General features: G+C 62.7%; 42 protein-coding genes (1 of these 42 cut by a window edge). 29 read left to right on the top strand and 13 right to left on the bottom strand.

The features are described 5' to 3' along the window. Nucleotides 1–210 precede the first annotated feature (210 nt). Nucleotides 211–1,461 carry a 2-aminoadipate transaminase gene (locus WF331_RS20475; protein WP_340623245.1) on the top strand — a complete coding sequence of 417 codons (1,251 nt, stop codon included), beginning with the start codon at nucleotides 211–213 and terminating at the stop codon, nucleotides 1,459–1,461. Between the two features lie 3 nt (nucleotides 1,462–1,464). Here WF331_RS20475 and WF331_RS20470 read toward each other — a convergent pair whose 3' ends face one another. Further along, nucleotides 1,465–1,767 carry a hypothetical protein gene (locus WF331_RS20470; protein ID WP_016488209.1) on the bottom strand — a complete coding sequence of 101 codons (303 nt, stop codon included), beginning with the start codon at nucleotides 1,765–1,767 and terminating at the stop codon, nucleotides 1,465–1,467. Nucleotides 1,768–1,907: 140 nt separating this feature from the next. Here WF331_RS20470 and WF331_RS20465 point away from each other — a divergent pair, with 140 nt between their 5' ends. Then, nucleotides 1,908–2,333, top strand: a complete 426-nt coding sequence (locus tag WF331_RS20465) for a hypothetical protein (RefSeq protein ID WP_016498758.1) — start codon at nucleotides 1,908–1,910, stop codon at nucleotides 2,331–2,333. Between the two features lie 73 nt (nucleotides 2,334–2,406). Further along, nucleotides 2,407–4,518, top strand: coding sequence for an elongation factor G (fusA, locus tag WF331_RS20460; RefSeq protein ID WP_284365071.1), 2,112 nt, complete (start codon nucleotides 2,407–2,409; stop codon nucleotides 4,516–4,518). 112 nt (nucleotides 4,519–4,630) lie between these two features. Here the strand turns inward: fusA and WF331_RS20455 are convergent, their stop codons facing one another. From WF331_RS20455 to WF331_RS20445, 3 genes are all read right to left on the bottom strand, one after another. Beyond that, entirely contained in the window at nucleotides 4,631–6,073 is a 1,443-nt protein-coding gene (locus WF331_RS20455) for a SulP family inorganic anion transporter (protein WP_059395968.1), read from the bottom strand. A gap of 83 nt (nucleotides 6,074–6,156) precedes the next feature. Continuing rightward, the gene (locus WF331_RS20450) at nucleotides 6,157–7,866 is read right to left on the bottom strand and encodes a S8/S53 family peptidase (protein ID WP_274138020.1); all 1,710 of its coding nucleotides are present in this window, start codon (nucleotides 7,864–7,866) and stop codon (nucleotides 6,157–6,159) included. Nucleotides 7,867–7,919: 53 nt separating this feature from the next. Beyond that, a complete protein-coding gene (locus tag WF331_RS20445; RefSeq protein ID WP_049274039.1) occupies nucleotides 7,920–9,095 on the bottom strand; it encodes a hypothetical protein in 1,176 nt (391 codons plus the stop codon). Nucleotides 9,096–9,219: 124 nt separating this feature from the next. Between WF331_RS20445 and WF331_RS20440 the strand changes: the two genes are divergently transcribed. The 16 genes from WF331_RS20440 (at nucleotide 9,220) to nuoN (ending at nucleotide 28,413) form a co-directional block, all read left to right on the top strand. Next, on the top strand, nucleotides 9,220–9,984 hold the full coding sequence (locus WF331_RS20440; RefSeq protein WP_284365082.1) for a secretin N-terminal domain-containing protein: 765 nt from the start codon (nucleotides 9,220–9,222) through the stop codon (nucleotides 9,982–9,984). A gap of 493 nt (nucleotides 9,985–10,477) precedes the next feature. Next, on the top strand, nucleotides 10,478–11,803 hold the full coding sequence (gene aceA, locus WF331_RS20435; protein WP_012273289.1) for an isocitrate lyase: 1,326 nt from the start codon (nucleotides 10,478–10,480) through the stop codon (nucleotides 11,801–11,803). A 592-nt stretch (nucleotides 11,804–12,395) separates the two neighbouring features. Continuing rightward, nucleotides 12,396–13,058 carry a lysoplasmalogenase gene (locus tag WF331_RS20430; RefSeq protein ID WP_284365087.1) on the top strand — a complete coding sequence of 221 codons (663 nt, stop codon included), beginning with the start codon at nucleotides 12,396–12,398 and terminating at the stop codon, nucleotides 13,056–13,058. A 381-nt stretch (nucleotides 13,059–13,439) separates the two neighbouring features. Next, nucleotides 13,440–13,853, top strand: coding sequence for an NADH-quinone oxidoreductase subunit A (locus WF331_RS20425; RefSeq protein ID WP_003251427.1), 414 nt, complete (start codon nucleotides 13,440–13,442; stop codon nucleotides 13,851–13,853). A 10-nt stretch (nucleotides 13,854–13,863) separates the two neighbouring features. Beyond that, a complete protein-coding gene (locus tag WF331_RS20420; protein WP_012313769.1) occupies nucleotides 13,864–14,541 on the top strand; it encodes a NuoB/complex I 20 kDa subunit family protein in 678 nt (225 codons plus the stop codon). A 79-nt stretch (nucleotides 14,542–14,620) separates the two neighbouring features. After that, nucleotides 14,621–16,402 carry an NADH-quinone oxidoreductase subunit C/D gene (nuoC, locus tag WF331_RS20415; protein ID WP_016498752.1) on the top strand — a complete coding sequence of 594 codons (1,782 nt, stop codon included), beginning with the start codon at nucleotides 14,621–14,623 and terminating at the stop codon, nucleotides 16,400–16,402. Between the two features lie 2 nt (nucleotides 16,403–16,404). Next, complete coding sequence (gene nuoE, locus WF331_RS20410; protein ID WP_012273294.1) at nucleotides 16,405–16,902, top strand: NADH-quinone oxidoreductase subunit NuoE; 498 nt, start codon at nucleotides 16,405–16,407, stop codon at nucleotides 16,900–16,902. Beyond that, nucleotides 16,899–18,278, top strand: a complete 1,380-nt coding sequence (gene nuoF / locus WF331_RS20405; protein WP_016498751.1) for an NADH-quinone oxidoreductase subunit NuoF — start codon at nucleotides 16,899–16,901, stop codon at nucleotides 18,276–18,278. The genes nuoE and nuoF overlap by 4 nt, the downstream gene beginning before the upstream one ends. A 133-nt stretch (nucleotides 18,279–18,411) precedes the next feature. Beyond that, on the top strand, nucleotides 18,412–21,126 hold the full coding sequence (nuoG, locus tag WF331_RS20400) for an NADH-quinone oxidoreductase subunit NuoG (RefSeq protein WP_340623244.1): 2,715 nt from the start codon (nucleotides 18,412–18,414) through the stop codon (nucleotides 21,124–21,126). Beyond that, nucleotides 21,123–22,130: an NADH-quinone oxidoreductase subunit NuoH gene (nuoH, locus tag WF331_RS20395; protein WP_012273297.1), complete on the top strand. Its 1,008-nt coding sequence runs from the start codon at nucleotides 21,123–21,125 to the stop codon at nucleotides 22,128–22,130. The genes nuoG and nuoH overlap by 4 nt, the downstream gene beginning before the upstream one ends. An 11-nt stretch (nucleotides 22,131–22,141) precedes the next feature. Further along, the gene (gene nuoI, locus WF331_RS20390) at nucleotides 22,142–22,690 is read left to right on the top strand and encodes an NADH-quinone oxidoreductase subunit NuoI (RefSeq protein WP_003251442.1); all 549 of its coding nucleotides are present in this window, start codon (nucleotides 22,142–22,144) and stop codon (nucleotides 22,688–22,690) included. A 10-nt stretch (nucleotides 22,691–22,700) separates the two neighbouring features. Further along, entirely contained in the window at nucleotides 22,701–23,201 is a 501-nt protein-coding gene (gene nuoJ, locus WF331_RS20385) for an NADH-quinone oxidoreductase subunit J (protein ID WP_016488224.1), read from the top strand. Nucleotides 23,202–23,204: 3 nt separating this feature from the next. Next, on the top strand, nucleotides 23,205–23,513 hold the full coding sequence (gene nuoK, locus WF331_RS20380; RefSeq protein WP_003251446.1) for an NADH-quinone oxidoreductase subunit NuoK: 309 nt from the start codon (nucleotides 23,205–23,207) through the stop codon (nucleotides 23,511–23,513). Beyond that, complete coding sequence (nuoL, locus tag WF331_RS20375) at nucleotides 23,510–25,363, top strand: NADH-quinone oxidoreductase subunit L (RefSeq protein ID WP_340623243.1); 1,854 nt, start codon at nucleotides 23,510–23,512, stop codon at nucleotides 25,361–25,363. The genes nuoK and nuoL overlap by 4 nt, the downstream gene beginning before the upstream one ends. Before the next feature lie 40 nt (nucleotides 25,364–25,403). After that, nucleotides 25,404–26,936, top strand: a complete 1,533-nt coding sequence (gene nuoM / locus WF331_RS20370) for an NADH-quinone oxidoreductase subunit M (protein ID WP_016498748.1) — start codon at nucleotides 25,404–25,406, stop codon at nucleotides 26,934–26,936. 7 nt (nucleotides 26,937–26,943) lie between these two features. Further along, complete coding sequence (gene nuoN, locus WF331_RS20365; protein WP_016498747.1) at nucleotides 26,944–28,413, top strand: NADH-quinone oxidoreductase subunit NuoN; 1,470 nt, start codon at nucleotides 26,944–26,946, stop codon at nucleotides 28,411–28,413. An 81-nt stretch (nucleotides 28,414–28,494) separates the two neighbouring features. On the opposite strand, the gene WF331_RS20360 is transcribed toward nuoN, so the two are convergent. Next, a complete protein-coding gene (locus WF331_RS20360) occupies nucleotides 28,495–28,758 on the bottom strand; it encodes an ogr/Delta-like zinc finger family protein (RefSeq protein WP_016498746.1) in 264 nt (87 codons plus the stop codon). A 179-nt stretch (nucleotides 28,759–28,937) separates the two neighbouring features. Here WF331_RS20360 and WF331_RS20355 point away from each other — a divergent pair, with 179 nt between their 5' ends. Continuing rightward, a complete protein-coding gene (locus WF331_RS20355) occupies nucleotides 28,938–29,330 on the top strand; it encodes a helix-turn-helix domain-containing protein (protein WP_174370023.1) in 393 nt (130 codons plus the stop codon). Here WF331_RS20355 and WF331_RS20350 read toward each other — a convergent pair. The 3 genes from WF331_RS20350 to WF331_RS20340 are packed head-to-tail and all read right to left on the bottom strand — an operon-like array spanning nucleotide 29,327 to nucleotide 30,289. Continuing rightward, nucleotides 29,327–29,689, bottom strand: a complete 363-nt coding sequence (locus WF331_RS20350) for a hypothetical protein (protein WP_016498744.1) — start codon at nucleotides 29,687–29,689, stop codon at nucleotides 29,327–29,329. The genes WF331_RS20355 and WF331_RS20350 overlap by 4 nt on opposite strands. Then, nucleotides 29,682–30,029: a head completion/stabilization protein gene (locus tag WF331_RS20345; RefSeq protein WP_016498743.1), complete on the bottom strand. Its 348-nt coding sequence runs from the start codon at nucleotides 30,027–30,029 to the stop codon at nucleotides 29,682–29,684. Before WF331_RS20345 ends, WF331_RS20350 begins: the two co-directional genes overlap by 8 nt. Nucleotides 30,030–30,040: 11 nt before the next feature. Then, on the bottom strand, nucleotides 30,041–30,289 hold the full coding sequence (locus tag WF331_RS20340; RefSeq protein ID WP_041167982.1) for a helix-turn-helix domain-containing protein: 249 nt from the start codon (nucleotides 30,287–30,289) through the stop codon (nucleotides 30,041–30,043). Nucleotides 30,290–30,509: 220 nt separating this feature from the next. On the opposite strand from WF331_RS20340, the gene WF331_RS20335 reads away from it, so the two are divergent. Next, nucleotides 30,510–32,582: a TonB-dependent receptor family protein gene (locus tag WF331_RS20335; protein ID WP_340623242.1), complete on the top strand. Its 2,073-nt coding sequence runs from the start codon at nucleotides 30,510–30,512 to the stop codon at nucleotides 32,580–32,582. A gap of 120 nt (nucleotides 32,583–32,702) precedes the next feature. On the opposite strand, the gene chrR is transcribed toward WF331_RS20335, so the two are convergent. Next, entirely contained in the window at nucleotides 32,703–33,263 is a 561-nt protein-coding gene (gene chrR, locus WF331_RS20330) for a class I chromate reductase ChrR (RefSeq protein ID WP_016498740.1), read from the bottom strand. Nucleotides 33,264–33,420: 157 nt separating this feature from the next. Between chrR and WF331_RS20325 the strand changes: the two genes are divergently transcribed. Beyond that, on the top strand, nucleotides 33,421–33,639 hold the full coding sequence (locus WF331_RS20325) for a hypothetical protein (protein ID WP_016488235.1): 219 nt from the start codon (nucleotides 33,421–33,423) through the stop codon (nucleotides 33,637–33,639). Here WF331_RS20325 and WF331_RS20320 read toward each other — a convergent pair. The 4 genes from WF331_RS20320 to WF331_RS20305 form a co-directional block, all read right to left on the bottom strand. Further along, nucleotides 33,623–35,872 (bottom strand): Orn/Lys/Arg family decarboxylase, encoded by a 2,250-nt coding sequence (locus WF331_RS20320; RefSeq protein WP_340623246.1) that lies wholly within the window; start codon nucleotides 35,870–35,872, stop codon nucleotides 33,623–33,625. The two genes, WF331_RS20325 and WF331_RS20320, sit on opposite strands and share 17 nt — an antisense overlap. Before the next feature lie 175 nt (nucleotides 35,873–36,047). After that, entirely contained in the window at nucleotides 36,048–36,806 is a 759-nt protein-coding gene (gene dnaQ / locus WF331_RS20315) for a DNA polymerase III subunit epsilon (protein ID WP_016498737.1), read from the bottom strand. Between the two features lie 51 nt (nucleotides 36,807–36,857). After that, nucleotides 36,858–37,304 carry a ribonuclease HI gene (gene rnhA / locus WF331_RS20310; protein ID WP_016498736.1) on the bottom strand — a complete coding sequence of 149 codons (447 nt, stop codon included), beginning with the start codon at nucleotides 37,302–37,304 and terminating at the stop codon, nucleotides 36,858–36,860. A gap of 15 nt (nucleotides 37,305–37,319) precedes the next feature. After that, on the bottom strand, nucleotides 37,320–38,093 hold the full coding sequence (locus WF331_RS20305) for a class I SAM-dependent methyltransferase (protein WP_016498735.1): 774 nt from the start codon (nucleotides 38,091–38,093) through the stop codon (nucleotides 37,320–37,322). An 85-nt stretch (nucleotides 38,094–38,178) separates the two neighbouring features. Between WF331_RS20305 and gloB the strand changes: the two genes are divergently transcribed. The 7 genes from gloB to WF331_RS20270 all read left to right on the top strand — a co-directional run. Then, on the top strand, nucleotides 38,179–38,958 hold the full coding sequence (gloB, locus tag WF331_RS20300; RefSeq protein ID WP_063424465.1) for a hydroxyacylglutathione hydrolase: 780 nt from the start codon (nucleotides 38,179–38,181) through the stop codon (nucleotides 38,956–38,958). A gap of 100 nt (nucleotides 38,959–39,058) precedes the next feature. Then, complete coding sequence (locus WF331_RS20295) at nucleotides 39,059–40,489, top strand: lytic transglycosylase domain-containing protein (RefSeq protein WP_016498733.1); 1,431 nt, start codon at nucleotides 39,059–39,061, stop codon at nucleotides 40,487–40,489. Between the two features lie 265 nt (nucleotides 40,490–40,754). Continuing rightward, nucleotides 40,755–42,584: an extracellular solute-binding protein gene (locus tag WF331_RS20290; protein WP_016498732.1), complete on the top strand. Its 1,830-nt coding sequence runs from the start codon at nucleotides 40,755–40,757 to the stop codon at nucleotides 42,582–42,584. Next, the gene (locus WF331_RS20285) at nucleotides 42,581–44,416 is read left to right on the top strand and encodes an extracellular solute-binding protein (protein ID WP_284364467.1); all 1,836 of its coding nucleotides are present in this window, start codon (nucleotides 42,581–42,583) and stop codon (nucleotides 44,414–44,416) included. Before WF331_RS20290 ends, WF331_RS20285 begins: the two co-directional genes overlap by 4 nt. A 1-nt stretch (nucleotide 44,417) precedes the next feature. Continuing rightward, nucleotides 44,418–45,491: a microcin C ABC transporter permease YejB gene (locus WF331_RS20280; RefSeq protein WP_016498730.1), complete on the top strand. Its 1,074-nt coding sequence runs from the start codon at nucleotides 44,418–44,420 to the stop codon at nucleotides 45,489–45,491. Nucleotide 45,492: 1 nt separating this feature from the next. Then, nucleotides 45,493–46,512 carry an ABC transporter permease gene (locus WF331_RS20275; protein ID WP_016488246.1) on the top strand — a complete coding sequence of 340 codons (1,020 nt, stop codon included), beginning with the start codon at nucleotides 45,493–45,495 and terminating at the stop codon, nucleotides 46,510–46,512. A gap of 1 nt (nucleotide 46,513) precedes the next feature. Further along, nucleotides 46,514–47,208 carry the 5' end (the start) of an ABC transporter ATP-binding protein gene (locus WF331_RS20270; RefSeq protein ID WP_340623241.1) on the top strand. It continues 916 nt past the right edge of the window, so 695 of the gene's 1,611 nt are visible here — the first part of the coding sequence; the start codon lies at nucleotides 46,514–46,516; its stop codon lies off the right edge, out of view.

Below are 47,208 nucleotides of genomic sequence, written 5' to 3'. Positions count from 1 at the left end.
TGTGAACAGTCAGAATCGGGCATTTAGTCCCACCACCCCTTCAAGTCTAACCATACAAGCGGGCAAGCCCGCGAAGAGGCCGGCACAGGCAACAATAATTCCGGCTAGTTCACGAATTCAGGGAATGACCGCAATCGAATAATTCGTTTGCGGAATAACCCCTCAGCACGCTTCGATAATAAGAAACTTGAACAAAGGTCCCGCGTGCCCATGAACCAGGAAAGTATCAGCCAATCCATCGCCATCGTTCACCCGATCACACTTTCCCATGGCCGCAATGCCGAAGTCTGGGACACCGACGGCAAACGTTACATCGACTTTGTCGGCGGTATCGGCGTGCTCAACCTGGGCCACTGCAACCCCGCCGTGGTGGAAGCGATCCAGGCCCAGGCCACCCGCCTGACCCACTATGCCTTCAACGCCGCGCCCCATGGCCCGTACCTGGCGCTGACGGAACAGCTGAGCCAGTTCGTACCGGTCAGCTACCCGTTGGCCGGCATGCTCACCAACAGCGGTGCGGAAGCGGCAGAAAACGCCCTGAAGGTTGCCCGCGGTGCTACAGGCAAGCGCGCCATCATTGCCTTCGACGGCGGTTTCCATGGCCGCACCCTGGCCACCCTGAACCTCAACGGCAAGGTGGCACCGTACAAGCAACGGGTCGGCGAGCTGCCCGGGCCGGTGTACCACCTGCCCTACCCTGGCGTGGATACCGGGGTTACCTGCGAGCAGGCACTCAAGGCCATGGAACGCCTGTTCAGCGTCGAGCTGGCCGTGGAAGACGTGGCAGCGTTCATCCTCGAACCGGTGCAGGGCGAAGGCGGTTTCCTCGCCCTCGACCCGGCCTTCGCCCAAGCCTTGCGCCGCTTCTGCGACCAACACGGCATCCTGATCATCATCGACGAGATCCAGTCCGGCTTCGGCCGCACCGGCCAGCGCTTCGCCTTCCCGCGCTTAGGGCTCGAGCCCGACCTGCTGCTGCTGGCCAAGAGCATTGCCGGCGGCATGCCGCTGGGTGCGGTGGTCGGGCGCAAGGAATTGATGGCAGCACTGCCCAAGGGCGGCCTCGGTGGCACCTATTCGGGCAACCCGATTGCCTGTGCGGCGGCGTTGGCCAGCCTGGCGCAGATGACCGACGAGAACATCGCCACCTGGGGTGAGCGCCAGGAGCAGGCCATCGTCAGCCGCCACCAGCGCTGGAAGGCGTCGGGCCTGAGCCCATACATCGGCCGCCTGACGGGTGTGGGCGCCATGCGCGGCATCGAATTCGTCAATGCCGACGGCAGCCCGGCGCCGGCGCAACTGGCCAAGGTAATGGAGTCGGCGCGGGCCAAGGGCTTGCTGCTGATGCCCAGCGGCAAGGCGCGACACATCATCCGCCTGCTGGCACCGTTGACCATCGAGGCCGAGGTGCTCGAGGAAGGGCTGGATATCCTCGAGCAGTGCCTGGTGGAGCTGAACTGAGGCTTACAGGCCCAGTTCTTCGGGGGTCAGCATGTCGGATTCGAAGGCGATCCAGCCGCCTTCGAGTTCGGCGTGGCCGTTGACGATCGGGCCGTAGTAGGTCAGGCCGTTCTCCAGGGTCACGCAGATGTGCGTGGCCTGTTTTTCAGGTGCCGCGAGCGTACCGACGAAATGCACCTTCTTCAGGGTTTCGGTCACCGCTTCCAGGCCCACGCGCATGCTGGGGTTTTCCGAAGCTTCGGTATCTCCGCCACGGTCTTCGGCGCTGATGGTCACGGTGGCGGTGTACGGGTACTTGGTGCTCAAGCGGGGTTACCTCAGTGGGTGTGTAGGCGTAAGGGCGCGTAGAGTACGGCAGGCGGTCTCTGTTGTCTCTACAGGTGATCTGAATGCCTCGATCTGTTAGGGTGCCCGCCGATGCACGCCCCACCACACGAGGATCCCGAGTGAGCGCCGAAGAACCCCTGATCGCCGACCTGTTCGATGTCGACAAACGCCTGTCCCTCAAGCCCGTCGTGGACTTCAACAGCTACCTGCGCAACGCCTTCGGCGAAGGCCCGTGCCGCTGCCACCGCTGCACTGAAGGTGGCGACGAAAGCACCTACAGCCACGCCCACACCTTCACCTTCGAAAGCCGCCAGTGCCACCGCCGCTTCGCCAGCACCTCGGGCAGCGATGTCGCCCAGGTACTGAAAAAGGCCTGGCTGTCGTACACCAAGGCCGACCTCAACCTGGTCGGCACACTGGACCTGACCACCCTCAAGACCTTCACCGAAGCCGCCCTGCACTCGCGTCTGCTGGCGCTGCTGACGGCCAGCGGCCTGGCCCGTGAAGTGGATGGCCAGTGGATGCTGCAAGCCCAGGCCGACTGACGGCCCGGCGGCAGGGCAGGATTCCACCGGTCTGCTAACGTGGTGGAATCCGCCCATTCGCAGGTAGTCCGCCATGGCCCGCACAACGCCCATCGAGCTGTACCGCAATATTGGCATCGTCGCCCACGTGGACGCCGGCAAGACCACCACTACCGAGCGGATCCTGTTCTACACCGGGGTCAACCACAAGATGGGCGAGGTGCACGATGGCGCCGCGACCATGGACTGGATGGCCCAGGAGCAGGAACGCGGCATCACCATCACCTCGGCGGCGACCACCGCGTTCTGGCAAGGCTCGACCAAGCAGTTCCCCGACAAATACCGCTTCAACATCATCGACACCCCCGGCCACGTAGACTTCACCATCGAGGTGGAACGCTCGTTGCGCGTGCTCGATGGCGCGGTGGTGGTGTTCAGCGGTGCTGACGGGGTAGAGCCACAGTCCGAGACGGTCTGGCGCCAGGCCAACAAATACCATGTGCCACGCCTGGCCTACATCAACAAGATGGACCGCCAGGGTGCCGACTTCCTGCGTGTGGTCAAGCAGATCGACCAACGCCTGGGGCACCACCCGGTACCGATCCAGCTGGCCATCGGCAGCGAAGAGAACTTCATCGGCCAGATCGACCTGGTGAAGATGAAAGCCATCTACTGGAACGACGCTGACCACGGCACCAGCTACCGTGAAGAAGACATACCCGCCGAACTGCAGACGCTTGCCGACGAATGGCGCGCGCACATGATAGAAGCAGCCGCCGAGGCCAATGACGAACTGCTCAACAAGTTCCTCGAAGGCGAAGAGCTGAGCATCGACGAGATCAAGGCCGGTTTGCGCAAACGCACCATCGCCAACGAAATCGTTCCGACCATCCTCGGCTCCTCTTTCAAGAACAAGGGCGTACCGCTGATGCTCGATGCGGTAATCGACTACCTGCCCGCCCCGTCGGAAATCCCCGCCATTCGCGGCACCGACCCGGACGATGAAAACAAGCACCTGGAACGGCACGCCGACGACAAAGAGCCGTTCTCGGCCCTGGCTTTCAAGATTGCCACCGACCCATTTGTCGGCACCCTCACCTTCGCCCGCGTTTATTCCGGCGTGCTCAGCTCAGGCAACGCGGTACTCAACTCGGTCAAAGGCAAGAAGGAACGCATCGGCCGCATGGTGCAGATGCATGCCAACCAGCGTGCCGAAATCAAGGACGTGTGCGCCGGCGACATTGCCGCGCTGATCGGCATGAAAGACGTGACCACCGGCGACACACTGTGCGACATGGACAAACCAATCATCCTCGAACGCATGGACTTCCCTGACCCGGTGATTTCCGTGGCCGTGGAGCCCAAGACCAAGGCCGACCAGGAAAAAATGGGCATCGCCCTGGGCAAGCTGGCCCAGGAAGACCCGTCATTCCGCGTGCGTACCGACGAAGAAACCGGCCAGACCATCATCTCGGGCATGGGCGAGTTGCATCTGGACATCATCGTCGACCGCATGCGCCGCGAGTTCAACGTCGAAGCCAACATCGGCAAGCCGCAGGTGGCCTACCGGGAAAAAATCCGCAATACCTGCGAGATCGAGGGGCGCTTCGTGCGCCAGTCCGGCGGCCGTGGCCAATACGGCCATTGCTGGATCCGTTTCGCCCCCGGCGACGAAGGCAAGGAAGGCCTGGAGTTCATCAACGAGATCGTTGGCGGCGTGGTACCCCGCGAGTACATCCCGGCGATCCAGAAGGGTATCGAAGAGCAGATGAAGAACGGCGTGCTTGCCGGCTACCCGCTGATCAACCTCAAGGCCGCCGTGTTCGACGGTTCGTACCACGATGTCGACTCCAACGAAATGGCCTACAAGATCGCGGCTTCAATGGCCACCAAGCAGCTGTCGCAGAAAGGCGGTGCAGTGTTGCTGGAACCGGTGATGAAGGTAGAGGTGGTGACGCCGGAGGAATATCAGGGTGACATTCTGGGCGACCTCAGCCGGCGCCGCGGGATGATCCAGGACGGTGACGAAACACCCGCCGGCAAGGTAATCCGTGCCGAAGTGCCGTTGGGCGAGATGTTCGGCTACGCCACCTCGATGCGTTCGATGACCCAGGGCCGGGCCAGCTTCTCGATGGAGTTCACCCGCTATGCCGAAGCCCCGGCGAGCATCGCCGATGGCATCGTCAAGAAGAACCGCGGGGAGTAAGCGGCTCCCCTGTACCGGCCCCTTCGCGGCTAAAGCCGCTCCCACAAGGGATCGCATACCCCTGTGGGAGCGGCTTTAGCCGCGAAGAGGCCGGTACAGGCCACAATCAGGCTCAGTGCTGCTCACCTGCCCGCTTCAACAGTTTCTTGCACCGCTCTGACAAATGCACCACGCGCAAATGCTTGCCCGCCTTCGCATACCGCTCACGCAGGGTCTTGAGCGCCGCAACCGCCGAATAGTCGACAAAGCTCAAATGTTGGCAATCCAGCGTGACCTGGTCCGGGTCCTGGGCCGGGTCAAACTGGTTGAGGAACGAGGCGGTCGAGGCAAAGAACAGCGTGCCATGTACCTGATAACGCTTGCCGCCTTCCGCATCCTCATGGCTGTCCGCATAGAGTTCCCGCGCATGCTGCCAGGCAAAGTTCAGCGCCGCGATGATGATGCCGAACAGCACCGCCATGGCCAGGTCGGTAAACACGGTGACCACGGTCACTGCAATGATCGCCAGCACATCGTTCACCGGCACCTTGTGCAGCACCCGCAGCGACGCCCAGGCGAAGGTCTGCTGAGCCACCACGAACATCACCCCGACCAGCGCCGCCAGCGGAATACGCTCGATCAGCGGCGACAGGAACAATACGAACAGCAAGATCATCACCCCGGCCACTACCCCGGACAGCCGGCCGCGGCCATTGGAACTGAGGTTGATCACCGTCTGGCCGATCATTGCGCAACCGCCCATCCCACCGCACAGGCCCGAAACCATGTTCGCCGCGCCCAGTGCCACGCATTCGCGGTCCGGGAAGCCACGGCTCTCGGTCACTTCATCGGTCAGGTTGAGGGTGAGCAAGGTTTCCAGCAGACCGACCATGGCCATCAGCACGGCGTAGGGGGCGATGATCTTCAGGGTTTCCAGGTTCCAGGGCACATCCGGCAGTGCCAGCCCCGGCAGGCCACCGGCGATATGCGCCATGTCGCCCAAAGTGCGGGTGGGCAGGTCGAGCAGGTACACCAGCAGGCCCACGCCAAGGATCGCCACCAACGCTGGCGGCACCGCACGGGTCAGTTTCGGCAGCACGTAGACCACCGCCATGGTGAGTGCCACAAGGCCGATCATCAGGTACAGCGGCGCGCCGCTGAGCCAGTGCTCACCCGCCTTGAAGTGCTCAAGCTGCGCCATGGCAATGACGATGGCCAGGCCGTTGACGAAGCCGAGCATGACCGGGTACGGCACCAGGCGTACCAGCTTGCCCAGCCGTAGCAAGCCGAACAGGATCATCACCACGCCACCCAGCAAAACCGTGGCCAGCAGGTATTGCGCGCCGTGCTGCACAACGAGTGCCACGATCACCACCGCCATCGAGCCGGCCGCGCCGGAAATCATCCCCGGTCGACCGCCAAACAGCGCCGTAAGGGTGCAGATGACGAACGCGCCATACAGGCCCATCAGCGGATTAAGGTGCGCCACCAGGGCAAAGGCGATGCACTCGGGCACCAAGGCAAACGAGGTGGTCAGGCCGGCGAGCAGGTCGGCGCGTAGTCGGGCGGGTTTCATGGGTTTCCTGTGGGGCAGTACGGGCGGACGTTACAAAAACGAGGGGCGCGATGTTACGGAATTTGTCTGACAGCGGCCACCGTTCAGCGCACCCGCTCCCGGCTCTGCACTGCCAGGTCCAGCGCGCGCTGCATGTCCAGGCGCGCCGAACGCCCCAGGTCGGGGTGGTTCAGGCGCCCACCACGCTCCGAAGGCAGGATCGGCGCCGTCAGGTCTTCGGCATCCATCGCCTCGAAATCCTGCTCGGTACCCAGGGTCAGGGCACTGCGCCGCAACAGCATGCGCACCTGTTCCGGGGTGAGGGCCGGGTTGATCGACAGCATCGCCGCCACGGTGGCAGTCACCAGGGGTGTTGCGTACGATGTGCCGCAATGCGCAGCCGCGGCAGCCGCCGGGCGTATGCAGGCAGCAGCACTGACATCCACGCGCATGTCGATGTTGGAACTGTGGCGCTTGCGCACATGGTCGGGGGCTTCGACCGCCGTCGCCTTGTCGCTGCGCTGGTGCCCGCCCACCACCAGCAGTTGTTCGGTGATGAACGACGACGGCAGGCGGTATTCATCGGTACCTGACCACGACGCACCGTTGCCCGCCGAGTTCACCACCACCACGTCCGGGTGCTCTTTGCGCAGCCAGAGGAAGAACTCCTCAAGCAACTCCTCGTAGCCACTCATCGCCAGGCCGGAACGCACCAGCGAATCGACCTCATCACCGTTGACGTCGCGTGCGCCGACCCGGTGGATGCCCCAGCTCCAGTTCAGCACCCGCACGCCATCCTCGACCAGGTTCACCGATGCAGCGATGTTGGCGGTGATACCTGCATCCGAGTTGCGCTCTACAATCACCTCGAAGCCAGGGCTGTGCTTGCCCAGCCCCGGCAAAAATCCCTCACCCTGCGCGGCGAGAATGCCTGCGACATGGCTGCCATGGCTTGTCGCGCGATCCCCGTCGCGAGCGTACAGGCATGTCTGGCCCTGCTCGCAGCCGCCTCGGTATTGGCTGAATCCAGGGGCATCAAAGTCCACCTCACGCTCGATTACCCCAACCCGCACGGGCTGCACCGGCAAGCGCGAAGCGCCAATCCGTCGCTGGTAGAAATACAGCGCGTCCATGAAGCGGTTGGCGGCCCATTCGTCTGCCTGGTCGATGGCGCGAGTGTCACGCCCACTTCCCTCTTCCTCACGCTCCGGGGCGGACTCCTCGACAATTACGGCATCCACGCTGACCTCACTACCCATGCGCAGGATCATCGCGTCACGCTGCACCAGGTCGTCCACCGGCAAGCGCAGCTGGTAGACATTGAGCGGCGGTATGGCACCGACAACCTGGGCGCCGTATTTACCGGCAATGCGCCGGGCCTCGCCAAGGCCGTCGTGTTGTTCTTCGATCAACAGGCTGACCAGGTCGACATAGGTAGTCAGGCCATCCATGTTCTTCGCCACTTCATCAGGCCCTGCGGCGACAACATGACTGCGCTGGCGGGTCAGCCATATCGGGTTGCTGGTGCGGCCATCAAATTCCAGCCAAAGAGGCGCGCTGCGCTGGGCTTTTTTCGCCAGGTTCAGGGTAAGCCGGTCACCTTTGCGCTCGATATCGGCTGCTGGCAGTCGCACACCGCCAAGCCATACCTTTGGCACATCTGCACCGAGCCCCTCGGCACGCAGGCACCATTGCTGCCCGCCTTCGCCGGGCAGGTCGCCGCAACGCTGCAGTTGCTTGATGCGCAGCGTATCCGGTGCAGCCTGTGCACCAAGGCTGCAAAGCCATAACAGCAGGATCAGACCACCCCTCATGCAATCACCCCACGCGCTCCCTGTGAGTGCGACTGGCGGGACAACTCAAAGGTTCATCTACGGCCAGCAACTGCCTTGTCGCGTGCAAGCCATTCAGCCATGGAAGCATCCTCCAGCGCGTACTCGCCACGATTGGCCTTCCACACCAGCTCCTTGTCGCGCAGAGCATCGAGGGCCTTCTGTACGTTAGGCGTATTAGCGTTGACTTCTGCTTGGGCCTGCTCCAGCTTGCGTCTGATGTCGATCAAGGTCTGCTCTGTGAACGGCGAAAATGAATGTCGGCTTAGCGTGCGTTCAGCCATTACCTCAAGCACCGCCTGCTGCAACGGCGAAAGCTCGTTCCAGGCACTTTCGTAGTCACTCCAGACACCAGCCTGATGGTTGAGTGCCCCAGTTCGCAGCAGATCGCCCAAGTTGCCCGCCTCACCCAGGCCGACGCTGACTTCGGCCAACAGCTTGTTGAGCATTTCCGGGCGGCGGCCGACCCGCTCGAAAGCGTACGCCAGGTCCTCTACCTTGAACTGATTGCTATCGGCAAGGCGCCGGTTCCACAAGCCCGTGATGAATTCGACATATTCACGCCCCAGTAACGGGAATGGCGTGATGCTGGCACCAAAGAACGGCTGCTTGCTCTTGAGTACCAAGTTGGCCAGCTTGTCGCGGCTGGAGCCTGTGAACACCAGGCGCAAGCCGTCCGGACGGTCGCCACGGTTGAGGTGGTCACGCGCGGCTTTCAGCGCGAACATGGCATTGACGCCATCTTCGCTGTTAAGGGCGTGCTGAGCCTCGTCGATGATCAGCACTACCATCTGCCCTGACACTTGATGCAGCACGGAAAGTGCCTGCGCCAAGGTAGTACCCGCAGGCAGTTGCGGGCGGGTGAAATCCCAGCTCAGGGTACGCAGCAGGTTTATTTTTTCGATACCGGCCTTTTTCGCAGTCCTGGCCAGCGCACCTTCGAAACTGGCCAGCGCAGTGCCGATGGCGCCACTGATGAGCTGCGCCGGGGCCGCGTCGCGGTCCGACCACAGGTCCACGTAAACCGGTCGCCATCCGCGCCGTACGCATTCCGGTATCAAGTCGTTGTTGAGGAAGGTGCTCTTGCCCGTGCGCCGGGGCGCGGCCAGGAACATGCCAGCGCTGTAATCGATCAGCGACTCGCCCGCCAGGTCTTGGGCCAGAGCGTTGGCGAGTTGATCACGGCGCAGGAGCGGACGAACAGGAGCCATGTCATTATCCTAAATTATCTTGCCTACTATAATTTATAGCCTACAAGATAAATAAGGATATTACGACCTTCTGAACAGCGCCGGCGTGATCCAGATCCGGCAGGAAGCCGGCAAATTTGCCATCATGTTGATTCCACCTGCGGAGATCATGGACATGCCGCTACGCCCCCTTTTCACTTCCCTGCTGCTGGTTGCTAGCCTCGCCGCCCAGGCCGCCACCGAGGTGTTGCCGCTGCAGCACCGCGCCAGCGCCGAACTGTTGCCTGCCGCGCAGGCATTCATCGGCAAGGACGGCACGGTGAACGCCTTCGAGAACAAGCTGATCGTCAACGCCAGCCCCGAGCGCATCGACGACCTGCGCGCCTTGCTGCAGCAACTGGACACCGCTCCCAAGCGGCTGCTGATCAGTGTCGACAACAACGACAGCAACTTCCAGGACAACCGCGGCAACGCACGCATCATCCACTACGGCACCAGCAACCGCGACGGCGGCATGCAGCAGGTGCAGGCCAGCGAAGGCCAGCCTGCGCTCATTCAGGTTGGCCAGAGTATCCCGATTACCAGCACCAGCACCGACGGCTATGGGCGCATACAGAGCAACACCGAATACCGCAATGTGACCCAGGGCTTCTACGTCACGCCGAGCTTGAGCGGTGACACGGTTCGTCTGCAAATAAGCACCAATAATGACCGCATCAGCCAGGAACGTGCAGATGTAGTGAACGTGCAAAGTACCGACACGACAATCACCGGCAAGCTCGGCGAATGGATCACCCTGGCCGGCTACAACCAGCGGAGCCAAGCCGACCGCAGCGCGTCAAGCCGCAGTTACAGCACCCAGCGCGGTGAAAACATGACTTTGCGTGTAAAAGTCGAACTTCTCGACTGAACCCAGGCAACTCAAGGGCTCGACCAAAGGCCTAGAAACTGACCGCCAAGTCGCATTAGACCAAAGATGTAGTAAGTTAAAAAATCCACTACAAAACATTTGACAGGGTCTTTTTCCCAAGGGCATGATGGCCTCGCTCCCGCTAATCAGGGGCCCTGGCAAGGGCCTTCGAGGCGTGCTCCTCCCACCCCTGGAGGCGCCTCGTGTCTATACGGCCCACAAGGCGGTTCGACGGGATTGCGACTGCAACGAAGAAGTTGTCCCGAGGGACGGAAGCGCATCACCGCAGTACTGGCAATCGCGTAGCACCGCAGCAAGGCAACCACGAGCCGACCTGCTGGAGCACACCTTCGCCTGGCCTGCCCACCCTTCCCCCTTCGAGCCTTCGCGTTCGCCGCCGCACTCCTTAGAACAGGACAGCCGCCAAGCGCCCTGATCTGCACCCGAGCATCAGCACAATTAACCCAAGATCGATGCGACGAGGTTTATTTCCATGGCACTGACACGCGAACAGCAAATTGCAGCCCTCGAGAAAGACTGGGCCGAGAACCCGCGCTGGAAAGGCGTGACCCGTACCTACACCGCCGCTGATGTCGTTCGCCTGCGTGGCTCCCTCCAGCCAGAGCACACCCTGGCACGCCAAGGTGCAGAAAAACTGTGGAAGCTGGTCACCCAAGGTGCCCACCCGTCCTTCCGCCCAGAAAAAGATTTCGTCAACTGCATGGGCGCCCTGACCGGCGGCCAGGCAGTACAGCAGGTAAAGGCTGGCATCCAGGCCATCTACCTGTCCGGCTGGCAGGTTGCCGCCGACAACAACTCGGCCGAGTCCATGTACCCTGACCAGTCGCTGTACCCGGTTGACTCGGTACCGACCGTGGTCAAGCGCATCAACAACTCGTTCCGCCGCGCCGACCAGATCCAGTGGAAAGCCGGCAAGAACCCGGGCGACGAAGGCTACATCGACTACTTCGCGCCGATCGTGGCAGACGCCGAAGCCGGTTTCGGTGGCGTACTGAACGCCTACGAGCTGATGAAGAACATGATCGAAGCAGGCGCCGCTGGCGTGCACTTCGAAGACCAGCTGGCCTCGGTTAAAAAATGCGGCCACATGGGCGGCAAGGTGCTGGTACCAACCCAGGAAGCCGTACAGAAGCTGGTGGCCGCGCGCCTGGCAGCTGACGTGTCGGGCGTACCGACCATCATCCTGGCCCGAACCGACGCCAACGCCGCCGACCTGCTGACCAGCGATTGCGACCCGTACGATCAGCCGTTCGTGATTGGCGAGCGCACCCGTGAAGGCTTCTACAAGGTCCGCGCCGGCCTCGACCAGGCCATCTCCCGCGGCCTGGCCTACGCGCCATATGCCGACCTGATCTGGTGCGAAACCGCCAAGCCGGACCTGGACGAAGCCCGTCGCTTCGCCGAAGCGATCAAGAAGGAGTACCCGGACCAGATCCTGTCGTACAACTGCTCGCCTTCGTTCAACTGGAAGAAGAACCTGGACGACGCCACCATCGCCAAGTTCCAGCGCGAGCTGTCGGCCATGGGCTACAAGCACCAGTTCATCACCCTGGCTGGCATCCACAACATGTGGCACGGCATGTTCAACCTGGCGCACGACTACGCCCGTAACGACATGACCGCCTACGTGAAGCTGCAGGAGCAGGAATTCGCTGACGCCAGCAAGGGCTACACCTTCGTGGCGCACCAGCAGGAAGTGGGTACTGGTTACTTCGATGACATGACCACCGTGATCCAGGGTGGCGCTTCGTCGGTAACTGCCCTGACCGGCTCGACCGAGGAAGAACAGTTCCACTGATAGCGGCTTGCCGCTGAAGAAAGGCCCAGGGCTGCGAACGCCCTGGGCCTTTCTTTTTGTCGATACCAGACCGACCAGAAATGCACGGAACCTGTAGGAGCGGCCTTGTGTCGCGAAAAGGCTGCGGTATGTCAGTGCTTCATTGTCATTGTTCAATCCCCTGAAAATTCTCTAATGCCTGGGCCGACCCTTTCGCGGGCACGCCCGCTCCCACAGGTACTGCGCAAGTCTTGGAGCCCGTGGTGATCCTGCGGGAGCGGGTTTACCCGCGAAGAGGCCCATCAGGCGATACATCGCTCAAGCCTTGGTGCAACTGGGTGCATGACTGGAGATTAATCAAGAGCAGTGATGCAACCTTCAATATCGAAGGAGACAGACAAGGCGGGCAGCGGCAGCCTCACAGGCGTGACTGGCCCGAAACAGATGTAGGAGCAGCCTTGGGCTGCGAAGCGCCGCGCGGGCGGCGCTCGATCTGATAGGCGCTGCATTCCTTTCGCCATACCCATGGCAGCCCTCACTCAAACCAATGGCGTCACCAGCAAACCCCACAATCACGTCTATGCTTGAGGCAGCACAGCAGCAAGGACCGCCCATGCCTCGTCCAAGCCACCTGATGATTCTGGCCCTGGCCGCCGCCACCCTCTATATATATGCACTGGCCAGCGACAATACCCTGGTCGCACTGCTGGCCAAACCCGTTCCCGTCCTGGCGCTTGTCGCTTGGCTGCGCGGCGCCCCGGCCACACCTTATCGGAAGTGGATCTCGATCGGCCTGGGCTTTTCGGTAATGGGTGACATACTGCTGGCCATCCCCGCCGACCTGTTCGTATTAGGCCTGGCCGCCTTCCTCTGTGCCCACCTGGCTTACCTGCGCGGCTATTGCGGCATTACCCTGCGCCCCGCCCTGCCCGCACTGATCTTCAGCGCCATCACCGGCATCGCGCTGCTCGGCGTACTGGCCAGCCACGGCCTCGGCCCGTTGCTGATCCCGGTCGCGCTGTACGCCCTGGCCATCAGCGCCATGCTCTGGCGCGCCCTGGCCTGTGGCGGGCTGGCCGCAATCGGCGCCGGCCTGTTTGTGCTCTCCGACAGCCTGATCGGCATTGACCGCTTCGTCAGCCCATTCGCCGCCGCGCCGTACCTGATCATCCTCACCTACTGGCTCGGACAGTGGGCGATTGCTTCATCAGCCAGTCACCGCTCAACCGATAAAGTATTGACCCAGAGCGGTGCGCGCAGTGTCGGAAGCTGCTAGAACAGGAGTCTTTCGCATTTGCAAGTAGAGGGAATCGCCGGATGAACTTTACAAGGCGCAGAACAGCCAAATTACATAGCATCAGGTCAAATGATATTAATTATCATTACGAAACTTGTAATTCGTTACCAGTCGCAAGAAACATAATTAACAAAACCGCACGCAATGCCCGAATTTCAAGGCTTTCAGCCATTTACGAGTGCCTTTTGTTCTTAATCCTACGAATAAATTTGCGACAGAAATTTTACTTGCACCGGGTTTACCCATAAAATCAGCGCGATTGATTCAGCTGCGACATTTGGTCACTGCACCTGCGACACCACGTCGCCGCTCTACTTATTTCAGACTGCAGAGCTGGGTCTCTGTATAAGGATCTCTAGCATGTCCGATTCGGCAGGACTCATCGCCCACAACTGGGGCTTTGCCATCTTCCTCCTGGGTGTCGTCGGCCTGTGCGCCTTCATGCTCGGCCTGTCCAGCCTGCTCGGTAGCAAGGCCTGGGGTCGCGCCAAGAACGAACCCTTCGAATCCGGCATGCTGCCCGTCGGCAGCGCCCGCCTGCGCCTGTCCGCCAAATTCTATCTGGTCGCGATGCTGTTCGTGATCTTCGATATCGAAGCCCTCTTTCTCTTTGCATGGTCTGTGTCCGTCCGCGAAAGCGGCTGGACCGGGTTCGTCGAAGCTCTCGTTTTCATAGCAATTCTGTTGGCAGGTCTTGTCTACCTATGGCGCGTCGGTGCTCTTGATTGGGCTCCCGAAGGTCGCCGCAAGCGGCAAGCGAAGCTGAAACAATGAGGCTTTGGCAATGCAATACAATCTCACCAGAATCGATCCGGATGCGCCTAACGAGCAGTACCCGGTAGGTGAACGGGAAACCGTCACCGATCAGCTGCTAGAGGACCAGGTCCACAAGAACATCTACATGGGGAAACTCGAAGATGTGCTGCGTGGCGCGGTCAACTGGGGTCGCAAGAACTCCCTCTGGCCGTACAACTTCGGCCTGTCCTGCTGCTACGTGGAAATGACCACGGCCTTCACGGCACCCCACGACATCGCCCGCTTCGGCGCCGAAGTCATCCGGGCCTCGCCGCGTCAGGCCGACTTCATGGTCATCGCCGGTACCTGCTTCATCAAGATGGCGCCGATCATCCAGCGCCTCTATGAGCAGATGCTCGAGCCGAAATGGGTCATCTCCATGGGTTCGTGCGCCAACTCCGGTGGCATGTACGACATCTACTCGGTCGTTCAGGGGGTCGACAAGTTCCTCCCCGTGGACGTCTATGTGCCTGGCTGCCCGCCACGCCCTGAGGCTTTCCTGCAAGGCTTGATGCTGCTGCAGGAGTCGATCGGCCAAGAACGACGCCCGCTTTCCTGGGTTGTTGGTGATCAAGGTATTTACCGTGCCGAGATGCCAGCCCAGAAAGACCTGCGTCGTGAGCAGCGCATTGCAGTAACCAACCTGCGCAGCCCCGACGAAGTCTGATCCAGCGACCTGCCGCCCGCTCCCCCTGGAGCCGGCGGCCTGGCTTCATTCTTAACGTTGACCCAAAGCGACCGAGACCATGACAGCGGACAACGCTATTTTTATTCCGCCCTACAAGGCTGACGACCAGGATGTGGTCGTCGAACTGAACAACCGTTTTGGCGCCGAAGCATTCGTCGCCCAGGAAACCCGCACCGGCATGCCCGTGCTGTGGGTCAAACGCGCCCAGCTCAAAGAGGTGCTCAGCTTCCTGCGCGGTGTCGCCAAGCCTTACAGCATGCTGTACGACCTGCACGGCGTCGACGAACGCCTGCGCACCCAGCGCCGTGGCCTGCCGGCCGCCGACTTCAGCGTGTTCTACCACCTGCTGTCGATCGAGCGTAACAGCGATGTGATGATCAAGGTGTCGCTGAGCGAAGGCGACCTGAACCTGCCGACCGTGACCGGTATCTGGCCAAACGCCAACTGGTACGAGCGCGAAGTGTGGGACATGTTCGGCATCGACTTTGCCGGGCACCCGCACCTCAGCCGCATCATGATGCCGCCCACCTGGGAAGGCCACCCGCTGCGCAAGGACTACCCGGCCCGTGCCACCGAGTTCGACCCCTACAGCCTGACCCTGGCCAAGCAACAGCTTGAAGAAGAGTCGGCGCGCTTCAACCCGGAAGCCTGGGGCATGAAGCGTCAGGGCGCCAACGAGGACTACATGTTCCTCAACCTTGGCCCCAACCACCCTTCGGCGCACGGTGCGTTCCGTATCGTCCTGCAGCTGGACGGTGAAGAGATCGTCGACTGCGTCCCGGACATCGGCTACCACCACCGTGGCGCCGAGAAAATGGCCGAGCGCCAGTCCTGGCACAGCTTCATCCCCTACACCGACCGTATCGACTACCTCGGCGGGGTGATGAACAACCTGCCGTACGTACTGGCGGTGGAAAAGCTGGCAGGCATCAAGGTGCCGCAGAAGGTCGACGTAATTCGAGTGATGCTGGCCGAGTTCTTCCGCATCACCAGCCACCTGCTGTTCCTGGGTACCTACATCCAGGACGTGGGCGCCATGACCCCGGTGTTCTTCACCTTCACCGACCGCCAGCGCGCCTACACCGTGATCGAAGCGATCACCGGTTTCCGCCTGCACCCGGCCTGGTACCGCATCGGTGGCGTCGCCCACGACCTGCCGCGCGGCTGGGAGAAACTGGTCAAGGACTTCGTCGACTGGCTGCCAAAGCGCCTGGACGAGTACACCAAGGCTGCCCTGCAGAACAGCATCCTCAAGGGCCGTACCATTGGCGTTGCCGCGTACAACACCAAAGAAGCCCTGGAATGGGGCACCACCGGTGCCGGCCTGCGCTCCACCGGTTGCGATTTCGACCTGCGCAAGGCCCGCCCCTACTCCGGCTACGAGAACTTCGAATTCGAAGTACCGCTGGCCCACAACGGCGATGCCTATGATCGCTGCATGGTCCGTGTCGAGGAGATGCGCCAGAGTATCCGCATCATCGACCAGTGCCTGCGCAACATGCCGGAAGGCCCGTACAAGGCGGATCACCCGCTGACCACGCCGCCACCGAAAGAGCGCACCCTGCAGCACATCGAGACCCTCATCACGCACTTCCTGCAAGTCTCGTGGGGCCCGGTCATGCCGGCCAACGAGTCGTTCCAGATGATCGAGGCGACCAAGGGCATCAACAGTTACTACCTGACGAGCGATGGCGGCACCATGAGCTACCGCACCCGGATCCGTACTCCGAGCTACCCGCACCTGCAGCAGATCCCTTCGGTGATCAAAGGCAGCATGGTTGCCGACCTCATTGCGTACCTGGGCAGTATCGACTTCGTTATGGCTGACGTGGACCGCTAAGCATGAACAGCACGCTTATCCAGACAGACCGTTTCGCCCTGAGCGAAACAGAGCGCTCGGCCATCGAGCACGAGATGCATCACTACGAGGACCCGCGCGCGGCGTCCATCGAAGCCTTGAAGATCGTCCAGAAGGAACGTGGCTGGGTGCCGGACGGCGCCATTCACGCGATCGGCGAAGTGCTGGGCATCCCTGCCAGCGACGTCGAAGGTGTAGCCACCTTCTACAGCCAGATCTTCCGCCAGCCGGTCGGCCGCCACATCATCCGCGTGTGCGACAGCATGGTCTGCTACATCGGCGGCCATGAATCGGTCGTCAGCCAGATCCAGAGCGAGCTGGGTATCGGCCTCGGCCAGACCACCGCCGACGGCCGCTTCACCCTGCTGCCGGTGTGCTGCCTGGGCAACTGCGACAAGGCCCCCGCGCTGATGATCGACGACGACACCTTTGGCGACGTGCAGCCTGCTGGCGTCACCAAACTGCTGGAGGGTTACGTATGACCATTACTTCCTTCGGCCCGGCCAACCGCATTGCGCGCACCGCCGAAACCCACCCGCTGACCTGGCGCCTGCGTGACGACGGCGAGCCAGTGTGGCTTGCCGAGTACCAGGCCAAGAACGGCTACGCCGCTGCCCGCAAGGCACTGGGCGAGATGTCGCAGGACGACATCGTGCAGACAGTGAAGGACTCCGGCCTGAAGGGCCGCGGTGGCGCAGGCTTCCCCACTGGCGTGAAGTGGGGCCTGATGCCCAAAGACGAATCCATGAACATCCGCTACCTGCTGTGCAACGCGGACGAAATGGAGCCGAACACCTGGAAGGACCGCATGCTGATGGAGCAACAGCCCCATCTGCTGGTCGAGGGCATGCTGATCAGCGCCCGCGCGCTGAAGGCCTACCGTGGCTACATCTTCCTGCGTGGCGAATACACCACCGCAGCGAAAAACCTCAACCGCGCCATCGATGAAGCCAAGGCCGCCGGGCTGCTGGGCAAGAACATCCTGGGCTCCGGTTTCGATTTCGAGCTGTTCGTGCACACCGGTGCCGGCCGCTACATCTGCGGTGAAGAAACCGCACTGATCAACTCGCTGGAAGGCCGTCGCGCCAACCCGCGCTCCAAGCCGCCCTTCCCTGCAGCCGTCGGCGTGTGGGGCAAGCCGACTTGCGTGAACAACGTCGAAACCCTGTGCAACGTGCCGGCCATCGTCGCCAACGGCAACGACTGGTACAAGTCGCTGGCCCGCGAAGGCAGCGAAGACCACGGCACCAAGCTGATGGGCTTCTCTGGCAAGGTGAAGAACCCGGGCCTGTGGGAGCTGCCGTTCGGCGTCACCGCCCGCGAGCTGTTCGAAGACTACGCCGGTGGCATGCGCGACGGCTTCAAGCTCAAGTGCTGGCAGCCAGGCGGCGCCGGTACCGGCTTCCTGCTGCCCGAGCACCTCGACGCGCAGATGTACGCCGGTGGTATCGCCAAGGTCGGCACCCGTATGGGCACAGGCCTGGCCATGGCGGTGGACGACAGCGTCAACATGGTCTCGCTGCTGCGCAACATGGAAGAGTTCTTCGCCCGCGAGTCGTGCGGCTGGTGCACGCCATGCCGTGACGGCCTGCCGTGGAGCGTGAAGATGCTGCGTGCACTGGAAAATGGGCAAGGCCGTGCCGAAGACATCGAGACGCTGCTGGGCCTGGTCAACTTCCTCGGCCCAGGCCGTACCTTCTGTGCTCACGCACCGGGTGCCGTCGAGCCACTGGGCAGTGCCATCAAATACTTCCGGTCCGAGTTCGAGGCCGGTGTCGCTCCAGCATCCGCGGGTGACACCCTGCGCCCAGACCTGGCCAAGCCAATCCAGGCCGGGCCGATCGTGGTCGGCGCATAACAAGATGATTAGGCGGGTGGTCCGTGCCACTCGCCAGCTTGCCGGCAGGCCCGATTCATTCGCGGCGTGTCGCAAGCTCACCGATTTCCATTAGCCACGCCCGCTCACGCGGGCCAACGAAGAACTTTGAACAATGGCCACTATCCACGTAGACGGCAAAGCGCTCGAAGTCAACGGTGCAGACAACCTGTTACAGGCGTGTCTGTCGCTAGGCCTCGACATCCCTTATTTCTGCTGGCACCCGGCGCTTGGTAGCGTTGGCGCCTGCCGGCAGTGCGCGGTCAAGCAGTACACCGACGAGAACGACACCCGTGGTCGTATCGTCATGTCCTGCATGACCCCTGCCTCCGACGGCACCTGGATTTCCATCGAAGATGACGAGTCCAAGGCGTTTCGCGCCAGCGTCGTCGAATGGCTGATGACCAACCACCCGCACGACTGCCCGGTGTGCGAGGAAGGCGGTCACTGCCACCTGCAAGACATGACGGTAATGACCGGCCACAACGAGCGCCGCTACCGTTTCACCAAGCGTACCCACCAGAACCAGGACCTCGGCCCGTTCATCGCCCATGAGATGAACCGCTGCATTGCCTGCTACCGCTGCGTGCGCTACTACAAGGATTACGCCGGTGGTACCGACCTGGGCGTCTACGGCGCCCACGACAACGTGTACTTTGGCCGCGTCGAAGACGGCGTGCTGGAGAGCGAGTTCTCCGGCAACCTGACCGAGGTCTGCCCGACCGGTGTTTTCACCGACAAGACCCACTCCGAGCGTTACAACCGCAAGTGGGACATGCAGTTCGCCCCTAGCATCTGCCACGGCTGCTCCAGCGGTTGCAACATCAGCCCCGGCGAGCGCTACGGCGAACTGCGTCGTATCGAAAACCGCTTCAACGGCTCGGTCAACCAGTACTTCCTGTGCGACCGCGGCCGCTTCGGCTACGGCTACGTCAACCGCAAGGACCGCCCACGCCAGCCACACCTGGCCGACGGCACCAAGCTGGGCCTGGACGCCGCCCTGGACAAGGCCGCCGACCTGCTGCGCGGCCGTACCATCGTCGGTATCGGCTCGCCACGCGCCAGCCTCGAAAGCAACTACGGCCTGCGTGAGCTGGTCGGTGCCGAGTACTTCTACTCCGGCATGGAAGCTGGCGAACTGGCCCGCGTGCGCCTGGCCCTGAACGTGCTGAACAACAGCCCGCTGCCGGTGCCTACCCTGCGCGACATCGAAGACCACGACGCCGTGTTCGTGCTCGGTGAAGACCTGACCCAGACCGCTGCCCGCGTCGCCCTGGCTGTACGCCAGGCCACCAAAGGCAAGGCCGAGGCCATGGCCGAAGCGATGAAAGTGCAGCCGTGGCTCGACGCCGCGGTGAAGAACATCGGCCAGCACGCGCTGTACCCGCTGTTCATCGCCTCCCTGGCTGAAACCAAGCTGGACGACGTCGCCGAAGAATGCGTGCACGCCGCCCCGGCCGACCTGGCCCGCATCGGTTTCGCCGTGGCCCACGCCATCGACCCGAGCGCACCGGCAGTCGCCGGCCTGGACGACGAAGCCAAGGCCCTGGCCCAACGCATCGCCGATGCCCTGGTCGCCGCCAAGCGCCCACTGGTTGTAGCCGGCACCTCGCTGGCCGACCCGGCGCTGATCGAAGCCGCCGCCAACATCGCCAAAGCCCTGAAGCTGCGCGAGAAAAACGGCTCGCTGAGCCTGGTGGTGCCTGAGGCCAACAGCATCGGCCTGGCCATGCTCGGTGGCGAGTCCATCGATGCCGCGCTGGACGCGGTCATCAGCGGCAAAGCCGACGCCATCGTCGTACTGGAAAACGACCTGTACGCCCGCGTACCGGCCGCCAAGGTCGACGCTGCCCTGGCTGCAGCCAAGGTGGTGATCGTTGCCGACCACTCCAAGACCGCCACTGTCGACCGTGCCCACCTGGTACTGCCAGCGGCCTCGTTCGCCGAGGGCGACGGTACCCTGGTCAGCCAGGAAGGCCGTGCCCAGCGCTTCTTCCAGGTGTTCGACCCGCAATACCTGGACAGCAGCATCCAGATTCACGAAGGCTGGCGCTGGATGCACGCCCTGCGTGCCACCCTGCTGAACAAGCCGGTCGACTGGACCCAGCTGGACCACGTTACCAGCGCCTGTGCCGAAGCCGCCCCGCAACTGGCCGGCATCGTCAACGCCGCGCCAAGCGCCGCGTTCCGCATCAAGGGCATGAAGCTGGCCCGTGAACCGCTGCGTTACTCCGGCCGTACTGCCATGCGCGCCAACATCAGCGTGCACGAGCCGCGCACCCCGCAAGACAAGGACACCGCGTTCGCCTTCTCCATGGAAGGTTACTCGGGCTCCGCCGAACCGCGCCAGCAGGTGCCGTTCGCCTGGTCGCCGGGCTGGAACTCGCCGCAAGCCTGGAACAAGTTCCAGGACGAGGTCGGTGGCCACCTGCGTGCCGGTGACCCTGGCGTACGCCTGATCGAGCCGCAAGGCGACCGCCTGAGCTGGTTCAGCGTCATTCCGGGTGCCTTCAACCCGGCCCGTGGCACCTGGACTGCCGTGCCGTTCTTCCACCTGTTCGGCAGCGAGGAAAGCTCGTCGCGCGCCGCCCCGGTGCAACAGCGCATCCCGGCTGCCTACGTGGCCCTGGCCAAGTCCGAAGCCGACCGTCTGGGTGTCAACGACGGTGCTCTGCTGAGCCTGAACGTTGCCGGTGTGGCCCTGCGCCTGCCGCTGCGCATCAATGAAGAACTGGGCGCTGGCCTGGTCGCGTTGCCGAAAGGCCTGGCCGGCATCCCGTCTGCCATCTTCGGTGCATCCGTCGAAGGTCTGCAGGAGGCAGCACAATGAGCTGGTTCACCCCCGAAGTGATCGACGTGATCATCCAGGTCGTCAAGGCTATCGTGGTGCTGCTGGCCGTGGTGGTCTGCGGCGCCCTGCTCAGCTTCGTCGAGCGCCGCTTGCTGGGCTGGTGGCAGGACCGCTACGGCCCGAACCGCGTTGGCCCGTTCGGCATGTTCCAGATCGCTGCCGACATGCTGAAGATGTTCTTCAAGGAAGACTGGAACCCGCCCTTCGTCGACAAGATGATCTTCACCCTGGCGCCGGTCGTGGCCATGAGCGCCCTGCTGATCGGCTTCTCGATCATCCCGATCACACCGGGCTGGGGCGTTGCCGACCTGAACATCGGCCTGCTGTTCTTCTTCGCCATGGCCGGCCTGTCGGTCTACGCTGTGCTGTTCGCCGGCTGGTCGTCGAACAACAAGTACGCCCTGCTGGGCAGCTTGCGTGCTTCGGCACAGACCGTGTCGTACGAAGTGTTCCTGGGCCTGGCGCTGATGGGCGTGGTGGTGCAGGTAGGCTCGTTCAACATGCGCGACATCGTCGAGTACCAGGCGCAGAACCTGTGGTTCATCATTCCGCAGTTCTTCGGCTTCTGCACCTTCTTCATCGCTGGCGTCGCCGTGACTCACCGTCACCCGTTCGACCAGCCGGAAGCAGAACAGGAACTGGCCGACGGCTACCACATCGAGTATGCCGGCATGAAATGGGGCATGTTCTTCGTCGGTGAGTACATCGGCATCATCCTCATCTCGGCGCTGCTGGTAACCCTGTTCTTCGGTGGCTGGCACGGCCCGTTCGGCATCCTGCCGCAAGTGCCGTTCCTGTGGTTCGCCCTGAAGACCGCGTTCTTCATCATGCTGTTCATCCTGCTGCGCGCCTCGATCCCGCGCCCGCGCTATGACCAGGTGATGGACTTCAGCTGGAAGTTCTGCCTGCCGCTGACCCTGATCAATTTGCTGGTGACCGCTGCGATCGTGCTCTACAACACGCCAGCCGTCGCGGCCCAGTGAGGATTTGACCCATGTTCAAGTATATCGGCGACATCGTTAAGGGCACCGGCACTCAGCTGCGCAGCCTGGCAATGGTGTTCTCCCACGGGTTCCGCAAGCGCGACACCCTGCAGTACCCCGAAGAACCCGTGTACCTGCCGCCGCGCTACCGCGGCCGCATCGTCCTCACCCGCGACCCCGATGGAGAGGAGCGCTGCGTAGCGTGCAACCTCTGCGCGGTGGCCTGCCCGGTTGGCTGCATCTCGCTGCAGAAGGCCGAGACCGAGGATGGTCGCTGGTACCCGGAATTCTTCCGCATCAACTTCTCGCGTTGCATTTTCTGCGGCCTGTGTGAAGAAGCGTGCCCGACCACCGCGATCCAGCTGACTCCGGATTTCGAAATGGCCGAGTTCAAGCGTCAGGACCTGGTGTACGAGAAAGAAGATCTGCTGATCTCCGGCCCCGGCAAGAACCCTGACTACAACTTCTACCGTGTTGCGGGTATGGCAATCGCTGGCAAGCCGAAAGGCTCTGCGCAGAACGAAGCCGAACCGATCAACGTGAAGAGCTTGCTCCCATAAGGACAGAAAGATGGAATTCGCTTTCTACTTCGCATCCGGGATTGCCGTGGTCTCCACCCTTCGGGTGGTGACCGGCACAAACCCCGTGCACGCCTTGCTTTACCTGATCATTTCGCTGATTTCCGTGGCCATGATCTTCTTCTCCCTGGGTGCGCCGTTCGCCGGCGCCCTGGAAGTGATCGCCTACGCCGGCGCCATCATGGTGCTGTTCGTGTTCGTGGTGATGATGCTTAACCTGGGGCCGGCTTCGGTCGCCCAGGAGCGCGGTTGGCTCAAGCCCGGCATCTGGGCAGGGCCGGTGATCCTCGGCACCCTGTTGCTGCTGGAACTGCTGTACGTGCTGTTCGTCGCCCCGAGCGGCGCTGGCATCAGCGGCACTACCGTGGGCCCTAAAGAAGTGGGCATCAGCCTGTTCGGGCCGTACCTGCTGGTGGTCGAACTGGCCTCGATGCTGCTGCTGGCTGCAGCCGTCACCGCCTTCCACCTGGGCCGCAACGAGGCGAAGGAGTAAATCATGGGTGCTATCCCTCTCGAGCATGGCCTGGCGGTCGCCGGTATCCTGTTCTGCTTAGGTCTGGTTGGCCTGATGGTCCGCCGCAACATCCTCTTCGTACTCATGAGCCTGGAAGTCATGATGAACGCCTCTGCCCTGGCGTTCGTCGTCGCCGGGGCCCGTTGGGTCCAGCCCGACGGCCAGGTGATGTTCATTCTGGTGATCAGCCTGGCAGCCGCCGAGGCCAGTATTGGCCTGGCCATCCTGCTGCAGCTGTATCGCCGCTTCCACACTCTCGACATCGATGCTGCCAGTGAGATGCGCGGATGAACCTTCTCTTCCTGACTTTCGTCTTCCCCCTCGTCGGCTTCCTGCTGCTGTCGTTCTCGCGCGGGCGGTTCTCGGAGAGCCTGTCCGCCCTGATCGGCGTCGGCTCGGTGGGCCTGTCGGCGGCTACAGCCGCCTATGTCATCTGGCAGTTCAATGTCGCGCCACCTGAAGGCGGCGCGTACAGCCAACTGCTGTGGCAGTGGATGTCGGTGGACGGCTTTGCGCCGAACTTCACCCTGTACCTGGACGGCCTGTCGGTCACCATGCTCGGCGTGGTTACCGGTGTCGGCTTCCTGATCCACCTGTTCGCGTCCTGGTACATGCGTGGCGAAGCCGGCTACTCGCGCTTCTTCTCGTACACCAACCTGTTCATCGCCAGCATGCTGTTCCTGATCCTCGGCGATAACCTGCTGTTCATCTACTTCGGCTGGGAAGGTGTAGGCCTGTGCTCGTACCTGCTGATCGGGTTCTACTACAGCAACCGCAATAACGGTAACGCGGCACTCAAGGCGTTCATCGTCACCCGTATCGGCGACGTGTTCCTGGCCATCGGCCTGTTCATCCTGTTTGCCCAGCTGGGTACCCTGAACGTGCAGGAACTGCTGGTGCTGGCACCGCAGAAATTCCAGGCTGGCGACACCTGGATGGTGCTGGCAACGCTGATGCTGCTGGGCGGTGCGGTCGGTAAATCGGCCCAGCTGCCACTGCAGACCTGGCTGGCCGACGCGATGGCTGGCCCGACCCCGGTTTCGGCACTGATCCACGCTGCAACCATGGTGACCGCGGGCGTGTACCTGATCGCCCGTACCAACGGCCTGTTCCTGCTGGCGCCGGACATCCTGCACCTTGTAGGTGTGGTCGGTGGGGTGACCCTGGTACTGGCCGGCTTCGCCGCGCTGGTACAGACCGACATCAAGCGTATCCTCGCCTACTCGACCATGAGCCAGATCGGCTACATGTTCCTGGCCTTGGGCGTTGGCGCCTGGGATGCGGCGATCTTCCACCTGATGACCCACGCCTTCTTCAAGGCCTTGCTGTTCCTTGCCTCCGGTGCAGTGATCGTTGCCTGCCACCACGAGCAGAACATCTTCAAGATGGGCGGCCTGTGGAAGAAACTGCCACTGGCCTACGCCAGCTTCGTGGTCGGTGGTGCTGCCCTGGCCGCCCTGCCGATCGTGACCGTGGGTTTCTACTCCAAGGACGAGATCCTCTGGGAAGCCTTCGCCAGCGGCAACACCGGCCTGCTGTACGCCGGCCTGGTCGGTGCGTTCATGACCTCGCTGTACACCTTCCGCCTGATCTTCATCGCCTTCCACGGCGAAGCCAAGACCGAAGCGCACGCGGGCCACGGCATCAGCCACTGGCTGCCGCTGGGCGTGCTGATCGTGTTGTCGACCTTCGTGGGTGCCTGGATCACCCCGCCGCTGGCAGGCGTGCTGCCTGAAAGCGCCGGCCACGCCGGTGGCGAAGCCAAGCACGCGCTGGAGATCACCTCAGGTGCCATCGCCATCGCCGGTATCCTGCTGTCGGCCCTGCTGTTCCTGGGCAAGCGCAGCTTCGTCAGCGCCGTCGCCAACAGCGGCATCGGTCGCGCCCTCTCGGCCTGGTGGTTCGCCGCGTGGGGCTTCGACTGGATCTACGACAAGCTTTTCGTCAAACCGTACCTGCTGATCTGCCACATCCTGCGCAAGGACCCGGTAGACCGCAGTATCGGCCTGATTCCGCGGATGGCGCGTGGCGGTCATGTCGCCATGAGCAAGACCGAGACTGGCCAACTGCGCTGGTACACCGCCTCTATCGCCGTGGGTGCCGTGCTGGTGCTCGGTGCCGTGCTAGTGGCTGCGGTATGACAATGAATCTTGCGACTTTGCCAAAGGAAACCAACCCGTCATGATTTTGCCTTGGCTGATCCTGATCCCCTTCATCGGCGGCTTCCTGTGCTGGCTGGGTGAGCGCTTCGGCGCCACCTTGCCGCGCTGGATCGCGCTGCTGACCATGTCCCTGCTGCTCGGCATCGGCCTGTGGCTGTGGGCGACCGGCGACTACACCCTCGCCCCCGCTCCGGGCGCCGAGCCTGCCTGGGCCCTGGAATACAAACTCCAGTGGATCCAGCGGTTCGGCATCAGCATCCACCTGGCCCTCGACGGCCTGTCGCTGCTGATGATCCTGCTCACCGGCCTGCTCGGTGTGCTGTCGGTACTGTGCTCCTGGAAAGAGATCCAGCGCCACGTCGGCTTCTTCCACCTCAACCTGATGTGGATCCTCGGCGGCGTGGTCGGTGTGTTCCTGGCCCTGGACCTGTTCCTGTTCTTCTTCTTCTGGGAAATGATGCTGGTGCCGATGTACTTCCTCATCGCGCTCTGGGGTCACAGCTCGGCAGACGGCAAGAAGACCCGGATCTACGCGGCGACCAAGTTCTTCATCTTCACCCAGGCCAGCGGCCTGATCATGCTGGTGGCGATCCTTGGCCTGGTGCTGGTCAACTACAACACCACCGGCGTGCTCACCTTCAACTACAGCGACCTGCTCAAGGCCGAGCTGCCAGCCGGTGTCGAGTACGTGCTGATGCTGGGCTTCTTCATCGCCTTTGCGGTGAAGCTGCCGGTGGTACCGTTCCACTCCTGGCTGCCTGATGCGCACGCCCAGGCACCGACCGCAGGCTCCGTCGACCTGGCCGGTATCTTGTTGAAGACCGCGGCCTACGGCCTGCTGCGCTTCGCCTTGCCGCTGTTCCCGAACGCCTCGGCCGAGTTCGCGCCCATCGCCATGACCCTGGGCCTGATCGGTATCTTCTACGGTGCCTTCCTGGCCTTTGCGCAAACCGACATCAAGCGCCTGATCGCCTTCTCCAGCGTCTCGCACATGGGCTTCGTGCTGATCGGTATCTACTCCGGCAGCCAGCAGGCCCTGCAAGGCGCGGTGATCCAGATGCTGGCCCACGGCCTGTCGGCTGCGGCACTGTTCATCCTGTCCGGCCAGCTGTACGAGCGCCTGCACACTCGTGACATGCGTCAGATGGGCGGCCTGTGGCACCGCATCGCCTACCTGCCGGCGATCAGCCTGTTCTTCGCCGCAGCATCCCTGGGGCTGCCGGGTACCGGCAACTTCGTCGGCGAGTTCCTGATCCTGATCGGCAGCTTCGCGCACGTACCATGGATCACCGTGATCGCCACCACCGGCCTGGTATTCGGTTCGGTCTACTCGCTGATCATGATCCACCGCGCCTACTTCGGCCCGGCCAAGGCCGATACCGTACTGGCCGGCATGGACGGTCGCGAACTGATCATGGTGCTGGGCCTGGCGGTACTGCTGATCCTGCTGGGCGTGTACCCGCAGCCGTTCCTCGACACCTCTGCCGCCACCATGAGTGGTGTGCAGCAGTGGCTCGGTTCCGCTTTCACTCAACTCGCTTCGGCCCGGTAAGAGCGCTATGGAATTCACCACTCAACACTTCATCGCATTGGCGCCGATGCTGATCACCACCATCACCACGGTGGTGGTGATGCTGGCGATCGCCTGGAAGCGCAACCACTCGCAGACCTTCCTGCTGTCCACCGTGGGCCTGAACCTGGCCCTGCTGTCGATCCTGCCGGCGCTGAAAGTAGCGCCGCTGGCGGTCACCCCGTTGATCACCATCGACAAGTTCGCCTGCCTGTACATGGCGATCATCCTGGTGGCGACGCTGGCGTGCGTGACATTGGCCCACGCCTACCTCGGCGAAGGCTCCAAGGGCTTCCCGGGCAACCGTGAAGAACTGTACCTGCTGCTGCTGATGTCGGCCCTCGGTGGCCTGGTGCTGGTCAGCGCCAACCACCTGGCCGGGCTGTTCATCGGCCTGGAGCTGCTGTCGGTACCGGTCTACGGCCTGGTGGCATACGCCTTCTTCAACAAGCGATCACTGGAAGCCGGCATCAAGTACATGGTGCTGTCGGCCGCCGGCTCGGCTTTCCTGCTGTTCGGCATGGCCCTGCTGTACGCGGATGCCGGTAGCCTGAGCTTCGACCAGATCGGCAAAGCCCTGGCAACCACCAGCATGCCAAGCCTGGTGGCCCAGCTGGGCCTGGGCATGATGCTGGTCGGCCTGGCCTTCAAGCTGTCGCTGGTACCGTTCCACCTGTGGACCCCGGACGTATACGAAGGCGCCCCGGCGCCGGTCGCCGCGTTCCTGGCAACCGCCAGCAAGGTTGCAGTATTCGCCGTTGTCGTGCGCCTGTTCATGCTCTCCCCTGCTGCCAGCAGCGGCGTGCTGAGCACCGTACTGGCGGTGATTGCCGTGGCCTCGATCCTGGTCGGTAACCTGCTGGCGCTTACCCAGAGCAACCTCAAGCGCCTGCTGGGTTACTCGTCCATCGCCCACTTCGGCTACCTGGTCATTGCCCTGGTTGCCAGCAAGGGCCTGGCCCTGGAAGCCATGGGCGTGTACCTGGTCACCTACGTGATCACCAGCCTGGGTGCCTTCGGTGTCATTACCCTGATGTCCTCGCCTTATGGCGGGCGTGACGCCGATGCCCTGTACGAGTACCGCGGCCTGTTCTGGCGCCGTCCGTACCTGACCGCGGTACTGACCGTGATGATGCTGTCGCTGGCGGGTATCCCGCTGACCGCTGGCTTCATCGGCAAGTTCTACATCATCGCCACCGGCGTCGAGTCGCACCTGTGGTGGCTGGTCGGTGCCCTGGTGATCGGTAGCGCCATCGGCGTTTACTACTACCTGCGCGTCATGGTCACCCTGTACCTGGTCGAGCCTAACCTGCGTCGCCACGACGCCCCGCTGAAGTGGGAACAGCGCACCGGTGGCGTCATGCTGCTGGCCATCGCCATTGTTGCCTTCGTGCTCGGCGTCTACCCGCAGCCGCTGCTGGAACTGGTTCAGCAAGCCGGCCTGCAACTGATCGGCTGATCGCCTCGGCATTACAAAACACCCCGCCTATGCGGGGTGTTTTTTTATCGGCGCATTTATTTGCCTGCCCCCTATGAAGCCTCACTCACCCGGGCTGGCCTGGCCTGCCCCAGGCAGAGCGGCCTTGCGCAAATCGCCATTGGCCGAAGGCAGGTACACTTCCGGATTAGGCATCCCGCTGGGGGATAGTTCATGGGTCATTTCGAATTCGGCGCGTACTGACCAGCCGCACGCTTCAGTGGTGCATTGCAAATAAGCGATACGCAAGAAAATATGGCGCCCTTCGCTAGTGCGTATGCGCATCCGGCTATGGCAATGCGGGCAAACCAGCTTGTAAGTACTCACGGCAAGTACCTGCTAGCATTGCCCAGGCCAACCTGTGTGTCAGTATTGGCTGCAACTGTGGGTGTATTCTTCAATTTGATGGTTCTCATTGCAGAAGTGCTCCTTAAAACGCAGGGCTGTATTCATAACGAGTAGTTTAAGCCCATGGAATATCATTAAACCAGTCATGGATATTTGTTATGAGTACTCACGTACTTGCTGAGGTGCTCACGCGCCTTAAGCTTCTTACTGGCGCCCAGACTGATGCCGAGCTGTCTCGTGCGTTGTCGGTCAGCCCGCAGACGCTGAGCAGCTGGAAAGTTCGCGACAGCGTCCCATACTCACTTTGCATAGATCTAGCCAGACAGCATGCGTGCTCACTGGACTGGTTGCTGTTGGGCGAAGGGGACCAACGCCCGGTATGCCAAAGTGAGGCAGGCTGGGAGTTCGACATGCTCGACCGGCTGCGCACGTTGGCGCCAGGTGATCGCCAGGCCATCCTGCTGCTGATCAAGGACAAGCAACGCATCCAGCAGCTGGAACAGCAATTGAGCGAACTGACCAGTCACTTGCCCAAAGCCGCCAGCGGCTAACCTCGGCGCCGCCAGCGCTGCATGAGTTCGCGCGGATCGAGCGTATCCAGCCAGACCATGACCTTGAGGCTGATGGGGATCACCACCACGGCAGCAACGAATGCCGCCATGCCACGGGTCAACAAGGGCGCCAATGACGAAACCAGCGGCTCGAACAGGTGCCCCACACCCACGGTCACAAACACCAGCAACAGCTTCTTGCCCAGCGTCAGGCGACTGGTCGCACTGGTGATCAAGCGGTCGCGCGCCGCGCCCACCAGCAAAGCCCCCAGCAGCGCGGCAAACAACACACTGCCATCCACGCTCAGCAGTTCAATCAGCCCCAGGGCCAAGCGGTCGATAACAGATGCCTCAGGCATGAGCAGCCCTCCGACGCACATTGGTCAAACATGAGCTCGCGCCCAGGCTGTACATGACTGCGGCCTCGACAAAGCGGACGTAGCACACCCGCAAAGCGCGCCCTTGGTCATGCCCGGCCACATCCTCCAGGCGCTTGTAGCCCCGCTCTCGCAACACCGCGCGCCAGCGCGCAAATTCCCGCGCGGCATCGATGGCGGCACAACGTGCGGCGACTTCCAGGGCGGCCTCACTGACGGGCCATGTCAGGTTCAGGCGCTCACGCAGCCTGCCAAGGTCCACCCGTGGCCAGAACGGGTCATGGCTGTCGGCATAACGCGGTAACCGAGGGTCGTTGCTCATACCTCACCCCCTCATTGCTCGGCCAGCATGCCGTAGCGAATGGCCTTGATCACTGCCGCCACCCGGGTAGGCACATCGAACTTGCGCAGGATGTTGGACACGTGGAAATTCACCGTCGACTCCTTGCATTCAAGGATCCGGCCGATCTCCCACGAGCTCTTGCCGTAGGCACACCACAACAGCACTTGCCGTTCACGTGGCGTCAGGCGAACCGGGGCGTGCGCCGGGGGTTGCTGTGGGTGTAGTGCGTTGTCAGTCATGCGGGTACTCCACGGGTGATTGAGCGAGGCATCGCTGCCGGTCTGCAACCACCTTACGAAGCCCATGCCGCCTCGCTCCACCGGTGCGGCTTGTAAAGAACTTTCGTACAAAAGCGTCTGACGAAAGCAGTGCAAGATTTGCTGAGTTTCTTCGTGCTCCAAGCGCCATTTCGCTCGTCTCAACGCCGTTGTCCATTCGTCTTTCGCCTGGAGTCGTACAATGCGTTCCGTTTTTTCCCCATCGTCCTGCCTTGGCCTGCTGGCTGCCTTTGTTGCCGCCCAGCCCGCCCTGGCAGCATCCTCGGTCGAATTGGGCCAGGTGCTGATCACCGATGAGGAGCAGAACGACCTGACAGCTGCCAGCGAACGCCTGCGGGAGGTGCCAGGCGCCAGCAACCTGGTGGACATGCAAAGCGTGGGGCAAGGCCGAGTGGCCAGCAACCAGGACGTGCTGGCCTACCAGCCCGGCGTATTCGCCCAATCGGCGGGCAACGATGGCATCAAACTGTCGATCCGCGGCTCGGGCATCAACCGCGCGCCGGGGGCCCATGGCTCCGGGGTGTACACGATGTTCGACGGCCTGCCACTGACTGGCCCGGGCGGCACACCCTACGAGTTGTTCGAGCCGCTATGGCTGAGCCGTGCCGAAGTGCTGCGGGGCGCCAATGGTTTCGACCAGGGTGCCCTGGCGCTGGGCGGCGCGATCAACTACGTCACCCACACCGGCTACGACGCCGCACCGCTGCAGGTGCGCTACGAGGTCGGCAGCCGCGGTTACCAGCACCGGCACATCAGCTCGGGGCAAGTGCTGGGCAATATCGACTACTACGTGGCCCTGACCGACTCGGAATATGACGGGTATCAGGCGCACAGCAGCGGCAGTGCCAAGGGCATTGCTGCCAATGTCGGCTACCGCTTCAACCCGAACCTGGAAACCCGCTTCTACCTGCGCTACCGGGAGACCGAAAACGAACTGGCCGGGCGCCTGACCAAAGACCAGATCAAGCACCACCCGCGTGCGGCCAACCCGGCTTACCTGGCCCGCGACGACAGCCGCCCGCAACCAGGCAGCACCTGGGTGGGCAACAAGACCACCTTCTACCTCGACGACGATGCGCGCCTGGAAGCCGGCCTGGTCTATCACGACTACCCCATGGACCTGCGTGAAGGTCCGATGCGCCTGAAGGTGGCCTATACCGATGTCAGCGGCACGCTGAACTATTTCCGCCGCGACACGCTGCTTGGTCACGAAAGCAAGACGACCATCGGCTGGCGCACCACCAAGCACCTGCCCAACAGTGGCGCTTCACAATTTACCCGCGATGGCGATGTATTCGGCGCGCGCACCCGTGACTTCACCTACCAGGGCTCGGACACCGTGCTGCATGTCGGCAACGACCTGGAACTGGTCCCGGACCTGTGGCTGACCACGGGTCTTGCGATGATCTACACCCGCCGCGAAAGTGCCGTGACCTACCCGGCCGAAGGTGGCAAGGTGAGCATGCATGACTGGGACTACGCACCGCGCCTGGGGCTGCGCTACGACATCCGCCCGGACCTGCAGGTGTACGGCAACCTCAGCCGCTCGGTAGAACCGCCACACCCGTGGTCGCTGATCTGGAGCGCGCCCAGCACAGGCGGCAAACAGATCCAGCCGATCGAGATGCAGAACCAGACTGCCACTACCCTGGAGCTGGGCGCGCGTGGCGACTCGGCGCTTGGCCGCTGGGACCTCGCCTGGTACTACTCGCAAGTGCGCCACGAACTGCTGGCCGTGGAGGTGGTGCCTAACTTCACCTCGGAGTTCAACGCCAGCGCTACCGTGCACCAGGGCGTGGAGGCCGGCCTCGACAGCACCCTGTGGGAAAGCGCCGGCACCGGCAAGCTGAGCTTGCGCCAGGCCTATACGTTCAGCGACTTCCACTACCGTGATGACGACAAGTTTGGCGACAACCGCCTGCCCGGCATCCCCATGCACTACTACCAGGCCGAACTGCGCTATGACTGGCCGAGTGGCTTCTATGCCGGGGTCAACACACAAATGGCGTCGAAGGTGCAGGTGGACTATGCCAACAGCTACCACGCCGATGAATATGCCTTGCTCGGCGCGCGCCTGGGCTGGAATTCACCCAAACACGACTGGCAGACCTGGCTGGACCTGCGCAACCTGACCAACAAGCGCTATGCGGCCACGGTGACACCCACCTACAACGATGCCGGCAAGGACAACGCCCGCTCTACGCCGGGCGAAGGGTTTGGCGTTTATGCCGGCGTTTCCTACAGCTTCCGCTAGAACATGCAGCGCACTGTTCTGTAGGAGCAGCCTTGTGCTGCGAAAGGGCCGGTACAGATCACGCATCAGTATGCGTCTATGCCGGCCTCTTCGCAGCGCACTGCTTCTGCAAAGACCGCGTCAAACCGCCCTGTTCAGCTTCACCCACGAAGCAAACTTGTCGACAAACGCCTGCAAGAACGGCCGGGTCTTGTCGTTGAGCTTGCCCGAATCGTCGAACAGGCTTGCGGCACCGCCAATGTAGGCTTCGGGCATCTGCATGCACGGCATGTCCAGAAACACCAGCGACTGGCGCACGGCATGGTTGGCGCCAAAGCCGCCAATGGCCCCGGGCGATACACTCACCACCGCCGTCGGCTTGCCACTCCAGGCACTTTGCCCGTACGGCCGCGAGCCCACATCGATGGCATTTTTCAGGCAGCCCGGCACTGATCGGTTGTATTCTGGCGTGACGAACAACACCGCATCACTGCGACGGATCTCCTCGCGAAACCGCTTCCACGCCTCCGGCGGCGCTTCGGCCTCGACGTCCTCGTTGTACAACGGCAAATCGCCAATCTCGACGATCTTCAGGGCAAGGCTGGACGGCGCCAGCTCCGAAAGTGCGCGGGCGACCTTGCGGTTGTACGACTCCTTGCGCAAGCTACCCACGACAACCGCTACCGAATACACCTGGCTCATGGCAATTTCCAACCTTTGCTGGGTAAAGGGACGTTGTAGTTATAGATGACCGTTCCTCGGCGCTTTGGTTTTTTTTCCGCAGGGTGAAAACTTCCGAGGCTGTTCCACGGTCTATGCCTTCAGACATTTTCTACGTAATTCAGAGGTTTCCACCCAAATGGCAGCAGTAATGGTCGGCCAATTCCACGCCCGTGACGCCGAAGGCCGTATCTACCCCGTGCACGAGTTCCAGGAATCAACCCTGCAACTTGACGGCAGCACGCTGGGCGCCCCCATCACCACCTACCGCCTGGCCATCGGCGACAAGGTCAACCACCTCGGTGAAAACCGTTTCGAACTGGCGCGCAGCGGCGTCGAGATCATTCGCATTCCGTGATGCAGTCCACGGTGTAACGGCCGCTCTCGTTCTGCAGGCCATGCACATCGGCGACAAAACCGGGGAAGCCCTGGTTGAATGCCCGGGCAAAGGCCAGGTAATCGAGTATCGAGCGGGTCGCCTCGGTGAACCGCTCGCCCGGCATGATCAATGGAATACCAGGCGGATACGGCACCAGCATCACCGCTGCCACACGCCCCAGCAGCGCCTCGATCGGCACCGCCTCCACCTCGCCACGCACCATCTGGTCATAGGCCCGGGCCGGGCTCACAGCCACCTCCGGCAAGCGCGTGAACAGCCGCTTCAGTTGCTTGGCCGTGGCATTGGCGCGGTAGCAGTCATGCAATTGCTCACACAGGTCGCGCAGCCCCATCCTCTGGTAGCGTGAAGCATCGGCTGCCACCACACTCGGCAGGCAACTGCTCAGGGCTGTATTGCCATCATAGTGGCGCTTGAACTCCAGCAACTCCGTAAGCAAAGTGCTCCACTTGCCTTTGGTAATGCCCATGGAGAACAGCACCAGGAAGCTGTACAGGCCGGTTTTCTCCACCACCAGCCCCCGCTCCCAGAGAAACTTGCTGACCACCGCCGCCGGGATGCCATGCTCGCCCAGCCCCCCCCCCGCGCTCAGGCCCGGCATCACCAAGGTCACCTTGAGCGGGTCGAGCAGCACATAGTCGCCCACCACCTCGCCAAAGCCATGCCACTCCGCCCCCGGTTGCAGCAACCAGTCTTGCGCGGCCAGGCGCTGGGTACCTTCGGTACGCGGCGGCTGCCAGATACTGAACCACCAGTCCTCCGCAGCAATGTGCTCGCGCAGGTTGGCCAGGGCACGACGAAAACTCAGCGCCTCGTCGAACATCTCTTGCAGCAGCGAATGCCCGGCCGGCCCTTCCATCATGGTCGAGGCCACGTCCAGCGAGGCGAGAATGCTGTACTGCGGCGAGGTCGAGATATGCATCATGAACGCTTCGTTGAAGCGGTCACGGTCCAGCTGACGCCTTGCCCCGTCCTGCACATGGATCATCGAGGCCTGGCTGAAGGCGGCCAGCAGTTTGTGGGTGGAATGGGTACTGAACACCAGCGGGCTGTCTGCCGTGCAGGCAGTGCCCATGGCATAGCGCCCGGTGAAGAAGTCATGAAACGCCGCATAGGCGAACCAGGCCTCGTCGAAATGCAGCACCTCGACACTGGCACCCAGGCTCTGCTTGATCATACCGGCGTGGTAGCACAGGCCGTCATAGGTGGAGTTGGTCACTACCGCCAGCTTGATTCGCTGCCCACGATCGCGGGCAAGGGGGTTGGCCAGTATCTTCGCCGCGATTGCCTCGGGGCTGAATTCACTGAGCGGGATCGGGCCGATGATGCCCAGTTCGTTGCGCTCCGGGCACAGGTACAGCGGAATGGCGCCGGTCATGATGATCGCGTGTACTACCGACTTGTGGCAGTTGCGGTCCACCAGCACCAGGTCGTCGCGACCGACCATGGCGTGCCAGACAATCTTGTTGGCGGTGGAAGTACCGTTGATGACGAAGAAGGTATGGTCAGCGCCGAAGTTGCGCGCCGCCCTGGCTTCGGCTTCTGCCAGCGGCCCGGTGTGGTCGAGCAACGAGCCGAGTTCCGGCACGGAAACAGACAGGTCCGAGCGCAGGGTATTTTCCCCGAAGAACTGGTGAAAAGCCTGGCCCACCGGGCTTTTATGGTAAGCCACGCCGCCGCCATGGCCCGGGGTGTGCCAGGAATAGTTGGATTGCGCAGTGTGCTGCACCAAGGCCTTGAAGAACGGCGGCAGCAGGCCGTCGAGGTAGGTGTGTGCGGCGCGCGCCACCTGGCGGGCGAGAAACGGCACGGTATCCTCGAACAGGTAGAGGATTCCTCGAAGCTGGTTAAGCTCGCTCATAGCCTCGGCCGGGGCGTTTTCCAGGGTTACCTGTTCACCCAGGGCGAAAATCGGCAGGCTGGGTGCGCGCAGGCGGGCCAGGCGGATCAGCTCGGCCATGTTCTGCAGCAGGTGGGTGTTCTCGCCAACGCCTTCGGCAGCGATCAGCATGCAGGCCAGGCCGTGGTGGGTGGCGGCAACCAGGCGGGCTTCGGCATGGTCGGCGGCGGCGAGAATGGCGAAGCCATCCTGGCGCAGCTCCTCGGCGATGCCCCGCACGCGCTCGCCGGCAACGCTGTCCGCCTTGATGGCGCGGTGGACGATGAGGATCGGGAACTTGAGGTCCTTGTACATCAGGTGGCTACCTCCGAAGGACATGGCGTCCATTTCAGGATAGTTGAACCTGTGTTCTCAGGGCCGGCCTCTTCGCGGGCACGCCCGCTCCTACAGGGAACCCCACTGCACTCAAGCCTTGCGCAGTACCTGTGGGAGCGGGTTCACCCGCGAAGAGGGCGGTACAGGCTAAAAATCAGCCAGCCGCTGCCTCGGTAAGGGCCTGCCACATGGAGGGCCCGCCCGCCGACTTGGCAACGGCAGCCAGCCGCTCGGCATGCGCCTCCAGTTCTTCGGCATTGGCCATGATCACCCGCCCCGGCGTACGCCCGACAATCCGGCGGATCTCGCTGCCGCCAGCGCCCTGCCCATCACCCTCGGCGTCTGCGCCATGGCCCGCCAGCGACAGACTGGTCTGGCCACCGGTCATCGCCAGGTAGACGTCAGCCAGCAGTTCCGAGTCGAGCAATGCGCCGTGCAGCTCACGGCCCGAGTTGTCGATGTCGTAGCGTTTGCACAGCGCATCCAGGCTGTTGCGCTGCCCTGGGTGGCGCGAGCGCGCCAGCAACAGGGTGTCGAGGATGGTGCAATGCTGCGAAATGTCAGCGCGATGCTGCTGGCCCAACAAGGCGAATTCGTTGTTGATGAAGCCAACGTCAAACGCCGCGTTATGGATGACCAGCGTGGCGCCCTGGATGAATTCGAAGAATTCCTCGGCTACATCGCCAAACCGTGGCTTGCCGACCAAGAAGGTGTCGGTGATGCCGTGGACGTTGATAGCGCCCTCGTCACTCTCGCGGTCCGGCTGCAGGTAGACGTGGAAGTGCCGCCCGGTCAGGCGCCGACCGAGCACCTCGACACAGCCGATCTCGATGATCCGGTGGCCTTCGCTGACCGGCATACCCGTGGTTTCGGTATCGAGAATGACGAACCGCTTATCTTGCTGCTGCTCCACGCGGGGCGCTCCAACTTGCATCAGTTACAAAGGCCGCGATTGTACCCCAGCTCAACGCTGGGCGCGCACCTCATCGACCCCACGGTTGGCCAGCTGGTCGGCGCGTTCGTTGCCAGGGTGGCCGATATGGCCGCGCACCCACTTCCAGCTCACCTTGTGGCGGTTGACCTGCTCATCGAGCTGCTGCCACAGGTCGGCGTTCTTCACCGGCTCCTTGGCTGCGGTCTTCCAGCCGCGCTTCTTCCAGTTGACCATCCATTCGTTGATGCCCTTCATCACGTACTGCGAGTCGGTGGTCAGCACCACCTCGCATTCGCGCTTCAGCGACATCAGGCCCTGGATCGCCGCCATCAGCTCCATGCGGTTGTTGGTGGTTTCACGCTCGCCGCCCCACAGTTCCTTCTCGACGCCCTTGTAGATCATCAGGACCCCCCAGCCACCTGGGCCAGGATTGCCTTTGCAGGCACCATCGGTAAACATTTCGACGCTATCGCTCATGTACCACTCTTGAATTCAGTGCTTGTCAGTTTCAGGGTTGACCGCCGTGCGGTTCACCTTGGCCAGCGGCAGCGGCAGCAACTTGCCCATCGGCTCGCGGCGTTCCGGGCGCAACGGCCGCAGGCCCACCACCATCTTGCGCGCCACCAGCAGGTACACCCCGCCACCGGAGCTCTGCCAGCCGCCGGCCATCCGCTCCCAACCCGCCAGGCGCTGCTGCCAGGCCGGTGAAGCAAGCGGCGGACGATAGCACCCGAAGCGGCGTTTCTCCAGCGCGAAGCCCAGCAGGTTGAGCCAGTCGCCTACCCGCGACGGCGAGATGCAGCGCGCCTTGCGCAAGGCACCATGGCTGAAGAAATGGCGCATGCCCCAACTGCTCCACGGGTTGATCCCGACGATCAGCAGGTGCCCGCCCGGGCGCACGGCGCTGGCGGCCTCGCGCAGCAAGCCATGGGGCGACAGGCTGAAATCCAGGCCATGCTGCAGCACCACCACATCGGCGGCGTGCTCGCTCAGCGGCCAGGCCTGCTCTTCACAGGCAATTTCCACGCCCGGCAGCGGCGCCCCAAGGCGCACGTTGCGTTGCACCTGGGGGGCACTGGGCGGCGGCTCCGCACAGGGGCCGTAGTGCACAAGGTAGCCCCCGAAGAAGCGGCCGAGCTCTTCTTCCAGCAGCTTTTCCTCTTCCTTGAGCATCAGTTGGCCGATCGGGCCATTGAACCATTCACGGGCCAGGCTGATCAGCTTGACCCAGTCCGGGTCAGCCTGGGCAAAAGCTTGGTCGGTCATTGCGCTCTCCCTCGAAGGTTCTCCCACCGCGCCATCGCGGCTAAGATGCCTTCATGTGCCACGCTAGGCGAATCGGATCCGCACCATGATACAGATCGATGCTCTCCCCGCTTTCTCCGACAACTACATCTGGTTGTTACAGGATACTGCCAAACGCCGCTGCGCGGTGGTCGACCCGGGTGACGCCGGCCCGGTGGAACGCTGGCTGTCGGCCAACCCAGAGTGGGTGCTCAGCGACATCCTGATCACCCACCACCACAACGACCATGTCGGCGGCGTGGAACGGCTCAGGCAACTGACCAACGCACGGGTGTGCGGCCCTGCCAACGAGCGGATTCCCTGCCGCGACGTGGCCCTGGACGAAGGCGACCAGGTGACGGTGCTGGGCGTGACGTTCCAGGTACTGGCAGTCCCTGGCCACACCTTGGGGCATATCGCGTTCTTCAGCGACCAACCGGCAACGCCAGTGCTGTTCAGTGGCGACACCCTGTTCGCCGCCGGCTGCGGGCGCATGTTCGAGGGTACACCCGAACAGATGCAACCGGCCCTCGCCCGCCTGGCGGCACTGCCGGCCCACACCGAAGTGTACTGCGCCCACGAATACACCCTCAGCAACCTGCGCTTTGCCAAGGCGGTGGAACCCACCAACCAGCACGTTCTAAAGCGGTTCGAGGACGTTACCCGTTTACGCGCCGACAATCGCATCACCTTGCCATCAACGATTGGCCTGGAACGCCTGACCAACCCCTTCCTGCGTACCTCTGAAACATTAGTTAAACAAAAAGCAGACGAATGGAAGGGACATCCAAACGACTCGCAGGTCACTGTTTTTGCTGCCTTGAGGTCTTGGAAGGACACCTTCTGATAACCTCAAGATATATCGCAATCGATGGTCAAAGGTTGACCAGGCCCGGAGCGGTTTCTAGAATCGCCGAAATTTTTCGCCCGGATACCTGTCTCAGCCGATGTCTTCCCGTAGCCGCAGAACCTCTCATTCCGTCGCCCTGACGCGCCTGGCCCAAATCAGTGCGCTGGCTCTGGCCGCCACCCTGGTGGGCTGCCAGAGCACCCGTCAGCTTGACGAATCCGAAAGCGTTCGCGCGCACAACTACCAGGCGCGGATCAAGCACAAGCCTGCACCGCTGCTGGTCAAGCCGGCCGAGCAGGCACCGCAGGATGTCTGGGAGCGCATGCGCCAGGGCTTTGCCCTGCAGGACAGCATCGACGTCAATCCGCGCATCGAGCAGCAGCGCCTGTGGTTCGCCAGCAACCCGACCTTCATCGAAAGTGCCGGCGAGCGCGGCAGCCTCTACCTGCACTACATCGTCGAGCGTCTTGAAGAGCGCGACATGCCGCTGGAGCTGGCCCTGCTGCCCGCCATCGAAAGTGCCTACAACCCGATGGCCTACTCACGCGCCAGTGCTGCCGGCATGTGGCAGTTCATGCCAGCGACAGGCCGCCACTTCAACCTGCGCCAGACCAATTTCTACGATGGCCGCCGCGATATCACCGCGTCGACCAACGCCGCACTGGACTACCTGAGCCGCCTGCACGACATGTTCAACGGTGACTGGCTGCTCGCCCTGGCCGCCTACAACGCCGGCGAAGGCACGGTGAGCCGCGCCATGGAGCGCAACGAACGGCTCGGCCTGCCAACCGACTACTGGAACCTGCCGCTGCCTCAGGAAACCCGCGACTATGTGCCCAAGCTGCTGGCCCTGTCGCAGGTAGTGCTCACGCCTGAAGCCTATGGCGTGAACCTGAACCCGATTGCCAACGAGCCCTACTTCGAAGCGGTCGCCATCAATGATCGCCTGGACCTGTCGCGGGTGGCGGCCTTTGCCAACATCGACGAGGACGAGCTGATCCAGCTCAACCCGGCCTTCAAGAAGCGCATGACCGTGGACGGCCCGCAGCAACTGCTGGTGCCGACGGCCAAGGCGCAGCTGCTGAGCGACAGCCTGTCCAACCTCAAGCCCGAGCAACTGGTCAGCCTGCAACCGAACAAGGCCGTGTTCGCCCGCGCCGTGGCCGAAGCCAAGGCACCGGTGGCGGCGCGCAGCTACCGGGTCAAACGCGGCGACAACCTGGGCGCGATCGCCAAGGCCAATCGCGTCTCGGTCAGTGACATCAAGCGCTGGAACCGTTTGTCCGGCAACAGCCTGCGGGCCGGCCAGGTGCTGGCCCTGCGCGGTGGCAAAGGGCCGAGCGCTGCCGGTAACCGGGTAGCGGCATCCGGCAAGCGCTCCACCCAGTACAAGGTGCGCAAGGGCGACTCACTGTACCTGGTGGCCAAACGCTTCAACGTGGAAATGCAGCACCTCAAGCGCTGGAACCCACGCAGCGGCCACGCCCTCAAGCCAGGTCAGACCCTGACCGTCTACCTCTCGCATTGATCTAGTACGCGGAGCTGTGGGAGCGGCCTTGCGTCGCGAAAGGGCTGCGAAGCAGCCCCGGCGATACGCGCTGCGAAGCTGAAATTCTGGGGCCGCTCCGCGCCCCTTTCGCGACACAAGGCCGCTCCCACAGGTACAGTGTCTCCCCCAACAGCATGCACCGGACCGCGCCGCCACTTCCTCCTTCAAAACCTCTCTTTTTCCAACCCCACCAAGCTGTTACTGTACCCGATCAAAGCCCAACGCCTCTGGATCGGATGCCGACTTGATACGTCCCCTCCTGCTGTCAATCAGCCTGGCCTTGAGCTTCCCCGTAGCCGCGATGGTGAGCGAAAGCCACGGATACGCGCAGTTCGGCACGCTCAAGTACCCAGCCACATTCACCCATTTCGACTGGGTCAACCCGCAAGCGCCCAAGGGCGGTACCTTGCGCGCCATGGCTTTTGGCACGTTCGATACCCTCAACCCCTACACCTTCAAGGGGTCGAGCCCGATCACCACGCCCAATTTCCAGCAGTACGGTATCAGCGAGCTGAACGAGCCGCTGATGGTCGGCACCGGTCAGTACGACCCGTCGGGTGACGAGCCGACCTCCAGCTACGGCCTGATCGCCCGTTCGGTCGAATACAGCGAGGACCGCAGCTGGGTGGTGTTCAACCTGCGCCCGGAAGCCCGCTGGCACGACGGCCAGCCGATCACCTCGGCAGACGTGGCCTTTTCCTACCGCACGCTGCTCAAGGACGGCCACCCGATCTACCGCACCAACCTGCAGGAAGTGCAACGGGTAGACATCCTCGGCCCGCTGCGCATCCGTTTCGTGTTCAAGCGCGCGGGCAACCCGCTGCTGATCCTGCGCCTGGGCGAAATGCCGGTGCTGCCCAAGCACTACTGGCAAAAACGCGACTTCAAGGCCACCACCTTCGAGCCCCCCTTGGGCAGCGGCCCCTACCGCATCACCCAGGTACAACCCGGGCGCCGCCTGGTGTTCGAGCGGGTCAAGAACTACTGGGGCAAGGACCTGGCGGTCAACCGTGGCAAGTACAACTTCAAGCGCGTGGAATACGAGTTCTACCGCGACGCCACGGTGGCCTTCGAAGCGTTCAAGGCTGGCGAATTCGACATCTACATCGAGCACCAGGCGAAGAACTGGGCCAACGGCTACAACTTCCCGGCCGTGCGCCGTGGCGAAGTGATCAAGGCGCAGATCCCGCACCAGATCCCCACGCAAACCCAGGGCCTGTTCATGAACAGCCGTCGGGCCACCTTCAGCGACCCGCGGGTGCGCCAGGCGTTGGGGCTGATGCTCGACTTCGAGTGGACCAACCGCGCCCTGTTCAGCAGCGCCTACCGCCGCTCGACCAGTTACTACCCCAACAGCGAGTTCGCTGCCAGTGGCCTGCCCACCGGCAAGGAGTGGCTGTTGCTGGCGCCGTTCCGTGACCAGTTACCGGCCAAGCTGTACAGCGAACCGTACAAGGTCAGCCACACCGATGGCCGCGGCATCAGCCGCCAGACCCTGCGCCAGGCCTTGGGCCTGCTTGCCGAGGCTGGCTGGAAGCTGAACGGCCAGCGCCTGGTCGACAGCAAGGGCCAGCAACTGCGCATGGAACTGCTGTTGGTAAACCCCAACCTTGAACGCATCCTGCAACCTTATGTCGAAAATCTGTCCAGCATCGGCATCGATGCACGCTTGCGCACCGTGGACCGTGCCCAGTACAAACAACGTCTGGACCAGTTCGATTTCGACATGATTCTGATGACCCTGAACCAGACCCTGAGCCCGGGCCTTGAACAGTGGCTGTACTTCCATTCCAGCCAGGCCGCCACCAAGGGCAGCAAGAACTATGCTGGGGTCAAGGACCCGGTGGTCGACCACCTGCTCGACACCCTGCTTGCCGCACGCACCCGCGACGACCAGGTCGCCGCCGCCCGCGCCCTGGACCGCGTGCTCTCATGGCAGTACTACATGATCCCCAACTGGTACCTCGACAATCATCGCCTGGCCTACCGCAACCGGTTCGCCTTCGTCACCACACCGCCCTACACCCTTGGGCTGAACAGCTGGTGGATCAAGACTTCGGAGAAAGCCCAATGACGCCAACGCACCGTCTGCGCCGGCTGGCATGCAGCCTGTTGCTCGCCTGCCTGAGCCTTCCCACCCTGGCCGCACCGCAGCACGCGCTCACTCTGTACGACGAGCCACCCAAGTACCCAGCCGATTTCAAGCACTTCGACTACGTCAACCCCGACGCCCCCAAGGGCGGCACCTTCCGCCAGTCCAGCTTCGGCGGCTTCGACAGCCTCAACCCGTTCATCAACAAAGGCGTGTCGGCCGAGAACATCGGCAGCATCTACGACACCCTGATGCGCCAGAGCCAGGACGAGCCGTTCACCGAGTACGGTCTGGTGGCCGGCAAAATCGAGAAAGCCCCGGACAACAGCTGGGTGCGCTTCTACCTGCGCCCCGAAGCCCGCTTCCACGACGGCCAACCGATGCGTGCCGAAGACGTGGTGTTCACCTTCAATGCCCTGATCAAGGACGGTGCGCCGCTGTACCGCCAGTACTACGCCGACGTCGCCGAAGTGGTCGCCGAAGACCCGCTGAAGGTGCTGTTCAGGTTCAAGCACAAGGGCAACCGCGAGCTGCCGCTGATTCTCGGCCAGTTGCCCGTACTGCCCAAGCACTGGTACGCAAACCGCGACTTCAACCGCGGCAACCTGGAAATCCCCTTGGGCAGCGGCCCGTACAAGGTTGCCGAGGTCAAGGCCGGGCGCTCGGTGCGCTACGAGCGGGTCAAGGACTACTGGGCCAAGGACCTGCCGATCAATCGCGGGCTCTATAACTTCGATGCCATGACCTTCGACTCCTACCGTGACACCACCGTTGCCCTGGAGGCGCTCAAGGCCGGGGCGTTCGACTATGCGCTGGAAGTCAGCGCGAAGAACTGGGCCACCGCCTACAACGTGCCCGCCGTGCGGGAAGGCCGCCTGATCAAGGAAGAGCTGCCCAACGGCAACCCCACCGGCATGCAGGGTTTCATCTTCAACATCCGCCGCCCGGTGTTCCAGGACGTGCGTGTGCGCCAGGCGCTGAGCCTGCTGCTGGACTATGAGTGGACCAACAAGCAGCTGTTCAACGGTGCCTACACCCGCACCGGCAGCTACTTCGACAACTCGGAAATGGCCGCTCACGGCCTGCCCAGCCCCAACGAGCTGAAAATCCTCGAGCCGCTGCGTGGCAAAGTCCCTGACCAGGTATTCTCCGAGGCCTTCAAGAACCCTGTCAGCGACGGCAGCGGGATGATCCGCGAGCAGCAGCGCCAGGCCTACAAGCTGCTGCAGGAAGCCGGCTGGAAAATCGTCGACGACAAGATGGTCGACGCCCAAGGCAAGCCGGTAAGCATCGAGTTCCTGCTCGCGCAGACCGAATTCGAACGCATTCTGCTGCCGTTCAAGCGCAACCTCGCCGACCTGGGCATCGACCTGAGCATCCGCCGGGTCGACGTTTCCCAGTACATCACCCGCCTGCGTTCACGGGACTACGACATGATCGTCGGCGGCTACCCGCAGTCCAACTCGCCGGGCAACGAGCAGCGCGAATTCTGGTCCAGTGCCGCCGCCGACAACCCCGGCAGCCGCAACTTCATCGGCCTGCGCGACCCGGCCATCGACCAGTTGGTGGAAGAGCTGATCAACGCCGACTCTCGCCAGAGCCTGATCGACCACTGCCGCGCCCTCGACCGCGTGTTGCTATGGGGCTACTACGTGATCCCCAACTGGCACATCAAGACCTGGCGCGTGGCCTACTGGAACCACATCGGCCACCCGAAAGTGTCGCCCAAGTACGACATCGGCATCGACACCTGGTGGATCAAGCCCGGGGTAACCCCGGCGGTGAACGACGCCCCTGCGGACGAGGCCAACTAACATGCTGGCCTATATCCTGCGGCGCCTGCTGCTGATCATCCCGACCCTGTTCGGTATCCTTGTCATCAACTTCATCATCGTCCAGGCCGCCCCCGGTGGCCCGGTAGAGCAGATGATCGCCAAGCTCGAAGGCTTCGAGGGCGCCACCAGCCGCATTGCCGGTGGCGGCGCCGAGGTTTCCGTGGCCGGCTCCAACTACCGCGGCGCCCAGGGCCTGGACCCGGCGCTGATCGCCGAAATCGAGCGCATGTACGGCTTCGACAAGTCGCCGCCCGAGCGCCTGTGGATCATGATCAAGAACTACGCCCAGCTGGACTTCGGCGACAGCTTCTTCCGCGATGCCAAGGTGATCGACCTGATTGTCGAGAAGATGCCGGTGTCGATCTCGCTGGGGCTGTGGAGCACGCTGATCATGTACCTGGTGTCGATCCCGCTGGGGATCGCCAAGGCGGTGCGCCACGGCAGCCACTTCGACGTGTGGACCAGCTCGGCGATCATTGTCGGCTACGCCATCCCGGCGTTCCTGTTCGCCATCCTGTTGATCGTGCTGTTCGCCGGAGGCAGCTACTTCGACTGGTTCCCGCTGCGTGGCCTCACCTCCAACAACTTCGACGAGCTGAGCACCACCGGCAAGGTGCTGGACTACTTCTGGCACCTGGTACTGCCGATCACCGCGCTGGTCATCGGCAACTTCGCCACCATGACCCTGCTGACCAAGAACAGCTTCCTCGACGAGATCAACAAGCAATATGTGGTCACCGCCAAGGCCAAGGGCCTCAGCCGGCCACGGGTGCTGTACGGCCACGTGTTCCGCAACGCCATGCTGCTGGTGATAGCCGGCTTCCCGTCGGCGTTCATCGGCATCTTCTTCACCGGGTCCTTGCTGATCGAGGTCATCTTCAGCCTTGACGGCCTGGGCCTGATGAGTTTCGAAGCGGCTATCAACCGCGACTACCCGGTGGTCTTCGGCACCCTGTTCATCTTCACCCTGCTGGGGCTGGTGGTGAAACTGATCGGCGACCTGACCTACACCCTGGTCGATCCACGCATCGACTTCGCGAGCCGGGAGCACTGACATGGCCTTGTCCCCCCTCAACCGCCGGCGCTTCGAGCGCTTCAAGGCCAACCGCCGTGGCTGGTGGTCGCTGTGGCTGTTCCTGATCCTGTTCGGCCTGAGCCTCGGCGCGGAGCTGATCGCCAACGACAAGCCCGTTGCCGTGCGTTACGACGGCGAATGGTACTTCCCGGCGTTCAAGCGCTACCCGGAAACCACCTTCGGCGGCGAATTCCCGCTGGAGGCCAACTACAAGAGCCCGTACATCCGCGAACTGCTGGCCAAGAAAGACAGCTTTGTGCTGTGGGCGCCAATCCCGTTCAGCTACCAGAGCATCAATTACGACCTGCGCGTGCCCGCCCCGGCGCCACCCTCCACGGACAACTGGCTGGGCACCGACGACCAGGGCCGCGACGTGCTGGCGCGGGTGATCTACGGCTTCCGCATTTCGGTGCTCTTCGCCCTTACCCTGACCGTGGCCAGCTCCATCGTCGGCGTCATCGCCGGTGCCTTGCAAGGTTTCTATGGCGGCTGGGTCGACCTGGCCGGGCAGCGCTTTCTGGAAATCTGGTCGGGCCTGCCGGTGCTGTACCTGCTGATCATCCTGGCCAGCTTCGTGCAGCCCAACTTCTGGTGGCTGCTGGGTATCATGCTGCTGTTCTCGTGGATGAGCCTGGTGGACGTGGTACGCGCCGAATTCCTGCGTGGGCGTAACCTGGAATACGTGCGCGCCGCCCGTGCGTTGGGCATGCGCAACGGCGCGATCATGTACCGGCACATCCTGCCCAACGCCATGATCTCGACCATGACCTTCATGCCATTCATTCTCACCGGCGCGATCGGCACCCTCACCGCCCTGGACTTTCTCGGCTTCGGCCTGCCTGCCGGTTCGCCATCGCTGGGCGAGCTGGTGGCGCAGGGCAAGTCCAACTTGCAAGCGCCGTGGCTGGGCATCAGCGCTTTCGCCGTGCTGGCGCTGATGCTGAGCCTGCTGGTGTTCATCGGCGAATCCGCCCGCGATGCCTTCGACCCGAGGAAGTGACATGAGTGAACAGAACCTGATCGAAGTGCGGGACCTGGCCGTGGAGTTCGTGACCGGGGACCAGGTCAACCGGGTGGTGGATGGCATCAGCTTTGACATCCGCAAAGGCGAGACGCTGGCGCTGGTGGGCGAAAGTGGCTCGGGCAAATCGGTCACCGCGCACTCGATCCTGCGCCTGCTGCCCTACCCCCTGGCCCGCCACCCCAGCGGCAGCATCCGCTACGAAGGCAAGGACCTGCTGCAGCAGAACGAGAAGACCCTGCAGCGCATTCGCGGCAACCGCATTGCGATGATCTTCCAGGAGCCGATGACCTCGCTCAACCCGCTGCACTGCATCGAGAAGCAGATCAACGAAATCCTTCTGCTGCACAAGGGCCTGACCGGCAAGGAAGCGACCGCACGTACCCTGGAGCTGCTGGACCTGGTCGGCATTCCCGAGCCGCACAAACGCTTGAAGGCCCTGCCCCACGAGCTATCCGGCGGGCAGCGCCAACGGGTAATGATCGCCATGGCACTGGCCAACGAGCCGGAACTGCTGATTGCAGATGAACCGACCACGGCGCTGGACGTGACCGTGCAGCTGAAGATTCTCGACCTGCTCAAGGAACTGCAGGCGCGCTTGGGCATGGCGCTGCTGCTGATCAGCCATGACCTGAACCTGGTGCGTCGCATCGCCCACCGCGTGTGCGTGATGCA

Origin of the sequence: Pseudomonas sp. YNh (genome assembly GCF_037993085.1) — a bacterium.
Classification (GTDB): Bacteria; Pseudomonadota; Gammaproteobacteria; order Pseudomonadales; family Pseudomonadaceae; genus Aquipseudomonas; species Aquipseudomonas putida.
The sequence above is the reverse complement of the archived record's forward strand: the minus strand, read 5'-3'. Positions and strand labels throughout refer to the sequence as shown.

Coding starts and splice junctions, on each gene's coding strand:
- WF331_RS20350 (WP_016498744.1), bottom strand. CDS start 29,689: ATGCCTGAGGCATCTGTTATCGACCGCTTGGCCCTGGGGCTGATTGAA.
- nuoC (WP_016498752.1), top strand. CDS start 14,621: ATGACAGCGGACAACGCTATTTTTATTCCGCCCTACAAGGCTGACGAC.
- fusA (WP_284365071.1), top strand. CDS start 2,407: ATGGCCCGCACAACGCCCATCGAGCTGTACCGCAATATTGGCATCGTC.
- WF331_RS20345 (WP_016498743.1), bottom strand. CDS start 30,029: ATGAGCAACGACCCTCGGTTACCGCGTTATGCCGACAGCCATGACCCG.
- nuoH (WP_012273297.1), top strand. CDS start 21,123: ATGAGCTGGTTCACCCCCGAAGTGATCGACGTGATCATCCAGGTCGTC.
- gloB (WP_063424465.1), top strand. CDS start 38,179: ATGATACAGATCGATGCTCTCCCCGCTTTCTCCGACAACTACATCTGG.
- rnhA (WP_016498736.1), bottom strand. CDS start 37,304: ATGAGCGATAGCGTCGAAATGTTTACCGATGGTGCCTGCAAAGGCAAT.
- WF331_RS20475 (WP_340623245.1), top strand. CDS start 211: ATGAACCAGGAAAGTATCAGCCAATCCATCGCCATCGTTCACCCGATC.
- WF331_RS20450 (WP_274138020.1), bottom strand. CDS start 7,866: ATGAGGGGTGGTCTGATCCTGCTGTTATGGCTTTGCAGCCTTGGTGCA.
- nuoG (WP_340623244.1), top strand. CDS start 18,412: ATGGCCACTATCCACGTAGACGGCAAAGCGCTCGAAGTCAACGGTGCA.
- nuoF (WP_016498751.1), top strand. CDS start 16,899: ATGACCATTACTTCCTTCGGCCCGGCCAACCGCATTGCGCGCACCGCC.
- nuoL (WP_340623243.1), top strand. CDS start 23,510: ATGAACCTTCTCTTCCTGACTTTCGTCTTCCCCCTCGTCGGCTTCCTG.
- nuoE (WP_012273294.1), top strand. CDS start 16,405: ATGAACAGCACGCTTATCCAGACAGACCGTTTCGCCCTGAGCGAAACA.
- nuoK (WP_003251446.1), top strand. CDS start 23,205: ATGGGTGCTATCCCTCTCGAGCATGGCCTGGCGGTCGCCGGTATCCTG.
- WF331_RS20320 (WP_340623246.1), bottom strand. CDS start 35,872: ATGTACAAGGACCTCAAGTTCCCGATCCTCATCGTCCACCGCGCCATC.
- nuoN (WP_016498747.1), top strand. CDS start 26,944: ATGGAATTCACCACTCAACACTTCATCGCATTGGCGCCGATGCTGATC.
- WF331_RS20305 (WP_016498735.1), bottom strand. CDS start 38,093: ATGACCGACCAAGCTTTTGCCCAGGCTGACCCGGACTGGGTCAAGCTG.
- WF331_RS20420 (WP_012313769.1), top strand. CDS start 13,864: ATGCAATACAATCTCACCAGAATCGATCCGGATGCGCCTAACGAGCAG.
- WF331_RS20275 (WP_016488246.1), top strand. CDS start 45,493: ATGGCCTTGTCCCCCCTCAACCGCCGGCGCTTCGAGCGCTTCAAGGCC.
- WF331_RS20455 (WP_059395968.1), bottom strand. CDS start 6,073: ATGAAACCCGCCCGACTACGCGCCGACCTGCTCGCCGGCCTGACCACC.
- nuoI (WP_003251442.1), top strand. CDS start 22,142: ATGTTCAAGTATATCGGCGACATCGTTAAGGGCACCGGCACTCAGCTG.
- nuoM (WP_016498748.1), top strand. CDS start 25,404: ATGATTTTGCCTTGGCTGATCCTGATCCCCTTCATCGGCGGCTTCCTG.
- WF331_RS20295 (WP_016498733.1), top strand. CDS start 39,059: ATGTCTTCCCGTAGCCGCAGAACCTCTCATTCCGTCGCCCTGACGCGC.
- WF331_RS20440 (WP_284365082.1), top strand. CDS start 9,220: ATGTTGATTCCACCTGCGGAGATCATGGACATGCCGCTACGCCCCCTT.
- aceA (WP_012273289.1), top strand. CDS start 10,478: ATGGCACTGACACGCGAACAGCAAATTGCAGCCCTCGAGAAAGACTGG.
- WF331_RS20425 (WP_003251427.1), top strand. CDS start 13,440: ATGTCCGATTCGGCAGGACTCATCGCCCACAACTGGGGCTTTGCCATC.
- WF331_RS20445 (WP_049274039.1), bottom strand. CDS start 9,095: ATGGCTCCTGTTCGTCCGCTCCTGCGCCGTGATCAACTCGCCAACGCT.
- WF331_RS20335 (WP_340623242.1), top strand. CDS start 30,510: ATGCGTTCCGTTTTTTCCCCATCGTCCTGCCTTGGCCTGCTGGCTGCC.
- WF331_RS20355 (WP_174370023.1), top strand. CDS start 28,938: ATGAGTACTCACGTACTTGCTGAGGTGCTCACGCGCCTTAAGCTTCTT.
- WF331_RS20280 (WP_016498730.1), top strand. CDS start 44,418: ATGCTGGCCTATATCCTGCGGCGCCTGCTGCTGATCATCCCGACCCTG.
- nuoJ (WP_016488224.1), top strand. CDS start 22,701: ATGGAATTCGCTTTCTACTTCGCATCCGGGATTGCCGTGGTCTCCACC.
- WF331_RS20340 (WP_041167982.1), bottom strand. CDS start 30,289: ATGACTGACAACGCACTACACCCACAGCAACCCCCGGCGCACGCCCCG.
- chrR (WP_016498740.1), bottom strand. CDS start 33,263: ATGAGCCAGGTGTATTCGGTAGCGGTTGTCGTGGGTAGCTTGCGCAAG.
- WF331_RS20430 (WP_284365087.1), top strand. CDS start 12,396: ATGCCTCGTCCAAGCCACCTGATGATTCTGGCCCTGGCCGCCGCCACC.
- WF331_RS20285 (WP_284364467.1), top strand. CDS start 42,581: ATGACGCCAACGCACCGTCTGCGCCGGCTGGCATGCAGCCTGTTGCTC.
- WF331_RS20325 (WP_016488235.1), top strand. CDS start 33,421: ATGGCAGCAGTAATGGTCGGCCAATTCCACGCCCGTGACGCCGAAGGC.